Below are 56,070 nucleotides of genomic sequence, written 5' to 3' on the forward strand. Positions count from 1 at the left end.
GTAGCGGTTCGTGCTGTAGTTGTCGGTGACCGTGTAGTCGCCGGCGGGGTCGAGCAGCATGCCCTCGAGGCGTTCGCGCTCCTCGTCGGTCGCCGGGAAGGCGGCACTCGCGGCGGTCGGTGCGGTGACGCCGGTGGCATCGAGTGCCGTGACGGCGGCCGCGTCCGTGACCTTCAGCTGAGTCAGGCCGTAGTACTCGTCCACGACGCCGGTGACCTGCAGGTACTGGCCGACGGTGACGGAGCCGACGGTGGCCGGCGAGTAGACGAAGACACCGTCGGACGCGAGGTGCGTCGCGGGGTCGATCGCTCCACCGGTGCCCGCGGTCTGCAGGTAGTAGCCGTTGAAGCCGCCGGTCGGGAAGCTCGCGGTGACGAAGCCCGTGGTGGTGACCGTCTGGCCGACCATCGTGCTCGCGGCGCCGGTGCCCTGGATCTCCGCGATCGTCGCCGTGCCGGGCTCGACCGGGGTGGTCGGGTCGGTGGGTTCAGGGGTCGGCTCCGGTGTGGGCTCGGGGTCGACCGGGGTGTCGCCAGCGCTGTTCTGCGGCGTGACCGTGTCGCTGAGCGTGAAGTCGGCGGCGTTGCTGTCGGTGTCGGCGAAGGCGGTGCGCACGATCGACTGCGGCACGTTGTTCGCTGATGGGGCGGGCGACACGGCGGTCTCGAAGGTGTTCGACGTGCCGTAGCCGAGGAGGTCGACGACGGCGGGGTCGCCGACGACGGAGCCGGCCGTGAGGGTCACTGGGGAGGTCGAGGCGACGAGGGCGATCGTGCCCTTGGAGCCCGACGCGTTCAGCTCGCTGGCCACGTCGGGTGTCGGCAGAGCCGCGCCGACCGCGCCGTTGCTGCTGCCCGAGACGAGGAAGTAGCCGCCGGCCGCGATCTTCCCGGTGAGCGGAACCGTCGTCGACGACGCCGCGGTGCTGGTCGACGAGCGGTACTGGACCGACCAGCCGCTGACGTCGACTGCCGCGTCGCTCGGGTTGTAGAGCTCGACGAACTTGTTCAGGTAGGGCGCATTCGCGCTCCCGCCCGAGAGGTAGGCCTCGTTGATGACGACGCCGAGGCCGTCGGTCGAGGCGACGGCTGGTGTCGCCACGAGGGGTGCGGCGACGAGCCCGGCAAGGGCGGCGAAGGCGGACAGCCTCCACGGGTGTTTGAACGACATGTGGCTCCGAATCGAGGGCCGTCCTCGTTCGGAGCGCGCGACAACGCACCCCCCATTCGAGGCACAGACGATGGGTAGTGCCTCACAAGCTAACCGACATGCGTGACGGAAGACCACCGCGAATGTGAACGGCACGTAAATCCGGGCCTGCTCATCTGAGCACGGGCTTCGCGTTGGAAACGTGCGAAATCGCTGATCAGCGAGGTATTGTGAACGGTCTCATCGGTCACTCCGACGAGCGCCAACCTTCAAGCTGTGGTTCAGAGCAGCTTGAGCATGCGGGTGTTACCGAGCGTATTCGGCTTGACCCGCGCGAGGTCGAGGAACTCCGCGACACCTTCGTCCGACGAGCGCACGAGCTGTGCGTAGACCTCGGGTGGGACGATCTCCTCGCCGATCTCCTGATAGCCGTGCTTCGTGAAGAAGCCGGTTTCGAAGGTCAGGCAGAACAGGCGACGCAGGCCGAGCTCGACCGCGTCGTGCTCGAGGCGCTCGACGAGCGCGTGACCGACCCCGGTGCCGAGGTGGTCGGCGGAGACGGCGAGCGTGCGGACCTCACCGAGGTCCTCCCAGATGACGTGCAGCGCGCCGCAGCCGATGAGTTCGCCGTCGGGTGTCTCGGCGACGCGGAACTCCTGGACCGCTTCGTAGAAGACGACGTCGTCCTTGCCGAGGAGGATGCGCTGCTGCACGAGTGGTTCCACGAGCGCCTGGATGCGTCGGACGTCGCTCGTGCGGGCGCGACGGACGACATACCCCTGCTGAGCCTGCTCGACCATCCCGCCTCCTCCTGTCAGAACCTCCGAGAAGTCTACTGACGCCAGCGCGATGCTCCCGACCGAGCGCGGGCCGGTGGGCGTCAGCGCGGTGCTCTCGCGCGAGCGCTGCCGAAGCGGCGTGAGCGCGACCCAGCCGCGTGAGCGCGGGCCTCCAGAGCGGCGCGCTCGGTCCGATGGGGCGCGCTCACGTCAGCGCACCGCGCTGGCGCCGGACATCGGAGTGGCGGCACCGGATCACGAGGGGCGGATCAGTGCCAGGACCTCGGGCCCGCGGTGCCGGCCGGGTAGGTGTCGATCGACACCTCGTCCTTGCGCCACGCCTTGAGGACGGGCGCCACGATCCGCCAGCACTGCTCGGCGACGTCACCGCGCACCGACAGGGTCGGGTCTCCCTCGAGGATGCTCGACAGGACCTCGCCGTAGGCACTGAGCTGCCCGGCCTGGAGTTCGGCGTGGAGGGCGACCGGGTCAAGTTCGAAGGGGTCGTCCTCGCCGTTGATCATCAGGTCGAGGTCGAGCGACGCCGGCTTCAGGCCGATGCGGAGCCGCGCCGGGGTCTTCATGCCGTGCAGGCCGGACGGGAGGTGCGGCACCGGCTTGAAGGTGAAGACGATCTCCTGACGGGTGTCCGCCAAAGCCTTCCCGGAGCGCAGCACGAACGGGACACCGGCCCAACGCCAGTTGTCGATCGCGAGCGTCATCTCGGCGAGCGTCTCCGTGTGGTGCGACGGGTCCACGCCCTGCTCGTCGACGTAGGCGGGCAGCTTGCGGTCGCCGATCGTCCCGGCGCCGTAGCGTGCACGCCGACTCTCCGTGCCGTTCGCCTTCCACGGTCGGGTCGCTCGCAGCACCTGAGCCATGCCGCCGCGCAGATCCTCCGCGTCGACGCTCGCCGGTGGCTCCATGGCCGCGAACGCGAGGACGAGGAGCAGGTGACTCTGGATCATGTCGATCAGGGCGCCCGCACGGTCGTAGTACCCGGCGCGGCCCTCGAGCGCCAACTGCTCGTCGAAGACGATGTCGACGCGTTCGACGTTGTCGGCCGAGAGGAGCGGCTCGAAGATGCGGTTCGCGAAGCGCAGGCCCAGCAGGTTGAGGACCGTCGACTTGCCGAGGAAGTGGTCGACGCGGAACACCTGCTCCTCCGGCACCAGGTGCTGGAGCAGACGGTTGAGCGAGCGGGCGGAGGCGTAGTCGGTGCCGAACGGCTTTTCGAGAGCGAGCATGATGCCCTTGGGGAGCTCCAGCTTCCGCAGCGCCTTGCAGGCGAGCAGGGTGATGGCGGGCGGCAGGGCGAAGTAGAGGGCGACGTTCGGACCGGCGGCCGCGAGGACTCGTTCCAGTGACGCCGGGTCGGAGACGTCAGCCTGCACGTAGGTGGTCTCGGCGACGATCGTCTCGGCGAGCTTCGACGGGGCGTCGGCGAATGCGGTCTTGACGCGCTTCCGCCAGGCCTCGTCGCTCGACTCGGAGCGGTCGACCCCGATGAGGCGCACCGCCTGGCCACGCGGGGAGGCGAGGAGCGACGCAAGTCCCGGCAGTAGGAGCCGGGCCGTGAGGTCGCCTCCGGCACCGAGGATCACGAGGGTTCGAGGGGCGGAGGATTCCGAGGTGGCGGCGGTCATGCGGCGATCCTACGCGGTGGGCCGACGAGGTCGCGCGGCCTTGCGCCCTCCCGAGGTCCATCCCGGTCCAGCGCGATGCGCTGACGCGAGCGCGAGGGTGTGGGCATCAGCGCGGTGCGCTGACGTGAGTGGCGCGGTATCGGCCTCACCGCGGGTCAGGGACGTGGGCGCGCCCCTCCGGAGACCCGCGCTCACGCCCTGGACCCGCGCTCACGTCAGCGCACCGCGCTGGCGACCCACCACAGCAGACCCGGGCGGGCAGGCAGTACTGTGAGCGCATGCGACTCGGAGTCCTCGACGTGGGATCGAACACCGTCCACCTGCTCATCGTCGATGCCCACCCGGGAGCGCGGCCGATCCCCCAGTCGTCGCACAAGTCGGTGCTGCGACTCATGCGATACCTCACGCCGGATGGATCGATCAGCGAGGAGGGCGTCGCGGTGATCCTCGAGTCGATCGGTGCAGCGGCGGCGATCGCTCGCGAGAGCGGCCTCGACGAACTGCTCTCGATGGCGACCTCGGCCATCCGCGAGGCGACGAACGGGCCGGAGGTCCTCGCCCTCGTCGAGGAGCGGACCGGCATCGCCCTGCAGGTCCTCTCCGGTGACGACGAGGCGAAGCTCACCTTCCTCGCCGTCCGCCGCTGGTACGGCTGGTCGGCCGGCGAGATGCTCCTCCTCGACATCGGCGGCGGCTCACTCGAGATCGCGGCCGGCGGCGACGAGTACCCCGATGTCGCGATCTCCCTCCCGCTCGGCGCCGGACGCTCCACCGTCGGCTTCCTCCACGACGACCCACCGACCGCCGCACAGCAGGAGGCACTCCGCCTGCACGCCCGCGAGGTGCTCACCGCTGCACTCCCCGCGTTCGCCGAGGAGCCCGACGCCCATCACGTCGTCGGGTCGTCCAAGACCATCCGCTCCCTCGCACGCCTCGCAGGATCGGTGGCCGACGGCATCGGTGGCACCGAACGGTCGCTGCTCCGGCGCAGCCAGCTCGACGACTGGATCCCGCGCCTCGCCCGCATTCCGGCTGAGGCCCGCCCCGCGCTCCCCGGGATCACCGCCGACCGGACCTTCCAGATCGTCGCCGGCGGCATCGTCCTGTCCGAGGCGATGGCCGCCTTCCGCGTCCGCGAGCTCGACGTCTCCCCCTGGGCGCTCCGCGAGGGCATCATCCTCCGGTACCTGGACCGCCTCGGCTGACCGCCGCCGTTTGCTCGCCCAGGTTTGGGCGAGTGAGCGCCGAATCGCCCGAAGATGGGCGAACGAACACTCCCGACACGACGAAGGCCCCCACTCCGCGGAGTGGGGGCCTTCGGTGGCTCGGGACTACTCGCCCGTGATCGCGAGGTCCGGCGTGGCCGAACCCGTACCGAGCGACGCCTGCGCGTTGACGCCGGCACCGACCGACTCACCGCGAGCCGAGGTCGTGAAGGCGAACGCACCGTTCACGAAGTCGACGTGCACGTGGTCGCCGGCGTTGAGCTCGCCGTGGAGGATCTGCTCGCTGAGCTGGTCCTCGACCTCGCGCTGCATCGCACGACGCAGCGGACGAGCACCGAGGGTCGGGTCGAAGCCGACCTCGATGAGGCGCTCCTTCGCCGGCAGCGTGAGCTCGATCGTCATGTCGCGGTCGAGCAGACGCTCCGAGAGACGCTTCGTGAACAGGTCCACGATCTGCAGGAGCTCCGGCTTCGACAGCTGCGGGAACACGATGATGTCGTCGACACGGTTCAGGAACTCGGGCTTGAAGTGCTTCTTCAGCTCCTCGTTCACCTTGCCGCGCATGATGTCGTACCCGGTCGAGGCGTTGCCCTCGATCTGGAAGCCGACCGGACCACCGGCGATGTCACGAGCACCGAGGTTGGTGGTCATGATGATGACGGTGTTCTTGAAGTCGACGACGCGACCCTGACCATCCGTCAACCGGCCCTCTTCCAGGATCTGGAGGAGCGAGTTGAAGATGTCGGGGTGGGCCTTCTCGATCTCGTCGAAGAGCACGACGCTGAACGGCTTGCGACGCACCTTCTCGGTGAGCTGGCCACCCTCTTCGAAGCCGACGAACCCGGGAGGAGCACCGAACAGTCGCGAGACCGTGTGCTTCTCGCCGTACTCAGACATGTCGAGGGAGATCAGCGCGCCTTCGTCGTCGAACAGGAACTCGGCGAGCGCCTTCGCGAGCTCGGTCTTACCGACACCCGTGGGGCCGGCGAAGATGAACGAGCCCGAGGGACGCTTCGGGTCCTTGAGGCCGGCACGCGTGCGGCGGATGGTCTTGGAGAGCGCCGAGATGGCCTCCTCCTGACCGATGACCCGCTGGTGCAGCGCCTTCTCCATGAAGACGAGTCGCGAGGACTCCTCTTCGGTGAGCTTGAAGACGGGGATGCCGGTCGCCTGGGCGAGCACCTCGGCGATCAGACCCTCGTCGACCTCGGCGGTCGTCTTGACGTCGCCCGAGCGCCACTGCTTCTCGAGGCGCAGACGCTCACCGAGGAGGTTCTTCTCCTCGTCGCGGAGGGACGCCGCCTTCTCGAAGTCCTGCTCCTCGATGGCCGTCTCCTTGGCCTCGCGGACGCCGGCGATCTTGTCGTCGAACTCGCGCAGCTCAGGCGGGCTCGAGAGGATCGACAGACGCAGGCGTGCACCGGCCTCGTCGATCAGGTCGATGGCCTTGTCGGGCAGGAAGCGGTCGGAGATGTACCGGTCGGCGAGGTTCGCCGCCGAGACGAGCGCACCGTCGGTGATGGACACCTTGTGGTGTGCCTCGTACCGGTCGCGCAGCCCCTTGAGGATGTTGATCGTGTGGGGCAGCGACGGCTCCATGACCTGGATCGGCTGGAAGCGACGCTCGAGTGCGGCGTCCTTCTCGAAGTGCTTGCGGTACTCGTCGAGCGTGGTGGCACCGATGGTCTGGAGCTCACCGCGGGCGAGCAGCGGCTTGAGGATGGAGGCCGCGTCGATCGCGCCTTCGGCGGCACCGGCACCCACGAGGGTGTGGATCTCGTCGATGAAGACGATGATGTCGCCGCGGGTGCGGATCTCCTTGGTGACCTTCTTCAGGCGCTCCTCGAAGTCACCGCGGTAGCGGCTACCGGCGATGAGCGAGCCGAGGTCGAGCGAGTACAGCTGCTTGTCCTTCAGCGTCTCCGGGACATCGCCCTTGACGATCGCCTGGGCGAGACCCTCGACGACGGCGGTCTTGCCGACGCCGGGCTCACCGATGAGGACCGGGTTGTTCTTCGAGCGACGGGAGAGGATCTGCATGACCCGCTCCATCTCCTTGTCGCGACCGATGACCGGGTCGAGCTTGTTGTCGCGCGCGGCCTGCGTGAGGTTGCGGCCGAACTGGTCGAGGATCTGCGACCCGCCCTGTGCCTGCTGCTCACTCTGGTTGCCGCCGACCGGGGCTGCTTCCTTGCCCTGGTAGCCGGACAGCAGCTGGATGACCTGCTGGCGCACGCGGTTGAGGTCGGCGCCGAGCTTCACGAGGACCTGGGCTGCGACGCCCTCGCCCTCGCGGATGAGGCCGAGCAGGATGTGCTCCGTGCCGATGTAGTTGTGGCCGAGCTGCAGCGCTTCGCGCAGGCTCAGCTCCAGCACCTTCTTGGCGCGCGGCGTGAACGGGATGTGTCCCGTCGGCTGCTGCTGGCCGGTGCCGATGATGTCGGTGACCTGCTCGCGCACGGCATCGAGGGAGATCCCGAGGGACTCGAGTGCCTTGGCGGCGACTCCTTCTCCCTCGTGGATGAGGCCGAGCAGGATGTGCTCGGTCCCGATGTAGTTGTGGTTGAGCATCTTGGCCTCTTCCTGGGCCAGGACGACGACACGACGCGCACGGTCGGTGAATCTCTCGAACATGATCACTCTCCTCCGGCACCGGGCAGGGTGGTGATGCCGTTAGTAGGAGCGTAACGACCGCCGCAGCTCTCTTCGCCCCTGTTCGCCGTGGGCGTGATGCTCGGCCGCCTGGAACGCCGCAGCGCACGTGCACCGGGCACGTGCGCTGCGGGTGTCGGCTGATCGCGGCTCGGTCAGACCGGGAACCGGACGGTCGCCGCGAGGGCGCCCCCACCGGGGACGTCGTCGGCGCGGACGGCGAGGATCCGGGCGTCCGAGAGCAGCGCCCGGCGGAGGATCTCGTCGATCACGCCGTAGTTCGTCGCGTCGGCGTCGTCGGCGAGGGTGACGACACCGGTGGTCTCGTCGACCGTGCCCGGCAGGTTGCTGTCGATGTCGACGAACAGGGTGTCGACCGCGTTCGCCGTCGCGGCGCGTGCCACGTCGCCGAGGTCGGTCACGGCACGACCGTTCGACGCGCGCGTGCCGAACTCCTCGCACAGCGCGTGCAGCTCGGCGGCGTACAGCTCGTCGAGGATCGGGCGGGCCGCTGCGGCGAGCTGCTCGTCCGAGCGCTCCTGCTGGTTGCCCTCGATCTCGGGCTTCACGAGGTGCTTATAACTCGAGACGGACCGGAAGATTCCTGTCATCGGTTCGGCGCCCGCGAGGATGAGCGGCTCCTTCGAGCCGGCGAGCACCGGCGACAACGCCTTGTTGATCGCCTGCGCGTACTCCTGCATCCGGACCTTCTGTCCCTCGGAGCCCTGGATGCGTCCCTGGGGGCTGCGTCCGTCGGAACCGCGACCCCGGATCGAGTCGACACCCGCGGCAGCAGCCACGTCGGCGGGGACACCTTCGAGCTCGATGCTCGTGGCCGGCAGATCACGCGAGACGGCGACGAGTCGCACACCGCTCTGCGCGAGTGCCAGGACGTAGGCCGACTGCGGGAAGGTGAGCGCTCGCATCAACGGCTTGATGAAGAAGCGGTCCGAGACCTCCGTGCAGGACTGGAGGATGTTCGGGACGCGGAAGTAGCGCGTGAGGCTCGGGCTGATGTACAGCGCGAGACTCGACGACAGGTAGCGGAGGAAGTCCGGATCCTCCTGGAGGTCGTCGACCTGCTGCGTGAACGTCGCGATCGCCGCCCGGTCTGCTCCCGCGGCCGTCAGCTGCTCGACCGCCACCTTCACCTGGTTCTTGAGGTCCAGGCGGATATGGCTCGTATCCGAGGGGTTGGTGCTCGTCGCGAGGATGATCGACACGCTGCCCGGCTCGCGAGCGGTGGCGAGCTCGACGATGTCGGAGCGGGTCGGAATATCGGTGTGGTGCACTGATGCCTCCTTCGATCGCGTCAGGCGAAGGGTCGACCGGGAGCAGGCGACGCCGTCGTGGGCCTGACTTGACCCCAGTATAGGGAGCGCCCACCCCTCGATCCGGGGTCGATTCTGCGGACATTCAGAGCCGAGTCGGGCCGCGGGACCTCGATCACGCGGCCCGACTCACGGCCTCGTCACTCAGTCGTGACAGGGCCGTCCGTCGGCTGCTCCGATGCGACGAGGCGTCGCGTCCGCCGCAGCGCGAGGACGAGCAGACCGGCGACGACGAGCAGGGCGGCCGCGAGGAGGGCGCCGGTCGTGAGCCCGGCGCCGGTGACGGCGAGCGGACTCGCGGTGTCCCGGCTGGGCGTGCCCTCCGGCGCACCCGGCGTCGCGCCCGGCTGTTCCGGCTCCGGGCCGGTCCCGGGGTTGGTCGCGATGAGACCGCCGTTCCAACGGAGGTCCTCGCCGTCCGCTCCGCTCGGCGACGGGTCGGCGATCACGATGTCCGGCATGACCCACTCCGCAGGGTCGATCGCGGAGTTCCGGAGATCGTCGTCGCCGACCCGAGGCGACGTGGCGTCGGCCACCAGGTCGTCCGGGAGTCGCACGTCGATCCGGTAGGCACCGGAGAGGACCGCGTCGAACCGGTACCGTCCGTCGGCGTCGGTCATGGCGGTCCGGGTGACCGGCTCACCGCGCTTGTCGGTGCCGGTCAGTTCGAGCTCGACGTCTGCGACACCAGGCCCCGGCGTCCCGTCGAGCCCGTCGTCGTCGAGCCCGTTCGCGTCGAGATCCCACCAGATGCGTTCGCCGAGCGCCGAGCTCACCAACTGGGCCGCGACCTGAGGCGATTGTGCGCCGAGCGATTGCGTCGCGGAGTGCACGACGGCGTCGTTCACGAACCGCGCGTCGACCGCGGCACCGGTGGTCGCCAGCTCGTAGGCGACGACCACGGGCGCGAACGGCGCGAGCTCGGCGACGGTGGCCTCGATCGCGGTCGCCTCCGCGATGGACGCCGGGCAGCCGGTCATGCCGAACTCGTCCGCCCCGCACCACCGCGCTCCGTCCGGCAGGGTGCCGAAGCCGTCGTCGACGACGGGGTCGACGTGGCTCGCGACCGCGTCACCGGGCGCCGCCGTGTAGCGGAGGTCCGCTCCGTCCGACGAGGCCGGACCCGCCAGGACGCCCTGCCCGGTCGAGCCACGTTCGTCGCCCGGGTACGGGAGGACGTCGATCATCCGCACCTCGCGCTGCACGGCCCCGGCGCTCATGTTCCCGAAGACGACGTCGACGTCGACCGCGTCGCCGAACTCGACGACGGACCGGGCGACGTGCTTGTCGATCTGCAGCCCGGATGGGGTGGTGACCACCATCGACTGCCAGGAGTAGTGGGAGTCGAGTCGTCCTGGCTCCGCGGGGAAGTCCGTCAGGGACCCCGGGTCGTCCGGACTCGCGACGATCGCACGATTGAGGAACTGTCCGACGGAGAACCGGTCCGAGACCGCAGTGTAGGCGATGACCGGCTCGGCTCCCTGTCGGATCCGCCCGAGGTCCCAGGTGAGGAGCGTGCTGCCGTCCGCCTGCGGGACCACGGTCGTGGCCGCCGGGGTCGCCGAACCCTCGTCGAAGAGGAACCCGGCCGGCAGGGAGTCCGTGACCGTCACGGCGTCAGCTCGATCGGCCACCCCGTCGGGGGTGATGATCTGCGGACGCACCTCGAAGGTGATGGGTGAGCCAGCCGCGATCGGTGCCGGCGCGCCAGGCGCGACCTCCGGCGAGATGGCCCGCTTGTTGAGCGTGACCGCCGCGTTCGCGGCGACCAGCTGATCACCACGGGGGTACTGTGCGTTGCCCTCGGACGCGCGATACCGGCCGTGCCACCATCCGTCCTCGACCCAGGCGGTCGCCGACTCCCGGTCCGGACCATTGCCGGAGGACTTGATGCTGTAGGTCTCGGTGATCATGGTGCCCACGTCGAGGCCCGGTATGGCCTGCAGTTGCACCCACAGGGTCACGCTCGTGCGGGGCGGGAGCTCGCCGTCGACGGGACGAAGACGGACCTTCGTGATGTCGTCGGTGTCGACGAGTGACGGGTCGGAGACCCACGTGTCGTCGGCGTCGTCGCAGGTGGTCGCATCCATCTGCGACTGCCGGGTCTCGGCGTCGGCCGCGGCGTCGACACTGGGCGTCGTCCCGTACTCGACGATCACGGCCCCGGCCGTGGAGCGGAACTCCGCCGGGTCACCACCGCCGGGACGCTCACCGACCTGCTGGGTGGCCGGGTCGAACACCGCGCAGAGCACGGCGCCGGTCAAGGCACTCGTCGTGGTGTTGTTCCAGGCGACGGTCTGCTCGAACCGCTGGCCGCCGGCGACAGGCCCGTCGCCGGAGCCGGCCGTGCTCTGTCCGGGCACCATGCGGTTGTCGGTCCGGCGGTCGGAGTACCGGCTCGCGTGGTCTCCGCCGCCGGTGCGCTGCGCGATCGTCGCCGTGGCGCCGTTGTCCGCCAACGGCTCCGGAACGTTCGGCAGGGGCGTCCCGTCGGCAGCGACACCCGTCACACGGAGATCGACGAGGTCCAGCCGCACGGGCAGGGCGCCGTTCGCCGGGACGTCGTCCTCGGGCACGAACACGCCGAATCGTCCAATTGCGAGGTAGCCCTGCGCCGTGATCGCGGAGCCGGAGGCGGACCGCGACGGGATGTGGTCGCCGCTCAGGTCGGCCCCACTGACCGTGACGAGGACGGAGCGGCCGTCGGCTGCCGGCTCGCAGGTCCAGGTCCCGGAATCCGAGACCGCGTCGTCGCCTCCGCCCGCCGCCTTCGGGAAGACCGCGGAGTCGAAGGCTCCGGTGAGACAGCTCTGAGGCACTGGCCTCCCCTCAGGGTTGACGGTCGCGAGCCGCGCGCCGGCTGGATACCCGTTGAGATCGATGACGAAGGTGACGTCGCCCACGACGTTCCCGGATCCGCGAGCGCCGCGTCCCTCGTCGGTGCCGAAATCGGTGATCGAGAGGTAGGTGTCGTGTGCGATGTACCAACCCACCGTGCCGTCCTGCTCCTGCACGCCGTCGACGACCGGCCCCCGTCGGACGCCGACGTTGACGCGCGGGCCGCTGCTCACCACCAGATCCGGTGCGGTCGTGCTGGCCCGGATCTCGGACCCGTCGGCGGCGTCGGCGGCGATGATCTCGATGCCGTCCTGCGGTGCGCTGATGACGGTGCCGTTCGCCGGCGCGGTGGTGAGCATCGCGGTGAGCTCGATGGCGCTCACGGAGTTCGGGAGGACGTCGGAGCGGACGCAGTCGAGGACGGCGCGATCGGGACTGACCGTCGATCCGGCGACGCAGTACCCCGGCAACTGATCGACGGTGGGCCACTGCAACCCTTCGGGCAGCCGCTGTCGGACGACCACCCGGTTGTCGCGGGCGGCACCGCGCAGCTGCGCCTCGATCGTGTACGTCACGGCGTCGTGGGACCGCAGCACCGCGTCGTCGGGTGAGACGTCGAGCCCCGGACCGGGCGCCGGATCGAAGGGAACGCTCCCGGTGGCGGTGCGCTGCAGTGACGTGTTGAGGCCGAGCGCCTGGGTCGAGGCGGCAGCGGGAGTCGAGGTGGTGTCAGGTGCCGTGACCGGCAGCATGGCGCCGCCGGTGACGGCGACGATGGACAGGGCGCCGAGCGCCCTGCGGAAGAGGATGGTGTTCACGTGGGTCCGACCTTCTGGAGGAGAGGGGGCCGTCACACGATACACAAATTGGTCGACTGATATGTGGGATATTTAACTTTTATTGCGATGCAGGACGACTGTCGGGGACGGGCGCGACATCCGGAGCACGACGAAGGGGGCCGACCGCGATGCGGTCGACCCCCTTCGATGGGATCACTCGGCCGTCGTCTCAGGCTCCATCCGACGACGGCGGGCGAGGACGAGACCGGCTCCGATCGCAAGGAGCAGCGCGGCCGTCACGGCCCCCGCGAACACCCAGGCCGTACCGGTTTCGGCCAGGTCGCCGCGGGTGGTCTTCGCGGTAGCTTCGTCGACCTTCGGAATGCCGGGCGGATCCACGGGCGCAACCGGGGGCTCGGCTCCGACGACCAGCCCACCGTTCCAGGTCAGGTCCTCACCGTCCGCACCGGTGGGTGAGGGATCGACGATCGTGATGTCCTCCATCACGCCCGCAGCGGCGTCCACAGCGGAGTTCAGCAGGTCGTCGTCGCCGACGCGGAAGGTGGTCACACCCGCGTTCGCCGGGACGTCCACGACGATCGCGTATTCACCGGACACGAGACCCGAGAACCGGTAGGAGCCGGTCGAGTCGGTCCCCGTCTCGGCCTCGACGACTTCACCGAACTTGTCGACTCCGGACAGGCGCATGGGCACGTCGGCGACGCCCTCACCGGGCGCCCCCTCCGGGCCGTCGTTGTCGAGACCGTCCTCGTTCGTGTCCCACCACAGACGCTGACCGATCGACGAGGACACCACGCGGGTGCTCACAAGCGGCGACCGGGCCCCCAGGGTCTGGGTCGCCGAGCGGACGGTCGCGTCGTTCGAGAAGGTGGCACCGCTCGGCGCACCCTGTGAGACGAGGGTGTACCGGACCTCGACGCGCTCCAGGGCCGCGAGCGAATCGACGTCCATCCGGATCGCGGTGACGTCGGCGAAGGACGCGGCACAGCCCTCGGCGCCGAGCTCGGACGCGGTGCACCAGGCCGAACCGGCCGGGAGCTGACCGTATCCGGCACTGCCGTCGACGACGGATGCCGCGGCGACGGCCGCCGGATCGGCGTCCGTGTACCGGACCGTGACACCGGACGGTGCCTCGACCGCTGCTGCCAGCACACCCTCGACGGACGACGAGCGTGCATCACCGGCGTAGGGCAGCACATCGATCGACGAGGCGCCCTGCTGCGGGGTGTCGGCGTTCATGTTCGCGAACGCGACCGTGTAGTCGATGTCGTCGCCGGACTCGACCGCCTGCTGTGCCACCGACTTCTCGATGCGCAGCCCTCCGGGGGCACTGAGCGAGACCGTCTGGCGCGAGTAGTGCGCGTCAGAGATCGTCGGCGATTCGGGGATCTCCTCGAGCGACGAGGGGTCGTCGGAGCTCGAAACGATGACCTGATTGACGAGGTCGCCGACGATCGTCGAGTCGGTCTTGGCCCAGTAGGTGATGACGGGCTCGCTCCCGCGGTCGATCCGCTCGAACGACCAGGTGAGCTCGGTGGTGCCGTCCTCCGCGGTCACCACCGAGTCCGGAGCGGACGAGACGTCTGCAGGGTCGAAGGCGAGCCCCTTCGGGAGTCGGTCGACCACGACGACGTCGCGCGCGGAGTCGGCGAGGCCGGACTTGCTGGCGATCTGCGGGGTCAGTTCGAACTGCACACGTTCTCCTGAGGCGACGTGCGCCGGCGATCCTGCATCGACGGCGGGTGCGATCGCGCGCTTGGCGATGGCGACGGACCCCTCTGAGACGAGGAGGCGGTCTCCACGGGGGAAGTCCTTGTTCGTCGACTGCACCGGGTTGTACTTCCCGTGGTACCAGGCGTCCTCGATCCAGTGGGTCGGCGCATCGGCGTCATCGCTGTACATCGAGGTGGACTTCACGGAGTAGGTCTCCATGATGGTCTCGCCGACCGGCAGACCATCGTGGAGCTGCAGCGTGAGCGACCCGTTGAACTGCGCTCCCGCAGACAACTCGCCGCCGACGGGACGGTAGCGCACCCGCGTGACGTCCTTGAGATCGAGCGACTGCCAGTTCGCGGTCCAGGTGTCGTCTGAATCGTCGCAGGTCGCGGCGTCGAGGCCGCTCCAGCGGGTCTCGTCGTCGGCAGTGGCGTCGACGACCGGCGTCGTGCCGTACTCGACGATGACCTGACTCGGGTTGAACCCGTCGGCCGCCCCGCTCGCCCGGACGGTGACCGGAGGCGCGCTGGCACCCGCGGTCGCGACGAACTGGGTCTTGGGGTCGAAGACCTGACACACGATCGCGCCCGTCATCGGCGCCTCCACCGAGGAGTTGATGACGGCCGTGTGTGCGACGAAGGTCTGCCCGCTGGTCACCGGACCGTCTCCGGAACCGACCGTGCTCTGGCCGGGGACCTTGGTGAGGTTGGACGCGCTGTCGAGATACCGCGTGCTGTGGCCCGTTCCCACGCGTCGGGTGAGGCGCGTCGTCACGGTGTTGTCGGTCAGCGGCTCCGCACGGTTCGCGATGGGCTCACCGGCTGCGTTCTCGCCGAACGCGACGAGGTCTCGCAGGGTGACGAGCGCGTCGATGCTTCCGTCGGACGGGACGTCGGTGTGCGGCACGAAGACCGCGAACTTGCCGATCGCGACGTAGCCCCGGGTGGTGATGTTGGCGCCGGAGGCGGTCTTCGTCGGGACGTGATCCGCGCTGAGGTCGGCACCGGAAACGACCACGTGGATCAGCTGCGGGTTCGCCGCATCGGCTGTGCACGTCCAGGTACCCGAGTCGGTGACGGTGTTCTCCGCACCGCCGGCGCTCCACGGGAACGCATTGCCGTCGTAGGGGTTCAGCGCGCACCGCTGCCCGGCCAGATCGACGGCTTCGGCATGGTCGCTGAAGTCGGACAGATCGATGTCGAACGTCACGTCACCGACGATGGCCGACTGGCCCCGTGCGCCGAGTCCGCCGGCTGCGTTGTAGTCGGCGAGGTCGAGGAACGTGTCGAAGTACACGCGGTACCCCCTGACCCCCTCCGCGTTGACCGCGACCTGGTCGGTGGTGTGCCGCTTGACGCCGAGATTGAGGCGGGGACCCGTGCTCATGACGAGGTCGTCCGGCGTCACCGTCGAAGACGCGGCCTGCCCGCTCGTCGCGTCGGCGGCCGACACCTGGATGGCGTCCGCCGGAGCCGGCAGGACGGTTCCGTCGGGCAGTGCCGTGCTGGCGGAGGCGATCAGGTCGTAGGTCGACACGGAGTTCGGTGCGACCTCGTGCACGACGCAGTCGACGGTGCGCGCATCGTCGCTCACGACCGAACCGTCGCCACAGTAGCCGGGCAGCGACCCGACGGCAGGCCAGGTCATGCCCGAAGGGAGCTCCTGACGGATCGTCACCACGCCGTCCTGAGCCGTGCCGTTCACCTGGACCTCGATCCGGTACGAGACGGTGTCGTGCGAGCGGACGATGAGATCCTCGCCGCTGGTGTCTCGACCGGGCCCTGCATCGTCGTCGAAGGGCGCTGTACCGGTGACGGTGCGCTGCAGCTTGGTCAACAGGGTCAGCGGTCCCGCGTCGGGCACGACCGCCGTCGGAGCCGCGGGCTCAGCGTCGGGCGCCGCCGGCGCCTCGGGAGACGCCGACGAGGTGTCGTCGGTCGTCGGCGGATCGGTCGCGGCCGACGCAGGCACGATCGCGCCGAAGCCGATCACAGCTGCTGCCGCAACGGCAGTGCAGGCCGCGAGTGCGCGTGGCGGGGAGAACAGAAGTGACATGGAGTCGCTTTCTCGAGGGGGTGAACCCTGCGAGAATATCAGACAGATATATCTGTTGGAAACGACACATATCAGTTACTGCAGCGCTGACGTCAATCTGGCGAGGTTGTCGAGCACGGTCGACCGGAGGGGCTGCTTCAACCATTCCGCGAGCGTCAGCTCTTTGCTGATCTCCCGGTACCCGTCCTCGACGCCGCGCATCTCCTGGACGAACTCGCGCCCGCGGACCATGAGCGAGACCTCCAGGTTCAGACCGAAGGAACGCATGTCCATGTTGCTCGACCCGATCACGGCGACGTCGTCGTCGATCGTGAAATGCTTCGCGTGCAGGATGTACGGCGCCGGGTACTGGAAGATCCGCACGCCGGCTCGCAGGAGCGCCTCGTAGTAGGAGCGCTGCGCGTGCCACACCATCGCCTGGTCGCCGATCTCCGAGACGAACAGGTCGACCGGCACACCACGCTGGACCGCCGTCGTGACCGCTGCGAGCAACGACTCGTCGGGCACGAAGTACGGACTCGTGATGACGATGCGCCGCTGCGCCGCGTAGATGAGTGTGAGGAACAGTTTGAGGTTGTTGTCGCCGTCGAACCCCGGCCCGCTCGGCACGACCTGCAGCTCGAGGTCTCCCACCGGTCGGGCCTCGAGCAGGCCGACCTCGTGGGACAGGACGTCGCCCGTCTCGCTGTACCAGTCGCTCAGGAAGATCGTGTTGATCCCCGCGACCCCGGGGCCCTCCACCCGCGTCATGAGCTCCTGCCACTGGAGACCACGCTTGATATTGCCCGGCTTGTTGTAACTCCGGTCGATCATGTTCTGCGAGCCCATGAACGCGACCGCGCCGTCGACGATCACCATCTTGCGGTGGTTCCGGAGGTCGGGACGTTGGAACTTGCCCTTGAACGGTTGGAGCGGCAGCATGAGCGCCCACTGGGCACCCATCGCGGTGAGGCGTTTCAGCGTGTGCTTGTAGTCGGGGGTCCGCCAGCTCGCGAAGTGGTCGAGCAGCACCCGGACCGTGACACCGCGGGCCACCGCGCGCTCGAGCGCGTCGAAGAACGGCTTCGTGGTGCGGTCGCAGGTGAGGATGTAGAACTCGACGTGCACGAACTGCTCGGCACGGTCGACCTCGTCGGCCATGGCGTGGAGCGAGGCCTCGTAGTCGCCGATGAGACTCGCGGTGTTCCCGCCCTGCAGCGGCATCGACCCGAGGTTGCGGTTGAGCGTCACGACGGACCGGAACCAGGCCGGCGCGTTCGACGTCAGGTTGGCCTTGACGAGGTCGCGGGTCGTCTGGCGGATGTAGACGTTGATGTCGTACTGCTTCCGCCGGCGCACCCGTGGGAGTTTCGGGTTGCCGATGAGGAGGAAGGCGATGACACCGACGTACGGGATGAGGAAGATCGCGAGCAGCCAGGCCATCCCCGCGGTCGGGCGCCGGTTGCGCGGGACGACGATCACCGCGATGACACGGATGATGAAGTCCAGGACGAGGGCCGTGATGCCCAGCCAGTTCCAGGAGAACTCGATCGTCATGTCGCCCATCCGCTCAGCTGCCGAGGCTCCAGCCTACTGACCATGCCGGACAGCTGTGGGGTGACCTAGCCGCGTGATACGGGCGGGTCAGACCTCGCGAGGGGCGGAGGGCTCGACCGGCGGGAGACCGAGCTTCGCGCGCTGCTCCGCCTCGACCTGCGCGTACGCCTTGCGCTCGTTGCGGTCGGACCGCAGGATGGCGCGCATGACGACCCAGAAGATGATGCCGACGACCACGGTGGGCAGCAGCGACCAGAGCGCGTTGAGCCAGTAGTCTTCGATCACTCGTCAATCGTACCGCCCTTCGACAGGCTCAGGGACCGGAGGGTTCGCTCAGGGACCGGAGGGTTCGCTCAGGGACCGGAGGATTCGCTCAGGGACCGGAACGAAGTGGTCGCCCGATGCCGAACGAGCGCGCAGCGGCCTCAGGAGCCTCCGGCGAGGGCGCCCCACAGACCGCTGACGACGAGGTACAGGCCGATCCCGCTGACCACGATCCAGATCGTGATGCGCGCCGTCGTCGGCCCCTGCTTCTTCGGGTCCTGGTGGTCGCCGGGGTCCATCATGCTCATCGTCGCGCCTGACTGTCGGTGGTCGTGCTGCCGGGTGGCCGCTACTTGACCAGGGGGAAGAGGATCGTCTCGCGGATACCGAGACCGGTCAGCGCCATGAGGAGTCGGTCGATGCCCATCCCCATGCCGCCGGACGGCGGCATCCCGAACTCGAGCGCACGCAGGAACTCCTCGTCGAGACGCATGGCCTCGACGTCGCCCTGCGCGGCGAGCTTCGCCTGCTCGATGAAGCGTTCGCGCTGCACGACCGGGTCGACGAGCTCGGAGTAGCCGGTGGCGAGCTCGAAGCCGCGGACGTAGAGGTCCCACTTCTCGACCGCGCCCTCAATGGAGCGGTGGGCGCGCACGAGCGGGCTCGTGTCGACCGGGAAGTCCATGACGAAGGTCGGGCGCTCGAGGCCACCCTTGACGAAGTGCTCCCACAGCTCCTCGACGTACTTCCCGTGGATGGGGTGCGGGACCTCGACGCCCTCACGCTCGGCGAGCGCCTTGAGTTCCTCGATCGGCGTCTGCGGCGTGATCTCGACACCAGCGGCGGCGGAGAGGCTCTCGAACATCGAGATGCGGTCCCACTCGCCACCGAGGTCGAACTCCGTGCCGTCGGCCCAGGTGACGACGTGGCTCCCGCTCGTCGCGAGCGCGGCGTTCTGGATGAGGGTCTGCGTGAGGTCGGCCATGGTCCCGTAGTCGCCGTAGGCCTCGTACGCCTCGAGCATGGCGAACTCGGGGCTGTGCGTGGAGTCGGCGCCCTCGTTGCGGAAGTTGCGGTTGATCTCGTAGACGTGGTCGATGCCGCCGACGACGGCGCGCTTCAGGTACAGCTCGGGCGCGATGCGCAGGTAGAGCTCGGTGTCGAACGCGTTCGAGTGGGTGACGAAGGGGCGGGCCGAGGCTCCACCGTGCATGACCTGGAGCATCGGCGTCTCGACCTCGACGAAGTCGCGCTCGGTGAAGGTCTGGCGGAGGCTGGCCACCGTCTTGGCGCGGTCGAGCACGTTCTTGCGCGCCTGGTCGCGGGCGATGAGGTCGAGGTACCGGCTCCGGACCCGCGTCTCCTCGTTCAGCTCGTTGTGGAGGTTCGGCAGGGGCAGGATCGCCTTCGCCGCGATGGTCCACTCGGCCACCATGATCGACAGTTCGCCGCGGCGGCTGGAGATGACCTCGCCGGAGACGAAGACGTGGTCGCCGAGGTCGACGAGTTCCTTCCAAGCGGCGAGCTGTTCGTCGCCGACGCTGGCAAGGCTCACCATCGCCTGGATGCGGCTGCCGTCGCCCGACTGCAGGCTGGCGAAGCAGAGCTTGCCGGTGTTGCGCAGGTGCACGACGCGGCCTGCGACGCCGACCGTGACGCCCGTCGCCTCGTCGGGCTGGAGCTCACCGAAGCGGGCGCGCACCGCCGGGATCGTGTCGGTGATGGGGAGGGTGACGGGGTAGGCGCCACCGGCACCCGACGTCGCCTCGTCGATGAGGCGCTGGCGCTTCGCGAGCCGGACGGCCTTCTGCTCGGAGAGCTCTGCCTGCTCTGCTGCGTCGTCGATCGGCTCTGGCGTCGTGTCAGTCATGCGGTGGGATTCTCCTCGTGCGGTCACTGGAGTTTACCGGGGACCGTGCGGGCCGCGCGCACGGCCGGTTTCCTATGAACCGGCTATCGACGCCCTGACAAGGGTCTGCGAACAACCATTCGGAGGACATCGCCGGGTACCCGGGCCGTGCTTGGCTCGAAGGACAGGAGTCCCGATCGGGGGCACCGACGCCGGAAACGAACTCGAAAGGCTCGTCATGACGACGCTCTCCGACCACCAGCACACCGACCACCGTGAAGCCACCACCGTCCCACCGGTACCGGCCTCCCCCGCCTCGCCGCGCGGACAGGCGGGGATCGACGCCGGTCTCCTCCTCCTGCGCCTGGCCCTCGGTGTGGTCTTCATCGCCCACGGCCTCCAGAAGTTCCTCGTCGACTCCATTCCAGGCGTCGCCTCCGGGTTCGAAGGCATGGGCATCCCGGCACCGGAGATCACGGCGGTCGTCGTCGCCGGTCTCGAGGTGGTCGGTGGCCTGCTGCTCATCATCGGCCTCGGCACGCGCATCGTGGGCGCCCTGCTCGCGGTGACGATGGCCGTGGCGATGGTGCTCGTGCACCTGCCGGCGGGGTTCTACGCCGCCGACGGTGGCTTCGAGTACGTCATGCTGCTCGCGCTCGCGTCGCTCGCGCTCACGCTCGCCGGCCCGGGCCGACTCGCCGTGGACGCGCTGATCCGTCGCCGCCGCAGCCGCTGACACGGGTCCGCTGACTCGGATCCGCCCGCCTGCCCGGACTCGGGTGGGCGGGCGGCGGTCCGTCCACCCGGCTAGAGCAGCTCGTCGACGTCGGGCGTGGTCGCACCGCGCAGCGCCTCGTCGACCGACGACCGCACGAGCGACGACAGGAAGCCGCCGGCGTTCTCCACGCCGATCTCCTGGAGCAGAGCCGTCGACTGCTGCACGACCGCGCGGGAGAAGCTCGCGGCCGTCTCCACCGCTTCGGCGTAGGCCGCACGATCGGCCTCGGCGATGATCACGGGCTCCGCGCCCATCTCGACCACGAGCGCCTGCCCGATCGGTTGGACGGGGGCCGGTGCGGTCACGGCGAACGACGTCTCGTGGAGCCGGGCGAGGTCGAGGCTCGTCCCGGTGAACACCATCGCGGGGTGCAACGCCAACGGGATGGCACCGGCGCGCGCTGCCGGAGCGAGCACCGCCGTCCCGAACCGAGCCGAGGTGTGCGCGACGAGCTGACCCGGCTGCCACGCACCGACCGCCGCGAGCCCTTCGACCAACGACGCGAGTTGCGCATCGGGTACGGCGATGACGACGAGTTCGCTCCGCTCGACCACCTCGGTCGGATCGAGCACCGGCACATCCGGCAACAGGGCGTTCGCCCGTTCGAGGCTCTCCTCCGACACCGCGGTGATGCCGACGATCGCATGTCCGGCTCCCCCGAGCGCCGCTCCGATGACCGGGCCGACGCGACCACTCCCGATGATCCCGACGCCGAGCCTGGCGCTCCGTCGTTCCGCGCTCACGTGGTCCTCCGGTCGTGGTCGGTCGTCGGGAGCGGCACGGACGGTGCCGGGCGCTGCTCCTGCCACGGCTCGGCGTCCGCCTGCGTCGTCGGCCAGGTGTCCGACTGCGCCATCGGCTCATCGAGGTAGGGCGCCGTCGCCTGCGCCTCGGACGGCTGGTGCTCGGGGTCGAAGCTCGCCCACCGGTGACTGCGGTCGGTCGACTGCGCGACCACGATCGCCGCCGACGCCGCGTCGAACATCCGCACCGCCTCGTCGCGGGCCATGGCCGGGAGCTTGGCGATCACCGGGCCCGGGACTGTGTGCGCGGTCGCGGAGGCGAGGTCGAGCGCCCGCAGGAGCGGTCCCTGGTCGATCCGGAGGCTCTGCAGGCGTGCGAGCGGAAGGATGTGAAGCTTGCGCCAGACCACCCCCTGCCGGAACAGCAGCATCCCGTCGCGCAGTGCGTAGCCGGTACGACGCCAGGAGAACCAGTTGATCCATCGCGAGCGGCGGGGCGAACCCACGAAACCGACGCCGTCACGCGTGGCGAGGGCCGACTGCAGGGGTGCCCAGGCACTGCCGTCGATGCGGCCCGCGAGCATCAGCTCCACGACCTGGGCGGCGTCCACGAGCGACCCGACCGGCAACACCGTGTTGCTCGTCGCACCGCGAGCAGCCTGCTCCAGTGACAGGCCGGCCTTGTTGATCCGCACCCGCCACCAGCCGAACGGGCGCCAGATGATGGGCTGTGACACCTCGATCGCGTGGATCCGTCCGGGCGGGACGGTGTCGTTCGTCGTCGAGAAGAGCCCGAAGCCGATGCGGACACCCGAGGGCGTCGCGGCGATGCTGTAACGCAGCGACTTGGTCACGCTCGACCAGACGAAGGCCCCGAGACTCAGCACCATGGGGACGAGCCAGAACCAGGCCCAGTCCAGGCCGTTGAGGAGGAGGACGACACCCGCCACGACCGAGATCAGGACGATCACGGTGAACGGGCTGAGCAACGTGGACCCGACCAGGCGCCCCAGCGTCAGGCGCACGACGGAGTCCGGCACCGTCTCCTCCGGGTCGAGTTCGGGCGAGATGAAGTCGTCGACGCGCTCGGTGACGAACCGGGACACCCCGCCGGCGCCGTCGGGCACCGATTGCGGCGGCAGGGTCGGGTCGGCCGGGTCGCCGGCTGCGGTGGTCTGCCGACGTTCGGCGAGCTTCACCCCGCTCGCGAGCGTGAGGACGTCCCGGCGGAGGCCGTCGGCGTCGGCACCGTACAGGTACTCCAGTTTGACGTTCGCGTCCTGGCCAGCGACGCTCACGTTGATGCGCGAGGCCCCGATGAGTCTGGCGAGGAGCGGCTTCTCGATGGAGACACCCTGGATGCGGTCGAGCTTGGCTTTGCGGTTCGTGCGGAACAGGATGCCGCTGCGCACCTCCACCGCCTCGTCGGTGACCCGGAAGGTGTGCATGCGCCATGAGAACCAGAACACGGCGATCACCACGATGAGCCCGACGGCGATCGCGAGGAGCACCCATCCGACGAAGCCGTGGTTGAGGATGTAGTCGATCGGGTCGGTCGGCTGCTCCATCCCCGGAGCGGGGATGAAGAACTCGATGAGGCGCTCGCGGAGGTTCGCGATGACGATGCCGAGGATGGCGACGAACGCGATCCCGCCGCGCAGCAACGGCGTCGCCGGGTGCAGCCGGTGCCACTGCCCGTCGACGAGACTCTGTCCGGCCACCCGTGGGACGATCGCCTCGGCCGTCGGCTTCACCCGAGGACCCGCGGCCGGAGCTTCGAACCGCTCCGGCGGTCCTGCCGCCTGGTGCTCGCTCACAGTCCGGTCCGCCGGCTCTCCGCCACGGCGACCAGATGGTCGCGCAGCCCCTCGGCTTCGGCTTCCGGCAACCCGTTGATCACCACTCCGGTCGAGGCGGAGGCGGTCACGAACTTGAGGTCGGCGAGGCCGAACGCCCGCGAGAGGGGCCCGCGGTTGATGTCGACGAGCTGCATGCGCCCGTACGGCACGGCGACGAAGCGCTGCCACATGATCCCTCGGCGGAACAACAGGTCGTCCGCGCGCAGTTGATACCCGATCGATCGGATGCGGCGCGGGATGAACGCCGCGGCGATCAGAGAGATCACGGCGAAGGCGGCGAACGGCCACCAGATCCAGGTCCAGTCCCAGACGAGCGCGACGAAGACCACGGCCGCCGTGACGAGCACGAGGCCGGCGCCCTCGGAGATGAACTCGACGGCGATGAGCTTGCGACTCACGCGGCGCCACTCGGCATCAGGCAGTTCGAGCCGCTTGCCGCTCTGCTCCGCGGGGCCGGCGTGGACCCCCTCCGGCGACGACAGCTCCTCCAGCGGCGTCTCGATCAGCGGCCGTTCGGCGGGCTGATCAGGTGTGGGACGGGGCTCCCCCGGGTGCGGCGTCGTCATCATCATCCTTCGGAACGGTGCAGAACCACTCGGCCACCAAGGCGGCGACGACGAGTGCGACGGATCCCACGATGGACGCGATCACCAGCCACAACGAGCCTATCGCGGGCAGGATCGGGCGAGTCAGGACGAAGAGCAGGATCCCGACGGTCGCCCCCGCCACCAGGGAGCCCGCGTGGCTCGAGGCCTTCGCGAGCGCGGCGACCCGCATGGCGCGGAACGGATCGATCCGCCGGGTGGCGCGACCGGTCGTGCTGCGGCGGATCGGCCAGGACAGGGCGATGAGGATGATCGCGACCGCCACGAGCGAGACCGCAAGGGTGACGGGCGGGATGATCGACGCGCGTCCGCCGGAGACCATCGCGACCTCGACGAGGAAGCCGACGACGACGCCCACCCCGGCGAGGACAATGAGCGGTGTCGCGGTGGTGCGGGTCACGGGTGTGTGCCGTCGTCGGGGACCACGGAGCCGTCCTTGGCGGCCGCGAGGGTGTCGAGGCGGCCGACGCCGGGCAGCGTCGCGTCGGGGTCGAGGAGCAACCAGGGCACGACGACGAACCCGCGCTCGGCGGCTCGCGGGTGCGGGACAGTCAGGCGTTCGTCGTCGATCGTCTCGTCGTCGTAGGCGATGAGGTCGAGGTCGAGCGTCCGATCGCCCCAGCGCTCCTCGCGGACGCGGCCGTGCGAGAGTTCGATCCGCTGGAGTTCGTCGAGGAGCACGTGCGGCTGGAGGCGGGTGCGGACGGCCGCGACACCGTTGAGGTAGGCCGGAGCCGACTCGTCGACGCCGGACAGCTTGACGGCCGCGCTCGAGACGAGCGGCGACGGCCGCACCTCGAGCACCCCGTCGACGGCGGCGAGGTCGTCCACCGCCTGTGCGATCGTCGCCCGGCGGTCCCCCAGGTTCGCCCCGATGGCCACGACGGCCCAGACGGCACGGGGCTTCGGTGGCCCCGGCCGACGGGCTGGGTCGTGGATCGGTGTGCGCGAGACCATCAGACGGCCCGCCCGGCCTGGGTGCGATCGGCCTGGGTTCGCTCGATCGTCACCGCCACGTCCGCGAAGGGCACGGTGATCGGCGCGCTCGGCTTGTGCACCGTGACCCGGACCGCTTCCGCGCGTTCGTTCGCGAGCACCACGTCGGCGATGCGCTCGGCCACAGTCTCGATGAGGTCGACCGGGTCGCGCTCCACGGCCGCGACGACCGCCTCGGCGAGCTCCCCGTAGTGCATGGTCGCGCCGAGCTCGTCGCCGCCGGCGGCCGGGCGGAGGTCCAGCGACACGGTGACGTCGATGACGAACTCCTGTCCGGCCTCGCGCTCGAAGTCGAAGACGCCGTGGTGCGCGAACGCCCGCAGGCCCGTGAGGGTGATCGAATCAGTCATCGGCTCCACCTTGCCATGCATCGAGGGTATCGAGAGCGAGTCTGGTGGCGGCGACGTCGTGGACGCGCACACCCCAGGCTCCGGCCTGCGCGGCCAGCACACTCACCACGGCGCTCGGCAGGTCGCGCGCCTCCATCGGTGCGTCCTCGGGGAGGAGCGCTCCGATGAACCGCTTGCGGGACGCGCCCACCAGCACCGGGTACCCGAGCTCGCGCAGCAGGTCGAGTCGGGCGAGGATGCGCCAGTTGTGCTCGGCGTGCTTGGAGAACCCGAGGCCGGGATCGACGACGATCCGGCCGGGGTCGACGCCCTGACCGCGGAGGGTCGTCACCCGATCGTCGAGCTCCTGAGCGACGTCGACCGCCGCGTCGGTGTACGTGGCGCGGCTCGCCATGTCGGCCGAGTGCCCGCGCCAATGGCTGATGACGCAGTCGAGACCGGACGCCGCCATGACGCCCGGCATGCGGTCGTCGGCGAGGCCACCGGAGACGTCGTTGATGATCGAGGCACCGGCGTCGGCCGCGGCACGGGCGGTCTCCGCGTTCATCGTGTCGATGCTCACTCGCGCACCAGCGGCGGCCAGCGCCGCGATGACGGGTGCGACCCGGTGCTGCTCCTCGCGAGTGTCGACCCGGGCGGCACCGGGCCGCGTCGATTCGCCGCCGACGTCGATGATGGTCGCGCCGGCCGCGATGAGCTCGAGCCCGTGGGCGACGGCGTCGTCGACGTCGAGGTACCGGCCGCCGTCGCTGAACGAGTCGGGTGTGACGTTGACGACGCCCATGATCTGGAACATGCGATCACCCCGCCTGGTCGGCGGACGCGCCGATCAGGACCATCAGCTCGGCCCGCGCGGCCGGATCGGCCAGGGCTCCACGGCTGGCGATGGTGACGGTGGTGCTCGTCAGCTGGCGTGAACCGCGCATCGAGACGCAGCCGTGTGCGGCCTGGAGCACGACGAGGACACCGCGAGGCGCGAGCCGTTCGACGAGGGTGTCGGCGATCTGCTCGCTCAGGCGCTCCTGGACCTGCGGGCGCGACGCGAGTGTGTCGACGAGCTTCGGCAGGGCACCGAGTCCGATGACGAGTTCGTCGGGCAGGTAGGCGATGTGCGCCGTGCCGAGGAACGGGAGCAGATGATGCTCGCAGACGGAACGGAAGGCGATGTCGCGGACGAGCACGACGTCGCTGGTCGCGCCCTCCTCGATCGGGATGGGGCGGGCCAGGTGCACACCGGCGTCCTGACCGACGCCACCGAAGAACTCCGCGTACGCGTCGGCGACACGCGTCGGGGTGTCGGCGAGGCCGTCGCGGGAGGGGTCCTCGCCGATCGCCTCGAGGATCTCGAGGACCGCTGCGGCGATCCGCTCGCGGTCCACCGACGACCGCGAGGCCGAGCCCTGATCGGGCTCGGCCTGCGCGGCTGCGACCGCGTCGTCCGCGGTGTGCTCGCCGTGGGTCATGCGGGCTAGGCGGTCGCCGGTCGCGGCTTCGTCGCGCGGGTGCGCTTGGGCTTCACGGGAGCCTCGGGCTCGGGCTCCGAGCTCACGCCACCGTCGGCCGCACCGGAGTCGATGGGGGCGGTGAACGACGCGGAACCGACGGCCGAACCCGACCCGACGGGACGCTTCTTGCTGGACAACCAGACGGGGCGCGGCGGGAGCTTCTTGACGTCCTTGAAGATCTCGGCCAGCTGGTTGTGGTCGAGGGTCTCCTTCTCCATCAGCTCGGCGGCGAGGCGGTCGAGCACGGCCCGGTTGGTCGTGATGACCTGCCAGGCTTCGTCGTGCGCGGCCTCGATGAGCTCGCGGACCTGGGCGTCGACGCGCTGCGCGATCTCCTCCGAGTAGTCGCGCTGGTGGCCCATGTCGCGGCCGAGGAACATCTCGCCCGAGGACTGCCCGAGCTTGACGGCACCGACGTCGGTGGTCATGCCGTACTCGGTGACCATCTTGCGAGCGATCCCCGTGGCCTTCTCGATGTCGTTCGACGCGCCCGTGGTCGGGTCGTGGAAGACGAGCTCCTCGGCGACGCGGCCGCCCATCGCGTAGGCGAGCTGGTCGAGCAGCTCGTTGCGCGTGACGGAGTACTTGTCTTCGAGGGGCAGGACCATCGTGTAGCCGAGGGCGCGGCCGCGCGGAAGGATCGTGACCTTCGTGACGGGGTCGGTGTTGTTCATCGCCGCTGCAGCGAGCGCGTGCCCGCCCTCGTGGTAGGCGGTGATGAGCTTCTCCTGCTCGCGCATGACGCGCGTGCGGCGCTGCGGGCCGGCGATGACGCGGTCGATGGCCTCGTCGAGAGCGCGGTTGTCGATCAGCTGCGCGTTGGAGCGCGCCGTGAGCAGTGCGGCCTCGTTGAGGACGTTGGCGAGGTCGGCACCGGTGAAGCCGGGCGACTTGCGGGCGACGACCTCGAGGTCGACGCTCGCGGCGAGCGGCTTGCCCTTGCCGTGCACCTCGAGGATCTTCTTGCGGCCGGCGAGGTCGGGGGCGTCGACGCCGATCTGGCGGTCGAAGCGGCCCGGGCGCAGCAGCGCGGGGTCGAGGATGTCGGGGCGGTTGGTCGCGGCGATCAGGATGACGTTCGTCTTGACGTCGAAGCCGTCCATCTCGACGAGCAGCTGGTTGAGGGTCTGCTCGCGCTCGTCGTGACCGCCGCCCATGCCGGCGCCGCGGTGACGACCGACGGCGTCGATCTCGTCGACGAAGATGATCGCGGGCGAATTCTCCTTGGCCTGCTGGAAGAGGTCGCGGACGCGGCTCGCACCGACACCGACGAACATCTCGACGAAGTCGGAACCGGAGATCGAGTAGAACGGCACACCGGCTTCACCGGCGACCGCGCGGGCGAGGAGCGTCTTGCCCGTTCCGGGAGGGCCGTACAGCAGGACGCCCTTCGGGATGCGCGCACCGACGGCCTGGAACTTCGCGGGCTCCTTGAGGAAGTCCTTGATCTCCTCGAGCTCCTCAATCGCCTCGTCGGCACCGGCGACGTCGTCGAAGGTCACCTTCGGCGACTCCTTCGAGACGAGCTTCGCCTTCGACTTGCCGAACTGCATGACCTTGTTGCCGCCGCCCTGCATGCCGGAGAGCATCAGCCAGAAGAAGACACCGATGAGGAGCAGCGGGAGGAGGAGGCCGAGCATCGACAGGAGCCAGCTCGGCTGGGGCACCTTGTCGTTGTAGCCACCGGACGGGTCTGCGGCGTCGACGGCCTCGACCACGTCGGCCGCGCGGGCGCCGACGTAGTAGAACTGCACCTGCTTGCCGAACTCGTCGTCCGCCTTCGTCAGCGTGAGGTCGACGCGCTGGTCGCCGTCCGTGATGACGGCCTCCTTGACCTGACCCTTCTCGAGGAAGGCGAGACCCTCTTGCGTGGAGACCTCACGGAAGCCGTTCATGCTCATCAGGCTGATGCCGATCCAGAAGACCAGGGCGGCGATGATGAGGTACGGGATGGGACCCTTGAAGAGACGCTTGACGTTCATAAGTTGAGAGGCCGGGGCTGGCCCGTTCCCTTTCTGCAGGAGGGGTCGACGGGCGGAGCCGCGTCGCAAATCAGGCTACCCCCTCGCCGCTGGATGCCTCCCCTGTGTTTGCCGTGGGCTTAACGGGGGTGCGGTGTGAGGTCGGTGGAGTGGTCAGGCGTAGACGTGCGGGGCGAGGACGCCGACGTCGCGGAGGTTGCGGTACTTCTCGTCGAAGTCGAGACCGTAACCCACGACGAAGTCGTTCGGGATGTCGAAACCGACGTACTTGCACTCGACGTGCACCTTGGCGGCCTCGGGCTTACGGAGGAGCGCGCAGACCTCGATGGACGCGGCTCCGCGCGAGGCGAAGTTCTCGAGCAGCCAGGAGAGGGTGAGGCCGGAGTCGATGATGTCCTCGACGATCAGGACGTGGCGGCCGGTGAGGTCGGCGTCGAGGTCCTTGCGGATCTGGACGACACCGCTCGACTTCGTGCCGGCACCGTACGAGCTGACGGCCATCCAGTCCATCGAGAGCGGGATGCGGAGTTCGCGCGCGAGGTCGGCCATGACCATGACCGCACCCTTCAGCACGCCGACGAGCAGGACGTCCTTCCCGGCGTAGTCGGTCTCGATCTGCCGGGCGAGTTCGGCGAGCTTGTCGCGGATCTCCTGCTCGGTGACGAGGATGGTCGTGAGGTCGTCGGAAATGTCGCTCTGCTCCATGCGTCGAGTGTATGCGAGATGACCCGGACGCCCGTGCGCCTCCTGCTCGGGGAGCCCTAAGTCAGCGGGCCGCGAAGACGATGCGTCCCGCGTGCCGGGACGCCGTCAGGCCGGGCAGGTCGATCGGACCCTGGCCCGCCCAATCGGTGACGAGCCGCGCGACCTCGATCGTCTGCGACCGCGTGAGCGAGAAGCCGAACTCGCTCTGCACGATGTACCGGATGATCCGCTGGCGGAGCGCTGCCGGGTTGGCCGCGAGTGCCCCGGCACTGACGGAGATACCGGCCTCGGCGTGCTCGACGAGCTCCTCGATGGTCTCCTCGATCATCTCCTCGAACGCGTCCGCGTCCTCGCGAGCGGCGTCGGCGGTGCGGGCGAGGGCCTCGGCGATCCCCGGCCCGAGCTCCGCCTCGAGCACCGGCAGGACCCGTTCCCGGACCCGGACCCGCGCGTAGGCGTCGTCGGTGTTGTGCGGGTCGTGCCACGGTTCGAGTCCTTCGGCAGCGCACGCCTCGCGGGTCTGGGAACGCCGGATCCCGAGCAGCGGTCGGAGGAGCGCACCGGAGACGGGCGCCATCCCTTGGAGGCTGCCCGTGCCCGACCCTCGTGCGAGGCCGAGGAGGACGGTCTCCGCCTGGTCGTCGAGGGTGTGCGCGAGCAGCACCAGGGACGCACCGACCTCGACTCGCGCGGCGTCGAGTGCGGTGTACCGGGCCGCCCGTGCCGCGGCCTCCGGTCCGCCCTCGGAGCCCACCTCGACGACGCGGACGAGGACGGGGTCGAGCCCGAGGGCACGCGCCTGGTCCGCGGCACGCGCCGCGACGTCGGCCGAGCCCGGTTGCAGTCCGTGGTCGACGATCACGGCGCCGGCCCGCAGACCGACCTTTCCGGCCTCGAACGCGGTCGCGGCGGCGAGCGCGAGCGAGTCGGCGCCACCGCTCAGCGCGACGAGCAGGTCGGCACCGGCGGCGTCACGCGACGGCGTGGACGCCGTGCCCGCGATCGCGTCGCGCACCGCCTTCCGCAGGGCGGCGACGGACGGGTGGAGCGGGGGTCGGACGTCGTTCACGCGGACCACGCTATTGCACCGCGCCGAGCGCCTCCCCACACCGTTCGCTCCGGGACGCATCGGTTATGGTTGGTCCTCGTCGGCGACCGCGCCGACTCAACGTCATCCAACCGCGCAAGGAGCAGGCTTATGGCCGAGTACGACGCCGTCATCGAGATCCCGCGGGGCAGCCGCAACAAGTACGAGATCGACCACGAGACCGGTCGGGTCTTCCTGGACCGCGTCCTGTTCACGAGCTTCGTCTACCCCGCCGACTACGGCTTCTTCGAGAACACCCTCGGCGAGGACGGCGACCCGGTCGACGTGCTGGTCCTGCTCGACTTCCCGACCTTCCCGGGCGTCGGCATCAAGGTCCGCCCCGTCGGTGTGCTGCACATGACGGACGACGGCGGCGGCGACGACAAGGTCATCGCCGTGCAGTACAAGGACCCGCGCTGGTCGCACATCCAGGACCTGACCGACATCCCGCAGGCGACGCGCGACGAGATCGAGCACTTCTTCGTCCACTACAAGGACACCGAGCCCGGCAAGTGGGCGCGGATCGACGGCTGGGGCGACGCCGCAGCGGCCGAGAAGATCATCCTCGCGGGCTTCGACAAGCTCAAGGCGGAGGGTCACTGAGCCCCTGCGGACCTCCGCACACCGCATGACNCAGCCGAGCGGCGCCCCGCGGTCGGCCATGAACGGCTGCGCGTCGATCGCACTGCCGTTGATGCGGACCTCGAAGTGCAGGTGGCAGCCGGTGGAGGCACCGGTCGTGCCGACGTAGGCGATGACCTGTCCGGCGGAGACCTGGTAGCCGACGCCGACCTGGATGCCACCGTTCACGATGTGCGCGTAGCCGGTCGAGACGCCGGAGCCGTGGTCGATGAGGATGAAGTTGCCGTAGGTGCCGTACCAACCGGCGTAGGTCACGGTGCCGGAGGTCGCCGCGTAGATCGGGATCCCGCAGCCGCCCGCGATGTCGGTGCCGCGGTGGAAGCTGCCTGAGCTGCCGCCGCCCGTGGAGATCGGATCGCGGTAGCCGTAGGTGCCCGAGATGCTGCCGGAGGCCGGGATCGCCCAGCCCTGGCTGCTGAGCTGACCGCCGTCGGCGCTCTGCCCCCGTGCGGCGGCTTCGGCCGCGGCCTTCGCCTTTGCCGCAGCGACTCCGGCTTCGTAGTCCTGAACCGTCTTCGCCGTCGTGTCCTGCAACGCGGTCAGCTGCGCGTTGAGCGTGACGATCAGCTCCTGGTTCTTCTCGAGCTTCTCGGCCGCCGCGGACGCCGCCGCCTGGGCTGCCTCCATGGCCGTCTGCGCCGCCTGTCGGAGCGACTCGCGCTCGTCGCGGGCGACACCGGCCTGCTCACCGAGCGCAGCCGCGGTGTTGCGTGCGGCGACCGCCTGCTCGTAGACGCCGTTGCTGTGCTCGGCGACCTGGTTCATGTTGCCGAGCTTCGACAACAGGTCGGTCGCGCCCTTGCTCTCGCCGTCGAGGAAGAGGCTCAGGCTGAGGTCGGCGCCACCGGAGCGGTAGAGCTGCGAGGCGACCCGGCCGGCCTGCTTCGTCGCGGTGTCGGCCTCGGCCGTCTTGGCATCGGCCTGGGACTGGATCGCGGTGGCCCGGGCGTCGGCCTCGAAGAAGGCCTCCTCAGCGGCCTGGAACTCCGTACCGCGCTTCTCGGCCTCGTCCTGGGCGACCTGCAGCTCGTCCTGCAACTGGACGATGAAGTTCTTGATGTTCGTGACCTCGGCGGCCTTGGCGGCCTCATTGCCCTTCGCGGCCTGGACGTCATCCCACGAGGGGTAGTCGGCTGCTGACGCCGGACCGGCGACGCCGAACGAGCTGACGATCGCGAGCGACATGACGATTGCGGCGGTGAGGCGTCCTCGCCATCGCGCGGAGGACGCCGATGCGGCGTTGGTCGTCCGGCTTCGGCGCCAAGCGCCGGCAAGCTTCTTGCTCATGAAGTAGGGGCCCATCTCGGTTCGCTGCAGTCACATCGGTCACATCGGTACCACTGTCCACGCTAGCCCGACGGGGGTCGGGACCGGCTGCGGACACTCCCGTCGGCCGTGGCATCCGGGAGTGGTCCACGCCAGAGGCTAACCCCGGCCGGGGGCCGTGGAGCGGTCATTCGGCGCCTGTCGTCAGATCCGGCATGGAGCGCCGATCGCTGCTCCGTGAAGCCGATTTTGGATTCGGCGGTTTCATCCGTATGCTTGTCGCTCGGTAGTCATGAAGCTTCAGGGCTTCGCGGCCCTATCGTTTAGCGGCCTAGGACACCGCCCTTTCACGGCGGCAGCACGGGTTCGAATCCCGTTGGGGTCACCAATGACTACTGGAAAAACAGCCGCTCGGATTCAGGTATAGTGAGTCTGCGCGACTGCGAGAAGCACTGAGGAACACCAGCATCACCGTAGTTCGCATCACCATCAATTCAACATGTATGGCCCTGTAGCGCAGTTGGTTAGCGTGCCGCCCTGTCACGGCGGAGGTCGCGGGTTCAAGTCCCGTCAGGGTCGCAAAAGGTCGGAAGCCCTCTCGCAAGGGAGGGCTTCTGCTTTTGAGACATCGTCGCCGTTCGTGCAGCTGATGTACTCGGCTCTGTAGCTCAGTTGGTAGAGCGCACGACTGAAAATCGTGAGGTCACGGGATCGACGCCCGTCGGAGCCACGGAACCCCCACCTAGCTTCTACATGGTGGGGGTTCTTTTTTTGCCCGGATGCCCGCGAACACCCACGCCACCACCCGAGTTGCCACTCCTGGCCCACGGCGGACAGACTCGCACCGTGGAATCGAAACCGTCACGCTGGGTGGCCGCCTCCGTACTCGCAGTCATGCTCGGCACGTCGCTCGTCGCCTGCTCGGACACGCGGTACGGACTGCCACGTGGTGAGGCCGTCGGCACCTGGCGCAGTGGGGACACCCGGCTCGAGCTGGCCGACGACGGGACCTTCGAAGCCACCGCCTGGCCCTCGGATGTCCAGTGCAGTCTTGACGACGACCCCTACGCTGACGACCCGATCGACTTCTCCGGGACCTGGATGGTGGACAACGAGGGGACCAATCGAGAGCTCGTCCTCCATCCCGGCGACGGCGCATGCGAGACGTCCCGGATCACCTCCGACGTGCGGAGCGACGACGGTCTCGCGCGCCTATGCGTCCACGCCCGCGGATCCTTGTCCGGCCCGGCCGAGAACTTCTTCACCCTGTATCAGGGTGATCCTCCGGAGACCGAGGATCCGGATCGCTGCTTGAACTACTAGCCCGCCCGGGCAGACGAGTCTCACCCGCCCGATCCCTGAACCTTCCCCGCTCCCTGCGGCCTGTCGAAGGGCGCACGGAGAAGCATCCAAGACCAGCGACACCCATCCGGTCCCTGAGCCTGTCGAAGGGTACTCGTAGGCACTTCGACAAGCTCAGTGACCGGAAGAGGTGCACCCGCACTCACTCCGGTCTCCGCGCAACCTTCCCCGGTCCCTGAGCTTGTCGAAGGGCACACGGGAGAACCCCACAAAACCGGTATGCCTCCTCCGCTCCCTGAGCCTGTCGAAGGGCACCCGAGGAGACTTCCACAACCGGGACAATTCGTCATCTGGAATGTCAGTGGTCCATGGTGGACTTGTTCCATGACCGAGACCATCACCACCGCGATACGCGCGAGCGACAACTACGCCGCGCAGCTCGCGGAGTTCTCGGATCGCTACGCGGACATCCAGCGTCGGCGTGCTGCTCTGGATGCCGAGGAGGCCCGGCCACTCGCCCGTTCTGCGGCCTATGCGGACGCGCTCGCGGACTCGGTCGTTCCGGCCGTATTCCCGCCGGCCGAGCGCTTGGCGCTCTCCCGCCGATCCACCTGCGCGGCCCTTGCGATGGCGACCCGAACGCCCGAGCGGACGGTCCAGCGCGCGACGAACACGGTGCCGGCACTGAGCATGGCCGGCGTCTCCGACGTGCCCGGCATGCTCGACGGGTACGGACCCATCGACCCCCAGACCGCAGCCCGTATCGCGGTGAACGCACCCGGCTTCACCCGGATCATCGTCCAACCGGAAACCGGCGCGGTCCTCTCCGTCGGGCGGAATCAGTACCGGGTCCCGGCCGACCTCCAGCGAGCGGTCCGCCTACGGGACGGCACCTGTCGGGCACCGGGCTGCGGGCGGCGCGTCAGGGCCTGCGATCTCGACCATTCGGTCGCCTGGGACGACGGCGGGACGACAGATGTCGGGAACCTCGCCTGTCTCTGCCGACATCACCACCGGATGAAGCACCTCCCCGGCTGGAACCTCGACCACCAGCCGGGCGGGGTCCTCGAGTGGACGACACCCGACGGGAAACACCATCGGACGGAACCGGACCCCGCACCGTTCTGACCTCCGCCGGTCCCTGAGCCTGTCGAAGGGGTCCCCGTGGGCACTTCGACAAGCTCAGTGAGCGGGAAAGGTGTGCCCGGAACGATGAGGCATCCTCGTGGGCACTTCGACAAGCTCAGTGACCGGGATGGGTGTGCCCGCGTAGCTTCGGCCGTGAGCCTGTCGAAGGGTTCCTCGTGGGCACTTCGACAAGCTCAGTGAGCGGAAGAGGTGTGCCCGGAACGATGAGGCATCCTCGTGGGCACTTCGACAAGCTCAGTGACCGGGAGAGGTGTACCCGGAACGATGAAGAGTCCTCGTGGGCACTTCGACAAGCTCAGTGAGCGGAAGAGGTGCGCCCGGAACGACGAGGCATCCTCGTGGGCACTTCGACAAGCTCAGTGAGCGGAAGAGGTGCGCCCGGAACGACGAGGCACCCTCGTGGGCACTTCGACGAGCTCAGTGAGCGGAAGAGATGCGCCCGGAACGACGAGGCACCCTCGTGGGCACTTCGACAAGCTCAGTGACCGGGAGAAATGTGCCCGGAACGATGAAGAGTCCTCGTGGGCACTTCGACGAGCTCAGTGACCGGAAGAGGTGCGCCCGGAACGACGAGGCACCCTCGTGGGCACTTCGACAAGCTCAGTGACCGGGGAGAACAAGCTCGGTGACCGGGAGGAGTGTCCCCGGAACGCTCCGGTCCCTGAGCCTGTCGACGGGCAGTCGGGGTGCGCTCGCTCGGTGCGCGGCAGGACGTCCGCCGGCTCACATCGTGCACCTCCGTCCGCAAGCCCGAGACATCCGGGGCCGATCGGGACAGACTGGTGGCATGAGTTCCGCAGACGACCGCACCACCGACGGCCCCGACGACGCCCACCGAGTCCCCGCAGGGGTCGACGACGCCACCGTGGAAGCGGTCGGCAAGGTGACCGAGGCGCTCGAAGTCGTCGAGCAGGCGCGCGGCATGCTCTACGGCTTCCATCGTCTGACCGGCAAAGCGGACCTCGCGCTCGGCGAAGCCGCGGACGCCCTCCGCGAAGCAGGACACGACGCCCTCGCCGACCGGATCGACACCGAGCTGGTCGGACGCAACGTCATCGACGGACGCTGGACGTTCCAGATCGTCGAAGACTACGACGGCAACTACTGGGAACCGTTCCGCACGCTCGAGGCGGAGGTCCGGAACGAACTGGCGGGCGGCCGACGCCACCTCGCGGAAGCCGCCATGAAGGAGGACCGCCGCACGCACGGCGCACCCCACCACGAAGCCACACCGCCGACGGTCTGAACCCGCACGGCATCAGGGCCGCGTGCCGTTAGGCTCGATCCGATGACCGATGCACCCGTTTCCCGGACGAAGTTCTCCCGCCAACGGGTGATCGTCGGAGCCGCCGAGTTCGCCGACACGCACGGCGCCGACGCCCTCACACTCGCCGCCCTGGCCCGCGAGCTCGACACCTCGGCACCGGCCCTCCTCAAGCACGTCCGCAGCACCGAGGACCTCCGCGCCGCCGTCGCCCAGCTCGTCCTCGCCCAACTGGCCAGCGGACTCGATGTCGCGACGATCAGTCTGAGCGGGTCCCCTGCACTCACCGCGCTGGCCGACGGGTACCGCCGCTTCGCCCTCGCCTATCCCGGTCGGTACGCCCTCGTGTTCTCGATCGAGGACGTCCGCGCCGACACCGGCGAGCCGGCCGACCGCGAGCTCGTGATGCTCGTCGAACGGGCACTCGCGGGGCGCGGTCTCGACAGTGTGGCGATGACGGACGCCGGACGCATCGTGCGGGCAGCCCTCCACGGCTTCGTGTCCCTCGAGCTCGTCGGCGGCTTCACCCGCGGCGCCGACCCCGCCACCAGCTACGCTGCCCTCGTGGACCTGCTCGACCATTCGTCCGCGCTCGGCTCACGCCACCTCCAGGAGACGCCATGACCATCACCACCACCCCCACCGTCCTCTTCGTCTGCGTGCACAACGCCGGCCGCTCCCAGATCGCAGCCGGCTTCCTCGGTGCCCTCGCCGGCGACCGGGTCGAGGTGCTGTCGGCCGGGAGCGAACCGAAGGACCGGATCAACACCGTGGCGGTGGAGGCGATGGCCGAACACGGCATCGACATCACCGCAGCCGTGCCCCGCATCCTCACGACCGACGCCGTCCGGGCGTCCGACGCGGTCATCACGATGGGCTGCGGCGACGCCTGCCCGATCTTCCCCGGCAAGCGCTACGAGGACTGGCAACTCGAGGACCCGGCCGGGCAAGGCATCGAGGCCGTCCGCCGCATCCGCGACGACATCGAGGAGCGGATCGCCGCGCTCTTCGTCGAACTCGTGCCCGCCGAGGCGTCCGAGTTCCCGGCCACCATCGGCTCGGTCGCCCACGAAGCCCTCGGCGCGCACGGATTCACCCGCTTCGAGCAGCTCACGCGGGTCTCCCCCGCCGCCCTGCTCCGCATCCACGGCGTCGGCCCGAAGGCCGTCAACGTCCTGACCGAAGAACTCACAGCCCGTTCACTCGCCTTCGCCTCCTGAGAGCGATGGTGGTCGGCCAGCGCCCGGCGTCGGCACGCAACCCCATTGCCCAGCGCGACACCCGTCGTATCGTGGTCGTATGAGCAAGCACGCAGCGAACGACGACAACCTCCCCGAGGACCACGAGACCACCGAGGACTCCATCGAGCAGGAGGTCGACGGCGAAGACACGTTCCTCCCCGTCGCCGAGCCGACCACCGGTCCCGCTCCCGCCCCGTAACCCGACGCGCCTCCGGGGCCGCGGATCAGGGGCCGACGAGTGCCTGGAGGTCGCGCAGGGAGCCGTCGAAGACGTTCACATCGATGAACTCCTCCTTGCCGACGTACCCGAGCATCCGTTCCCGGCTCGTGTACTGCCAGAGGTCCCACGCCCGCCCGTCCGACAAGACCGGCGGCGTGATGACCGAGCGGATCCACATCGGGTTCCGCTCGTACGCGCCCGTGAGGAACGCGTCGTAGTACCGCATGGTGGCGTAGACGATCGGCGGCCGACCGTAATGCTCCTCGAGTGCCGCGAGGAGCGGATCGAGTACGGCGGCGACCCGCTCCGCACTCGGTGGCGTCCGACAATAGTCGGCGTAGCACTCGAGATCGATGGTGATCGGGAGAGCACCCGCGGTGACCGGGACGGTGTCGAAGATGTTCTGGGCCTGCGTCTCGGCCGGGCTGTCGAAGCTCAGGAAGTGGTACGCCCCGATCAGTAAGCCGGTCTCGTCGGCCGCGCGCTGTGCACCCGCCCAGTTCGCGGCGAACCGTTCGTCCCGATCGCCGGATCCCTCGGTCGCCTTCATGATCGCGAAGTCGATGGGCTGAGCCGCGAGGACGTCCCAATCGATCTCGCCCTGGTACGAGGAGACGTCGACACCGCGCACCGCGTACGAGGCGGCCAGGATGGCGTTCGGGCGCACGAGCCCCATGGCGACGAGCGCCGCGCAGATCCCGCCGATCGCGAGCGTGCCGGCCGCCCCGACGACGAGCGGCCACCAGCGTCTCCAGAATCGGTTCATCGACTCACTCTGTCACGTCTCGGACGTGTCCCGGTGCAGGACGCCTCAGCGCGGGTAGAGGACGGCTGCCCGCGGGTCGACCAGGAAGTCGACGACGTCGCCCGTCGACCAGCCCGCGGCCGCGAGCTGCTGCACGGCGACGTCGGCGGTGATGACCGCCGAGCGGACCCGGACGACGTCGCCCCGCGGCTCGAGGTCGGTGATCGTCGCGCGGAGGGCGCCTGACGCACTCGGGCCGCCAGACCCGTCAGCCTCCCGGACCTCGACGCGGGACGGTCGGAACGCGCAGGCCACGGCGACCCCGACCGGGATCGGGTCTGCCTCCGCGGAGGAGTCGACCTCGACCTCCGCTCCGTCCGGCAGACGGAGCCCGCGTGCCGTGCGAACGCCCGTCAGCAGTTCGAGTCCCGCGAGGTCCGCGGTGAACGCCGTCCGCGGCCGCTCGAGCACCTCCGCCGTCGGCCCCTGCTCGACGATGCGCCCGGCGTCCAGGACGATCACCCGGTCCGCGAGCGTGTAAGCGTCGAGCACCTCGTGCGTCACGAGCACGGTCGTCCGCCCACGCAACTGCTCGCGGAGCATACGGCGCAGGTGCGGCGCGACCGTCGCATCGAGCGCGGCCATCGGTTCGTCGAGGAGGAGCAGGGCCGGGTCCGGGGCCAGCGCGCGGGCGAGCGCCACCCGCTGCGCCTGGCCGCCGGACAACTCGGCGGGACGGCGCCCCTCGAGCTCGGACGCCTCGACCTCCGCGAGTCGTCGTCGGGCGACGTCCCGAGCCTCGCCGCGCGACGCACCGGCGACCAGCGGGCCATAGGCGACGTTGTCGAGCACGGAGCGGTGCGGGAAGAGCAGCGCCTCCTGCGCCAGGAGCGAGATCCCCCGCCGGTGCGGCGGCAGCCAGTGGTCCCGACCCGATCCACCGACCGCGAACAGCTCGCGACCGGCGAGCGTCGCGTGACCGGTGTCCGGACGCAGGAGCCCGGAGAGGACCGCGAGCAGCGTCGACTTGCCGGCGCCGTTGGGGCCGAGCACGGCGACGGTCTCCCCCGCGGCGAGGTCGACGGCGAGCTCCCAGTCGCGTTCACGCAACGTCGCTCGGAACGCCAGGGCCGCCCCGGTCATCGCACCACTCCGGCGACAGTCCGTCCACGGCGGATCGACCCCTGTGCCCCAGCGACGCCCACGACGAGCACGGCCACGACGACGAGGACGAGCGACAGCGCGACCGCGGCGTCGGGATCGGTCTCGCGCTGCAGGTAGATCTCGAGCGGCAGCGTCCGCGTGACCCCCTGCAGGCTGCCCGCGAACGTGAGAGTAGCCCCGAACTCACCGAGGGCCCGCGCGAACGAGAGGATCGCGCCCGACACGACGGCGGGTGCGAGGAGCGGCAGCGTGACGGTGCGGAAGACCGTGGTGGGACGTGCGCCGAGCGTCGCGGCGACGGCCTCGTACCGCGAGCCGGTCGTGCGGATCGCCCCCTCCAGGCTCAACACGAGGAACGGCAGGGCGACGAAGGTCTGGGCGAGGACGACGGCGGTCGCGGAGAACGCGATGTCGATCCCGGCGTCCGCGAGTGCCGGCCCGAGCAGGCCGAGCCGGCCGAAGGTGTAGAGCAGGGCGATCCCGCCGACGACGGGCGGGAGCACGAGCGGGAGGAGGACGAGCGACCGCAGCAGGCGCTGCCCCGGGAACCGGGTGCGCGCGAGGACGAGGGCGAGGGGCACGCCGAACACGACGCAGAGAGCCGTCGCGAGTGACGACGTCCGCAGACTCAGCCCGAGCGCCGCGACCGACGACTCGGAGGTGACGAGTGCACCGAAGTCCGCCCAGTCCACCCGCAGGACGATGGCGACGAGCGGCAGCAGGACGAAGGCTGCGCCGACCATGGCGACGACGACGATCCAGCGGGGCACCCCCGAGCCGAGTTCTCTCACGGGGTCACGGTGCGCCGAAGCCGGCGTCGGCGAGCACCCGCTGTCCCTCTGCGCTCACGACGTAGGCCGCGAAGGCCGCCGCGACGGTGGGGTTCGCGCTCCCTGCGAGCGGCGCGATCGGGTAGGTGTTGACGGCCTTCGACGACTCCGGGAAGGTGATGCCCCGCACGGCGTCGCCGGCCGCGATGACGTCGGTCACGTAGACGAGCCCCGCATCGGCCTCGCCCGAGGTCACCTTGCCGAGGACGTCGGTGACGGAGGACTCCTCGCTGACCGGGCTCAGCGCGACACCCGTGGCGTCCTCGACGGCGACGGTGGCCGCCCCGCAGGGGACCTGCGGCGCGCACACGACCGTCTTGACGCCCGGACGGGCGAGATCGGCGAACGTCTTCACGCCGGCGGGGTTCGACGGGGGCACGGCGATCTGCAGGACGTTGGTCGCGAAGTCGACCGGGTCGCCCTCGACGAGGTCGGCATCGGTCAGCTTCGCCATGGTCTTCTCGTCCGCCGAGGCGAACACGTCGCCGGGAGCACCGTTCGTGAGCTGCGTGACGAGGTCGGAGGAGCCGGCGAAGGTCAGCTCGACGGTCGTACCGGGGTGCGCCTCCTTGAAGTCCTCCGCGAGCGCGGTGAAGGTCGTCTTGAGCGACGCCGCCGCGTACACCGTGATGGAGCCGCTGAGCTCGTCCGCCGTGGCCGAGACGGTGGGTGTCGACGTCGCGGCGGGGGCGGCGCAGGCGGACGCCGCGAGCAGGACCCCGGTGCCGAGGGCCAGTGCACTGAGCAGTCGGAAGGATCGACGGGGTGCGGTGCGGTTCATGAGCTCGCCTTCGGGGTTTCGATGAGGACCGTCGTGGCTTTCACGACGGCGATTGCTGTCGAGCCGAGTTCGAGACCGAGTTCGCGGACCGCCTCACTGCTCAGGAGCGACACCACGCGATGCGGCCCGCACTGCAGTTCCACCTGCGCCATGACCGTGTCCATCGTGATGTCGGTGACGATGCCGACGAAGCGGTTGCGTGCCGAGCGTCCGATCTCCGAGGGGTCGACGGGGAGGACGGCGTTCTCTCGGGCCAGCCGAGCGAGCGACAGGCCGTCGACGACCGCTCGGCCCGCCTCGTCCTTCGCGCTGACGAGTGCGCCCTGGTCGATCCAACGACGGACGGTGTCGTCACTGACCCCGAGGAACAGGGCGGCGTCTCGGATACGGATCTGCGGCATGGAGACAGGCTAGTGCACGCATTCGCGTTGACACGACCTAGCTGTAACCGCATTCGCGCTTCGGGTCGTCGGCGGCGGGCCGGCGCTTCGACCCTCCACGACGCCCCCTGCTCCGAACCATCCGTATGAGATCACGCCTGCTCGCCGCCGTCACCCTGCTCGTCCTCGCCACCGGCCTCTCCGCCTGCGCATCGCCCGATTCAGGAACCGGCGGCGCCACGGGCGACGGACCGCTCGTCGCGTTCTACGGCGACTCGTACACCCTCGGCACCGGAGCGAGCGACCCGGCCAATCGCTGGTCCACCGTCGTCAGCGAGGAACGCGGCTGGCGGGAGTTCAACCCCAGCGTCAACGGCCTCGGGTTCGTGAACCACCGCGACCGATTCGGCGACGGCAGCGGCGACCTGCCCTCCCTCATCATCGCCGAGCAGCCCGACATCGTCTTCGTCACGATGGGCCTCAACGACGCGTTCAGTTTCGACGATGCCGCCGACCGGATCCACGAGCAGATCACGACGGACCTGCATCGCCTCCGCGACGCCCTCCCGGAGGCCCGCTTCATCGTCGTCGAACCGTTCTGGTACACCGATGAGCGACCGCAGTCGATCGAGAAGATCATCGGCTGGGTGGCCGACGCCGCGCAGGAGATCGACGCCGACACCGTCCCCGGGGCGTCGCACTGGATCGAGGGGCACCCGGAGTGGATGGCCGCGGACGGCCTCCACCCGAACGACGAGGGGTACGCGGAGATGGCTCGGCGGATGGACGTCGAGCTCGAGCGCCTCGGACTCTGACGCCCCGGTGTCCGTCGCCGCTCAGCCCAGGCGGATGCCCCGGTCAGCCATGAACGGGACGGCATCGACGCGCGAGCCGCCGATCCTGACCTCGAAGTGCACGTGGCATCCGGTCGAGGCACCCGTCGTCCCGACGAGCGAGATGTTCTGACCGGCGGACACCCACTGCCCCTCGCCGACGAGGATGCTGCTGTTGTGCGCGTACCCGGTCATGACGCCGCCACCGTGGTCGACGAGGACCCAGTTGCCGTAGGTGCCGAGCCAGCCGGCGTAGACCACGGTGCCGGCGTTCGCGGCGTAGACCGCTCGCCCGCAACCCGCTCCGATGTCGGTGCCCGAGTGGAACGGGTTGACGCCGGGCACGGGGCGACCGGGTCGCGGTCCGTAGTTGTCGGTGATCCGGCCGGAGATCGGCAGGGCCCACCCCTGGCTCCCGACGGCACCCGAGGCACCGCCGCCTCCGCCGCCGCCTCCGCCGCCGCCGCCACCGCCGGCGTTCGCAGCGGCCTCGGCAGCCGCCCGTGCAGCCTCAGCCGCAGCCGCCGCGGCTGCAGCAGCAGCGGCCGCAGCCGCCTTCACTTCCTCGCCCTTGCGGTAGTCGGCCTCGGTGGCTGCGCGGTTCTCCTTGAGGACCACGAGCTGGGCCTCGAGCGTCGCGAGGTACTCCTGCTGTTCGGACACGGCGGTCTCGGCGTCGGCGCGGGCCGCGACCGCATCTCCGAGCGCGGTCTCGGCCGCGGCGGCGAGCTCGCCGAGGGCTGCCTCGGCGATGGTCGCCTGCTCGGTGAGCAGCGACGCCGTGTTCGCATCGGTCCTCGCCCGGTCGTAGGTGCCGTCCGTGGACTCGCTGAGCTTCGTGATCGTGCTCAAGCGCCCGAGGAGCGACTCCGGCTCCTGGCCGTCGAGGAATGCGGCGGTGCTGAGGTCGACGTTCCCCGACCGCAACCACGCGGCGACGAGCGCGCCGGCCTGACGTTTGGAGGCCTGCGCCGCGGTCGTCGCGGCGACGGCCTGCTCGCGGAGCGAGACGGCACGGTAGCTCGCCTCGTCGACGGCCAGCTGAGCGGCCTCGTACTCGCCGGCACGGAGGACGGCCTCAGCTTCGGCGAGCGCCGCAGCGGTCTTCAGCTGCTGGACGAGCCCTTCGATCTGACCGATGGTCGACTGCTTCGAGGACTCGCTCGAGCGGGCCGCCTCGACGTCCTCCCAGCTGGGGTATTCCGCAGCGGCGGCCGGCTGTGCGAGACCCATCGAGAGGACGATGACTCCGGCGAGGGCCGCGGCGATGGAGGCGCGACGGCGCGCGGGACGGAGGCGTGGCATGGTGCCATCGTGGCAGTGGTCAGCCCCGTTCGGGGGGAGGCTCGCCCGCCTGGGAACGAACCGGCTCCGCCCGGTGGGCGAGCACGAGGTCGAGCACCCGGTCGGCGATGCTGCGCTTCGAGCCGGTCGCCTCACCGACCACCTCGCCGGCGCCGTCGATCACGACGACCTCGTTGTCGGCCGTGCCGAAACCGTTCATCCACCCCACGCGATTGAGCACGAGGAGGTCAGCGCCCTTGCGTGCCGCCTTGGCCCGGCCGAGGGCCAACAACTCCTCGCGGTCGGCGGCGGTCTCTGCAGCGAACCCGACGACCATCCGTCCCGGCACCGGGGCAGCGGCGAGTCCGGCGAGCACGTCGGGGTTGCGGACGAGTCGCAGGGTGAGCTCCTCACCGGTGTCGTCCTTCTTGATCTTCCGTTCGGCGATCTCGGCGGCGCGGTAGTCGGCCACGGCTGCCGCCATGACCACGAGCGTCGCGTCGGCCGCCACGTCCTCCATGGCGACCGCGAGTTCCGCAGCGGTGCCGACCGGGACGATCCGCAGACCGTCGACCGCAGCCGCTTCGGCCGCGACGTCGGCGTCCAGGTGCGCCGCGACGAGCACCACCTCGGCACCGCGCTCGGCGGCGGCCTGCGCGATGGCCAGCCCCTGTCGACCGCTCGACCGGTTCCCGAGGAACCGCACCGGGTCGAGCGGCTCGCGGGTGCCGCCGGCCGAGACGACGACACGCTCGGCGCGGAAATCGTCCGGGTGCGCGTCGGTTCCACCGGTGCGTCCGGTGAGCAGCGCCAAGCCGGCGGCCACGATGTCGTCGGGCTCGCTCATACGTCCCGGCCCCGTGTCGCCGCCCGTCAGCGCACCGTGCGCCGGCCCGATGACGGCCACCCCGCGCGATCGCAGGAGGGCGACGTTCGCCGTCGTCGCCGGGTGCTGCCACATCTCGGTGTGCATCGCCGGTGCCAGCAGGACCGGTGCCCGGCTGGCCAGGATGGTGGTGCCGAGGAGGTCGTCGGAGAGGCCCGCAGCGAGTTTCGCGAGGGTGTTGGCCGTCGTCGGCGCCACGACGATGAGCTCGGCACGCTGCCCGAGGGCGACGTGCCGGACTTCGGCGACGCCGTCGTACAGCGAAGTCGTGACGGGGTTCCGGCTGATCGCCTCGAGCGTCGGCAGGCCGACGAACCGGAGGGCGCTCTCGGTCGGCACCACGTGGACGTCGAAGCCCGCGAGCACGAACCCGCGGACGACGCCGACCGCCTTGTACGCGGCGATCCCGCCCGTGATCCCGACGACGACCGTGCGCCCTGCCGCCTCCCGCGATGCGTCCTGCACGCCCATGCCGCCTCCTCGCTTCCGGCGCTCCCGCGCCGGGTCCTCGTCTAGTCTGTCCTAGTCCGGCCGGCCGAGGAGGAACCAGCGTGTGCACGGTGATCATCGACTTCGAGCCGGGGCGCGCGTGGCCGATCGCCGTCCTCGGGCTGCGGGACGAGCAGCCGGGGCGTGCCTGGGACCCACCCGGCGCGTGGTGGCCCGGACTCGGTGACAGCGTCCGCGGCATCCACGACCGCGAAGCGGGCGGCGCGTGGCTGGCGACGAACGACGACGCCCCGGGCGGCCCCCGGGCGGCGGTGGTCCTCAACCGACGCGAGGACCTCGACATGCCCGCCGCCGGGTGGACCTCGCGAGGCGTCCTGCCGCTGGAAGCCGTCACGACCGGCGTCGATGCGGACGACGCCCGCAGCGCCCGATCCTGGAACCTCGTGGAGCTGCGTCCTGATCGCGTCGCCGTGACGAGCTGGGACGGCACCTCGCTCCGGTCGATCGACGTCGCACCCGGTCTCCACCTCGTGACGCACGAGGGCCCCGACCACCTCGACGTCCCACGGGTCCACCGGTGGCGGCCGGCCTTCCTCGACGTCCCGTCGCCCATCGGTCCGCTGGACGGTGCGACGGCCGCGTCCTGGGAGCCGTGGCTGCGCACGTTGCGCTCCACGACGACCGTCCCCGCCGATGCCGACGAGGCGATCGTCCGCATCGACGACCATGACGGCCTGCGCCTCGCCTCGCTCTCGGTGACGGCACTCTCGCTCGGCCCCGACGGCGCGGTGCTCCGGAACGCCCGACTCGCCGAGCCCGGCCATCTGCCGGAAGAGCTCGTCTGGGAGTGACCCGGACGGCGACGGTCGTCACCCTCCGGGAGCCACGGGACCCGGATCGGACTGCCACCCGTGTGGAGGGCGCCCTGGCGCGCTCGATACTGTTGCAGCATGGCCCTGAACCCCGTGCGACTGCGACTGCTCGAGGCGTTCGACCGCCTCGGTACGATCCGCGCCGTCGGCCGTGAGCTCGACCTCAGCCCCTCGACCGTCTCGCAGCAGCTCTCCGTGCTCGAGGCCGAGACCGGCGCCGCGCTCCTGGAACGACGCGGCCGGACGCTCACCCTGACGCCGACCGGTGCGCTGCTCGTCGAACGCGCTCGGGCCCTGCTCGCGCAGATGGACGCCATCGAGGTCGAACTGGCCGAGGTCGAGTCCGAGCCGTCCGGTCGGTTCCGCATCGCCGGGTTCGCGAGCGTCATCGCCCCGATCCTCATCCCCGCCGCGCGCTCCCTGGCGCGGCAGTACCCACGCCTCGAGGTCGAACTCATCGAGGTCGAACCGCACGAGAGCACCACCGCCGTCCAGCGGGGCACCTGCGACGTCGTGATCACCGTCGATCAGGAGGACGGGTTCCTCCTCGACCCCTCCGTGCACAGCGTGCCGCTGACCACCGACCCGCTCCTGCTCATCGCGCCGCTCGACCACCGACTGGCCGCGCAGGAGCAGGTCACCTTCAGTGAGCTGCAGACGGAGTCGTGGGCCCTCGACGCACCGGGCACCTACCTCGGCGAACTCGTCCCGCTGATCTGTCGTCGCGCGGGGTTCGAGCCGAGGGTGGCCGGACGGTTCACGAGCTACGAGGTCGTCATCGACCACGTGGCGGCCGGGCTGTCGATCGCCGTCCTCCCGGACATCGCGATCGGCTCGCGGACGGACGTCGTGCGGAAGCCCATCGCCGGGATGAGCGAGCGGAAGATCGTCGCGACGGCGAGGAAGGGCTCACTGCAGCGTTCGGCCGTCGCGGCAGCGCTCGCGGCGGTGCAACGGGCCACGGACGAGGCCGTCGCCCGCTGAGCCGCGGCGGAACCAGCCGAGACTCCCTTCGGGGAGGATCAGCCGTGGTAGCCGGACTTGGCCATGGCGACGAGCGCCCCGACCAGGCCGATGCCGCCGAAGACGGTGATGAAGGCGATCACGCCGATGAGGATGTCGTTGACGGTCATGCACCCATCGTACTGAACCCGACGGGCCCCACGACTAGGGTTGGTCCGTCCCCCGACACCACCCGGAGCAGCACCATGATCACCTCATCGAGCGAATCCCAGGCTGCCGCCTTCCGCGACGGCCGGATCCCTGCGACGGAGCACCTCGACGCCGACACGGTCGTCATCGCCGTCCCGACCGGCGACCCCGGCAATCCCTTCACCCTCTGCTCGGTGCTCTTCGGCACCGACGGTCGCGCGATCGTCGTCGACCCCGGAACCGACACCCCCGAGGGCCGCGAACACCTGCTGCGGGAGCTCCGCGGCATCGGCGTGACGACGCTCACGGGCGTCGTCGTGACCCACCTGCACCCCGACCACCTCGGCCTCGCCGGCGCCCTCCGCGACGAGCTCGCCGCACCCGTCCTCATGCACCGTCTCGAAGACGAGGCGGCGGGCTCGACGCCGCCGGGCCCGGCCGACCTCGCCGCAGCATTGGACGAGTGGGGCGTCCCGGCCGACGACACGACCGTGCGCCCCTGGGCCACGGGTGCGACGGCACCCGCCGGGCACCTCGGCGACACCCGTGCGGACCGGACGCTCGAGGACGGCGAGCTGCTGACGCTCCCCGGTCGCTCGATCAGGGTCCTGCACACACCCGGCCACACGACGGGCCACCTCACCCTGCGCGATGAGGACCGCGGCTACCTGTTCACGGGCGACCACGTGCTGCCGACGATCTTCTCCGGCCTCGGGCTCGGGGCGCGCACCTCCGAGAACCCGGTGACGGCCTATCTGTCCTCGCTCGACCGCGTCCGCGGCTACGACGGCGATCAGGTGGTCCCCGGACACGGCTTCCGGTTCACGGGACTCGCGGACCGCTGCGACGAGCTGGCCGCGCATCATCTGCGGCGAGCCGATGAGGTGCGCGCTGTCCTTCTGGACGACCCCGACGCGAGCGTGTGGACCATCGCCTCCCGCATCGGCTGGTCGGCCGGATGGGACGCGCTGACCGGTCTCCTCCGCGTCTCGGCCCTCACGCAGACCGACTGGCACCGGGCGCGCCTCCAGCAGCTCGCAGGCTGACCGTCCGCGCTACCGGCTGAGGCCGGCCCACCCGGATCGACGACGCGCCAGCGCCCGTTCGAAGGCGTAGAGCCCACCGCCGGCCGCCACCCCGGCGGCGAGCACCGCGAACACGACGACCCCGATCGTCGAGGCGAGTCCGATGGGTGCGGCGATGAGGCCGCCGACGATCAGGACGAGGAAGGCCGCACCGCCACCGGCGATCCAAGCCCGGTGGACCGGGCCGCGCTCGCCCCAGTGGTCGAGGATGCCGAGCGCCAGCAGCGCACCGACCGCCCCGACGGCTGCAAGCATCCCTCCGACGAGTCCACCGACGAGGACGGCGATCCCGCCGAGATCGGCCGGATGCACCGAGACGGTCCCGACCGTCCCGAAGAGCTCTGCACCGGCCGCGAGGGCCGCTCCGGCGACCGCTCCGACGCTGACGGCGAGGCCGAACAGCGGGACCACACGGAGGAGGGACCAACCCGGGTCCGCTGCTTCATCGAACACGTCCATGGCTTCGACCGCCTCCTGCGCGCCTCGTCGTCGACGGCGCTTGGCGCTCAGCGTGGCACGAGGGTGCGTGGTGCTCCAGGGCGTTGCGCGCGAAGGAGGAGCGGGTGTAAGACTGCGGCGTCCGCTACCAGCCGCGCGTGCCCGGGGCGCCCTTGAACGGCCCGACGATCCCCGGCGTGATCCATCCGCCGTAGAAGTCGCCCTCCTGCGCCTGCACCGGCACCCCGTCGACCTCGCAGGCGTCCATGCGTCCCGGATAGACGGCGATCATGCCGAACAGCGGCGCGTATCCCGGGCGTGGATCGGGGTAGGTCCACGCGGCGGCACCGGCGACCGCGTCGCCCACCCGTACGTCGAGGTAGTGGGCCTCGCCCTTGAACTCGCACATGGTCGTCCCGTCGACCGGCACCAGGACCCCCGGCGAGAAGTCCGCCGCCGGGACGTAGTACACCGGAGGGTGACTCGTCTCCAGGACCCGGACCGCGGCCGTGGACTCCGCGATGACCGTGCCGCCGAACCGGATCACGACGCGCTCGTCGCGCGGCTCGACCCGCGGCGGACGCGGGTACTCCCAGACGGACTCCTCACCGGGTCCGGGCTGGACGGGCAGGGGGCGGCGGAATCGCGAGGAGTCGGGCATCTCCCCACTCTGCCCGGTCCACCTGAGCGACGACCGCGAATCAGGCGCGCCGGCCCACGGTCCGGAGCGCGAGCCAGAGCAACCAGGCACCCGCCGCCGCATACCCGATCAGTAGCAGCACGACGGCCGTCGACCCGAGGTCGTAGACGACGGGGAGCACCGGGGAGCCACCGACGCCGGCGTCCGTCGACTTCCCGTTCGCGGTCAGGAGGGCCAGGACGAGCAGCACCGCGGCGCTCGCGAGGATCGGTCCGCCGGTGGCCCAGACCTTCTGCTTGGTCGTCCAGGCGCGCGACCGCCACAGCATGACGATGCCGGCGACCCAGCCGACGAACGGCACGACGAGCCCTCCGAGCATCACGAACAGGGCTGCCGTGATCGCGAACCCGCGGCGTTCGAGGACCTGCTCCGCGAACGGCCGGCCGTCCTCGGGTGGGCGGGCGCCCTCCTCGTCATCGTGTCCGATCATGCGCTCCTCCTCGTCGACGTCGCGCGGACGTGCATCCGTTCACCCTGCTTGCCGAACAGGCTGAGGAACTCCACCGCTGCGGCCTCGGCCCGGCCGAACCAGTGCGGGACGCGGGTGTCGAACTCGGCGACCTCTCCCGCGGTGAGCACGATGTCCTGGTCGCCGAGGAGGAGCCGCAACCGACCGTTGAGGACGTAGAGCCATTCGTATCCCTCGTGGACCTTCTGCGTCTCGGGCGTCTGCGGGCCGTCGCCGCCGTGGATGATGCTCTTGAACGCGTGGAGGCCGCCCGATCGACGCGTCAGCGGCACGATCGTCTGGCCGTACCGCTGGACGGGCTTCAGGTGGACGCGGGGATCACCCGTCTGCGGAGCGCCGACGAGGTCGTCCAGGGGCACCTGGTGCGCCTTGGCGAGTGGCAGGAGCAGCTCGAGGTTCGGTCGGCGCTGGCCGGACTCGAGCCGGGAGAGCGTGGAGACCGAGATGCCCGTCTCAGCCGACAGGGCGGCGAGGGTGGTGCCGCGATGCTGCCGGATGGCTCGCAGCCTCGGCCCGACGGCATCCAGGACGCCGTCGATGGACCGTTGCTCGTCGTGTGCATGCGCCATGGGTCGATTCTCGCTCCCACGTTGCCGCTTCGGCAAGTCTTCTTGCCACTTCGGCACCGGTCGGCGCACCCTGGACACCTCCCAGCACGTCGACCGAACGGAACGATCCATGAGCACCCCCGTCACCCCAGCAACCAGCACCGACCTCGTCGACGCCGTCATCGTCGGCGGTGGCGCCGCCGGGCTCAGCGCAGCCATCATGCTCGGACGATCACGACGGTCCGTGATCGTCGTCGACGGCGGCGAGCCGCGGAACGCACCCGCCGACGGCGTGCACGGCTTCCTGACCCGCGAGGGTACCCCGCCTCGTGAGCTCCTGCGCCTCGGCCGAGCGGAGGTGGTGTCGTACGGCGTCCGCATCGTCGACGGTCAGGTCGTCGATGCGAGGCGTGACGATGACGGATTCACCCTGACGACGGCGGACGGCGCGATCCTCCGAGGCCGCCGTCTCCTCATCGCCACCGGCACCGCCGACGAGCTCCCGCCCATCCCCGGCCTCTGGGAGCGGTTCGGCCGCGACGCCCTCCACTGCCCCTACTGCCACGGCTGGGAGGTCCAGGACCGCGTGATCGGTGTCCTCGGCACGAACGCGGAGGCCGCAGCCCATCAGGCGCAGCTGTTCCGGCAGCTGAGCGACCGGGTCGTCGTGCTCCGCAACACCGCGGGCGCCTTCTCGGCGGAGCAGGAGGCGGCGTTCGCGGCACGGGGCATCGAGGTGGTCGACGGCGTCGTGGAGCGGCTCGAGATCGCCGACGACCGGCTCGTCGGCGTGCGCCTGGACGACGGCCGCACCGTCCCCGTCGAGGCGCTGGCCGTGGTCCCGGTCAACCGGGTGCGCGCCGACGCGTTCACCGGTCTCGGGCTCCACACGCGACCGCACCCGCGTGGGGCCGAGTTCGGCGACGCGATCGGCGTCGACGAACTGGGCGCCACCTCGGTGCCGGGTGTCTGGGCGGCCGGAGACGTCACCAACCTGCGTACCCAGGTCCTGCAGGCGGCGGCCGCCGGATCGATGGCAGGTGCGATCATGAACACCGACCTCGTCCAGGAGGACGTGCGCCGCGCCCTCGCGAAGCGGTAGAACCACCACTGTCGCGCGAGACGCGGACATGGGACGATGACGGCACGGGGGCAGGGGCTCCCGTGCCGTCTCCGTTCCGACGAGGAGAGACATGCCGGGTGCACCCACCACGATCGACGACTACCTCGCCGCGCAACCCACCGACGCCGCGGACGCCATCGAGGAGATCCGACTCCGCGTCCACCGCATCGTGCCTGGAGTCACCGAGGCCATCCGGTACGGCATGCCGACCTTCATGCTCGACGACCGCTACCTGCTGTACCTCGGCGCCTGGAAACACCACATCGCCCTGTACTCGATCCCGCCGTTCGACGGCCCCCTCCAGAACGCCGTCGCCGACTACCGGGCGGCGAAGGACACGCTGCAATTCCCGTTCAGCCGGCCGATCCCCTTCGAGCTCATTGACCGCATCGTCACGGAGCTGCTGGAGCGGCGTCGGGCGGCCGACGCACGCCACGAGCATTGAGGGAGAGCGACCCGTCGCCGCCCTTCGACAGGCTCAGGGACCGGGGAAGGGTGCTCAGGGAAGTCACGGGAGCATCGCGCCGGCACCGTGGGCCAGCCAGAGCCCGACGGTGGCGAGGGCGACCGTCAGCGGGGCGACCACGAAGCCGAGCGCGATGAACCGGCCCCAACCGAACTCGACGTCCGCCGCGGTGAGCCGCGCGTGCCAGAGCAGCGTCGCGAGCGCCGCCCACGGGGTGATGAGCGCGCCCGCGTTCACGCCGATGAGCAGTGCCGCGAAGCGCACGGGGTCGCCGGCCACCGGCTCAAGGGCCAGGTACGCCGGGAGGTTGTCGACGAGGTTGGCGCTCGCCATGCCGACCCCCGCCAGCTGCAGGAGCGCCAGGAGCGAGTCGCCGGTCCCCGCGATGGACGCGAGCGCCCGCGCGAGCCCGAGGGCGTGAGCCGCCTCCACCACGAGGAACAGTCCTGAGGCGAGCAGGACGAGCTGCCACGGAACGAGGGCCGGACGGAGCGCCCCGGGACGCCGGATGAGGAAGACGACCACGAGGATCACCGCCGCACCGAGCGCCGACATCCACACCGGGATGCCGGACACCAGCAGCGGCAGGAGCACGAGCACGACGAGCCCGGACGTCCACAGCAGCACCCGGTCGTCGTCCTGCGCCTCCACGTCCACCGTGTAGGCACCGGCGAGCTGACGGCGGTACACGATCGCGAGGACCACGCACGGGACCACGACCGCGATGATCGCGGGGACGACCATGAGCGCTGCGAATCCGCCAGGGCCGAGCGGACCGCCACCCGAGGCCGTGGCGGCCTCGTCGATCGCGTGCTCCGCGAGGAGGTTGGTGAGGTTCGACACCGGCAACAGCAGCGACGCCGTGCATGCCAGCCAGACGGTGGTCAGGGCGAACGGCACCGGCGACAGCCCGGCGTGCCTCGCGAGCGTGATGACGACCGGCGTCAGGAGGACGGCTGTGGTGTCGAGCGAGAGGAAGACGGTGCTGAGCGTGGCCAACGCGACGACGAGCACCCACAGCAACCAGGTGCTCCCCCGGCCCCAGCGCACGAGCCGCGAGGCGACGAGGGTGAACAGGCCGGCGTCCGCAGCGAGTTCGGCGACGACGGTGATCGCGACGACGAACAGGAGGATCGGCCAGACGCGGTCGGCGATGCCGAGGGCCTCCGGGGCGGGGAGGACACCGGTGAGGATCGCGATCGCCCCGATGACGAGCAGCACGAGGCCGAGCACGGCACTGCGCACGAGGCCTCCTTCACCGCCGGTCCGTCGGTGCGCTGTCGCCCGCTCGGCAGTCGATCATACGACGGCTCGCCGACCGCGTGCTCCCGCGCTCGTCGACGGGTGTCAGGCCCGCACCCAGCGCCCGATGAGTTCGAGCAGGGCGGGCTCCGCGTCGGCCGCCGCATCGATGGTCGAGAAGGTGACGACACCGCGGTCCGGCGCCGCCCACACCACGAGACCGGAGGGGTCGTCGAACCGGAAGGCGTCGGTGTCGTCCCGCTGATGCACACCCCGGTGCAGGATGATCCGGATGCGGTTCGCCGGGTGCAGGGCGAAGGTGACGCGGTCCTCGCCGTCGTAGACGAAGCTCGGCGCCTTCCACTTGAGGTGCTCCGAGATGCCCTCGTCCGAGGCCATGATCGCCTCGCGCAGACGGACGACCGCCGGCTTCAGCTGGTGGGTCAGGGAGGCGAGGTAGGCGTCGACCTCGGCGGAGCTCATGGGGTCAACCCGTCGGGCGACCGACGTAGGGTGCGACGTCGCCGGATCCCCAGATACCGCCGACCCGGGTGCCGGCCCGCTCGTTGGCCGCTTCGACGATCTGGCCGTTCCCGAGGTAGATGGCGACGTGGTAGTAGTCGTAGCCGCTCGACCAGAAGATCAGGTCGCCCCGCTGCTTCTGGCTGTAGGGCACGAGGCGTCCCTGCGACTGCATCGTGTAGTACTGGTTCGTCGCGGAGTGCGTCCCGATGCCGCTCCCGTAGGCCGCGCGGGTGAGGCCCGAGCAGTCCCAGACGTTCGGACCGGAACCGCCGAGCTGGTAGCCCTTGCCGACCTGGGCGAGCGCGAAGGCGATCGCCGACTCGACGCCGGCGGAGTCCGGAGGTGCGACCGAGCCGCCGCCGCCACCGCCGCTGGACGCACCGCCACCGCCGCCACCACTGCTCGATCCGCCGCCGGACGAACCGCCGGACGACGCGGGAGGGGTGTTGGCCGCTGCAGCAGCCGCCGCTGCTGCAGCCGCCTCCGCCGCTTGGCGGGCGGGCTCCCCGGCCGCGTACCCGCGCTCGGTCTCGGCAGTGGTGTTCTTCAGGGAGGCGAGCTGCGCGTAGAGCTGGTCGGCCTGCTGCTCCTGTGCCGCCACCGCTGCGGATGCCGCCGCCGAGGCACTCTCCGCCTCGTCGTACTTCGTCTGCGCTTCGCCCTCGAGGCGTTCGCGTTCCGTCTTCGCGACCTCCGCCTGGTCGGTCAGGCCGCTCGCCGCGTTGCGGTCGGTCACCGCCTCGGCGTAGCTCGCTGCGTTCCGTTCGCCCAGCTTGTCCATGACGGACAGCCGCGAGAGCAGGTCGTCGGACTTGCCCGCGCCGAGGACGAGGTCGAGCGAGACGTCGCCACCGCCGCCACGCGACAGCTGCGCGATGAGCGCACCGGCGCGCTGCTTCGAGACCTTGGCGGCGGCCGCAGCGGCCTCGGCCTGCTTGCGCAACGCCGACTCACGGGCGGCCGCCTCGGTCACGGCGTCCTGCGCCTGTCGATAGGCCTCGGCGGCGATCTGCGCCGTGCGGAACGCGGCGTCGGACTGCTCCTGCAGCGAGGTGATGAGTGCGGTGATGTTCGTGATCTCGGCGGCCTTCGCGGACTCACTCGACTTGGCCGCTTCGACGTCGGCCCAGCTCGGGTAGTCGTCCGCGTGGGCGGGCAGGGCGCCGACGGTGAGTGACGCCGTGACGACGCCGACGGAGAGGGCCATCGCCAGCCAGGGACGGCGGCGGCCGTACTGCACACCGGGCGTTCGTGCGGGGGTCATCATTCTCCAGTCCGACGACACGATCACGGCGACCTCGGCGGGTCGCGGCCGTCATCCTGTCACAACAGTCACAATAGAAACTTTGATCACACTAGCCACTCTCGTCCCGGAGCACCAGCTCGAATCCCCCCGGACGGGGCACGGGCGCGCGCAGATCAGCCCCTGAGCAGACACCCGAAGGGCCACCCAGGCCGGAAGCCCTCGCATCATGGAGGTTCCCCGTGGGCGCTTCGACAAGCTCAGCGACCGGGAGAGGTGCACCCGGACCTGGAACGGTCCCTGAGCCTGTCGAAGGACAGCCCCGGGTGGGCACGCTCGCATCATGCGAGGTTCCTCGGGGGCACTTCGACAGGCTCAGCGACCGGGAGAGGTGCACCCGGACTTGGAACGGTCCCTGAGCCTGTCGAAGGGCAGCCCCTGCTGGACACCCTCGCATCACGGAGGTTCCCCGTGGGCGCTTCGACAAGCTCAGCGACCGGGAGAGGTGCACCCGGACCTGGAACGGTCCCTGAGCCTGTCGAAGAGCCGCCCCGGCCGGACGTCCTCGCATCTTGAAGGTTCCCCGTGGGCACTTCGACAAGCTCAGCGACCGGGAGAGGTGCACCCGGACCTGGAACGGTCCCTGAGCCTGTCGAAGGGCAGCCCCGGCCGGACGTCCTCGCATCTTGAAGGTTCCTCGTGGGCGCTTCGACAAGCTCAGCGACCGGGAGAGGTGCACCCGGACCTGGAACGGTCCCTGAGCCCGTCGAAGGGCGGCCCGGCAGGCGGGTCAGGCGGGTTCGACGTCCTCGGGCGACCAACGGGCGGACTCGCCCGAACGGATGATCGCGAGCAGCTGGGACCGCAACGCCGACTCGTCGGGCAGCTCGGGGAAGACGTCGGCCTCGAGCCGGTGTGCGGCCAGCCATGCCTCATCGCCCGCGGGCGTCCGGCTCACCACGTGACGACGACGGTCGTCGGCCGCGGCGATGCGCTCGATGTGGCCGGCCCGCTCCAGTCGGTCGAGCGTGCGTGACATCGTCTGGTTCTGCACGCGGGCTCGTCGGGCGAGCTCCTTCTGACTGGCGGGGCCGCTGTCGAGCAGGTGCAGCACGATGAGACCGGCGTGGGTGACCCCGATGCCGTCGAGGGCCTGTTGCCAGGTGTGCTCGATCAGTCGCGACGCCGTGGACAGGAGGCGCCCGGTGGGCCAATCGGCCATGGGATCGCGGGCGGCGTCGGCGATCACGCCATCGGTCGCGCGCGCTCCATCCATGGCACCAATGTAGTCGCTGCGTGTGCGGCCGAGCCGCCACCCA

51 protein-coding genes, 3 tRNA genes and 2 pseudogenes (1 of these 56 cut by a window edge) are annotated in these 56,070 nt (G+C 70.1%); 18 read left to right on the top strand and 38 right to left on the bottom strand.

Annotated features, from left to right (window positions below; all coding sequences use genetic code 11):
* The 3 genes from IFU11_RS08640 to IFU11_RS08650 all read right to left on the bottom strand — a co-directional run.
* On the bottom strand, nt 1–1,170 hold the beginning of the coding sequence (locus tag IFU11_RS08640) for an ExeM/NucH family extracellular endonuclease (RefSeq protein WP_192018687.1). 3,732 nt of this gene lie to the left of the window's left edge; the window shows 1,170 of its 4,902 coding nt (coding positions 1–1,170); it begins with the start codon at nt 1,168–1,170; its stop codon lies off the left edge, out of view.
* 260 nt (nt 1,171–1,430) lie between these two features.
* On the bottom strand, nt 1,431–1,949 hold the full coding sequence (locus IFU11_RS08645) for an amino-acid N-acetyltransferase (protein ID WP_191940570.1): 519 nt from the start codon (nt 1,947–1,949) through the stop codon (nt 1,431–1,433).
* Between the two features lie 248 nt (nt 1,950–2,197).
* Nucleotides 2,198–3,574, bottom strand: coding sequence for a glucose-6-phosphate dehydrogenase (locus tag IFU11_RS08650; RefSeq protein WP_137242230.1), 1,377 nt, complete (start codon nt 3,572–3,574; stop codon nt 2,198–2,200).
* Nucleotides 3,575–3,852: 278 nt separating this feature from the next.
* On the opposite strand from IFU11_RS08650, the gene IFU11_RS08655 reads away from it, so the two are divergent.
* Nucleotides 3,853–4,779, top strand: a complete 927-nt coding sequence (locus IFU11_RS08655; protein ID WP_137242231.1) for a Ppx/GppA phosphatase family protein — start codon at nt 3,853–3,855, stop codon at nt 4,777–4,779.
* Between the two features lie 126 nt (nt 4,780–4,905).
* Here the strand turns inward: IFU11_RS08655 and IFU11_RS08660 are convergent, their stop codons facing one another.
* The 8 genes from IFU11_RS08660 to lysS form a co-directional block, all read right to left on the bottom strand.
* Nucleotides 4,906–7,434 (bottom strand): ATP-dependent Clp protease ATP-binding subunit, encoded by a 2,529-nt coding sequence (locus tag IFU11_RS08660; protein ID WP_064294324.1) that lies wholly within the window; start codon nt 7,432–7,434, stop codon nt 4,906–4,908.
* A 173-nt stretch (nt 7,435–7,607) separates the two neighbouring features.
* Nucleotides 7,608–8,744, bottom strand: coding sequence for a baeRF11 domain-containing protein (locus tag IFU11_RS08665; RefSeq protein ID WP_137242232.1), 1,137 nt, complete (start codon nt 8,742–8,744; stop codon nt 7,608–7,610).
* A 179-nt stretch (nt 8,745–8,923) separates the two neighbouring features.
* The gene (locus IFU11_RS20750; RefSeq protein WP_191940569.1) at nt 8,924–12,439 is read right to left on the bottom strand and encodes an SdrD B-like domain-containing protein; all 3,516 of its coding nucleotides are present in this window, start codon (nt 12,437–12,439) and stop codon (nt 8,924–8,926) included.
* A gap of 174 nt (nt 12,440–12,613) precedes the next feature.
* Nucleotides 12,614–16,192, bottom strand: coding sequence for an SdrD B-like domain-containing protein (locus IFU11_RS08675; RefSeq protein WP_192018688.1), 3,579 nt, complete (start codon nt 16,190–16,192; stop codon nt 12,614–12,616).
* A 75-nt stretch (nt 16,193–16,267) separates the two neighbouring features.
* Nucleotides 16,268–17,737, bottom strand: coding sequence for a cardiolipin synthase (gene cls, locus IFU11_RS08680; protein WP_137242235.1), 1,470 nt, complete (start codon nt 17,735–17,737; stop codon nt 16,268–16,270).
* A 78-nt stretch (nt 17,738–17,815) separates the two neighbouring features.
* Nucleotides 17,816–18,013, bottom strand: a complete 198-nt coding sequence (locus tag IFU11_RS08685; RefSeq protein WP_194718988.1) for a hypothetical protein — start codon at nt 18,011–18,013, stop codon at nt 17,816–17,818.
* 140 nt (nt 18,014–18,153) lie between these two features.
* Nucleotides 18,154–18,300, bottom strand: coding sequence for a hypothetical protein (locus IFU11_RS08690; RefSeq protein ID WP_157579829.1), 147 nt, complete (start codon nt 18,298–18,300; stop codon nt 18,154–18,156).
* 41 nt (nt 18,301–18,341) lie between these two features.
* Complete coding sequence (gene lysS, locus IFU11_RS08695; protein ID WP_086474544.1) at nt 18,342–19,862, bottom strand: lysine--tRNA ligase; 1,521 nt, start codon at nt 19,860–19,862, stop codon at nt 18,342–18,344.
* A gap of 217 nt (nt 19,863–20,079) precedes the next feature.
* On the opposite strand from lysS, the gene IFU11_RS08700 reads away from it, so the two are divergent.
* Nucleotides 20,080–20,577, top strand: coding sequence for a DoxX family protein (locus IFU11_RS08700; protein ID WP_137242237.1), 498 nt, complete (start codon nt 20,080–20,082; stop codon nt 20,575–20,577).
* A 71-nt stretch (nt 20,578–20,648) separates the two neighbouring features.
* Here IFU11_RS08700 and IFU11_RS08705 read toward each other — a convergent pair whose 3' ends face one another.
* The 11 genes from IFU11_RS08705 to tilS form a co-directional block, all read right to left on the bottom strand.
* A complete protein-coding gene (locus IFU11_RS08705) occupies nt 20,649–21,362 on the bottom strand; it encodes a Rossmann-like and DUF2520 domain-containing protein (protein WP_079705162.1) in 714 nt (237 codons plus the stop codon).
* The gene (locus IFU11_RS08710) at nt 21,359–23,179 is read right to left on the bottom strand and encodes a PH domain-containing protein (RefSeq protein ID WP_192018689.1); all 1,821 of its coding nucleotides are present in this window, start codon (nt 23,177–23,179) and stop codon (nt 21,359–21,361) included. Before IFU11_RS08710 ends, IFU11_RS08705 begins: the two co-directional genes overlap by 4 nt.
* Nucleotides 23,176–23,787 carry a PH domain-containing protein gene (locus IFU11_RS08715; RefSeq protein ID WP_137242239.1) on the bottom strand — a complete coding sequence of 204 codons (612 nt, stop codon included), beginning with the start codon at nt 23,785–23,787 and terminating at the stop codon, nt 23,176–23,178. Before IFU11_RS08715 ends, IFU11_RS08710 begins: the two co-directional genes overlap by 4 nt.
* A complete protein-coding gene (locus IFU11_RS08720) occupies nt 23,747–24,226 on the bottom strand; it encodes a DUF3180 domain-containing protein (RefSeq protein ID WP_079001580.1) in 480 nt (159 codons plus the stop codon). The genes IFU11_RS08715 and IFU11_RS08720 overlap by 41 nt, the downstream gene beginning before the upstream one ends.
* Nucleotides 24,223–24,783 (bottom strand): 2-amino-4-hydroxy-6-hydroxymethyldihydropteridine diphosphokinase, encoded by a 561-nt coding sequence (gene folK, locus IFU11_RS08725; RefSeq protein ID WP_192018690.1) that lies wholly within the window; start codon nt 24,781–24,783, stop codon nt 24,223–24,225. Before folK ends, IFU11_RS08720 begins: the two co-directional genes overlap by 4 nt.
* On the bottom strand, nt 24,783–25,172 hold the full coding sequence (gene folB / locus IFU11_RS08730; protein ID WP_079705157.1) for a dihydroneopterin aldolase: 390 nt from the start codon (nt 25,170–25,172) through the stop codon (nt 24,783–24,785). The genes folK and folB overlap by 1 nt, the downstream gene beginning before the upstream one ends.
* Complete coding sequence (folP, locus tag IFU11_RS08735; protein ID WP_137242241.1) at nt 25,165–25,968, bottom strand: dihydropteroate synthase; 804 nt, start codon at nt 25,966–25,968, stop codon at nt 25,165–25,167. Before folP ends, folB begins: the two co-directional genes overlap by 8 nt.
* Nucleotides 25,969–25,972: 4 nt before the next feature.
* Nucleotides 25,973–26,635 (bottom strand): GTP cyclohydrolase I FolE, encoded by a 663-nt coding sequence (folE, locus tag IFU11_RS08740; RefSeq protein WP_079705155.1) that lies wholly within the window; start codon nt 26,633–26,635, stop codon nt 25,973–25,975.
* A 5-nt stretch (nt 26,636–26,640) separates the two neighbouring features.
* Nucleotides 26,641–28,659 (bottom strand): ATP-dependent zinc metalloprotease FtsH, encoded by a 2,019-nt coding sequence (ftsH, locus tag IFU11_RS08745; RefSeq protein WP_079705154.1) that lies wholly within the window; start codon nt 28,657–28,659, stop codon nt 26,641–26,643.
* A 153-nt stretch (nt 28,660–28,812) separates the two neighbouring features.
* Complete coding sequence (gene hpt, locus IFU11_RS08750; RefSeq protein ID WP_064294334.1) at nt 28,813–29,364, bottom strand: hypoxanthine phosphoribosyltransferase; 552 nt, start codon at nt 29,362–29,364, stop codon at nt 28,813–28,815.
* A 61-nt stretch (nt 29,365–29,425) separates the two neighbouring features.
* Complete coding sequence (tilS, locus tag IFU11_RS08755) at nt 29,426–30,433, bottom strand: tRNA lysidine(34) synthetase TilS (protein WP_371742749.1); 1,008 nt, start codon at nt 30,431–30,433, stop codon at nt 29,426–29,428.
* Nucleotides 30,434–30,562: 129 nt separating this feature from the next.
* Between tilS and IFU11_RS08760 the strand changes: the two genes are divergently transcribed.
* On the top strand, nt 30,563–31,054 hold the full coding sequence (locus IFU11_RS08760) for an inorganic diphosphatase (RefSeq protein WP_079705152.1): 492 nt from the start codon (nt 30,563–30,565) through the stop codon (nt 31,052–31,054).
* A 31-nt stretch (nt 31,055–31,085) separates the two neighbouring features.
* Here the strand turns inward: IFU11_RS08760 and IFU11_RS20755 are convergent.
* A pseudogene (locus tag IFU11_RS20755) lies at nt 31,086–32,395 on the bottom strand (M23 family metallopeptidase); the annotation flags it as partial.
* Nucleotides 32,396–32,671: 276 nt separating this feature from the next.
* Here IFU11_RS20755 and IFU11_RS08770 point away from each other — a divergent pair.
* The 9 genes and pseudogenes from IFU11_RS08770 to IFU11_RS08810 all read left to right on the top strand — a co-directional run bounded on the left by IFU11_RS08770 (nt 32,672) and on the right by IFU11_RS08810 (nt 37,514).
* A tRNA-Glu gene (locus tag IFU11_RS08770) sits at nt 32,672–32,747 on the top strand.
* A gap of 117 nt (nt 32,748–32,864) precedes the next feature.
* Nucleotides 32,865–32,938 (top strand) — tRNA-Asp (locus IFU11_RS08775).
* A 78-nt stretch (nt 32,939–33,016) separates the two neighbouring features.
* A tRNA-Phe gene (locus tag IFU11_RS08780) sits at nt 33,017–33,089 on the top strand.
* A 116-nt stretch (nt 33,090–33,205) separates the two neighbouring features.
* Nucleotides 33,206–33,682 (top strand): hypothetical protein, encoded by a 477-nt coding sequence (locus IFU11_RS08785; RefSeq protein WP_192018692.1) that lies wholly within the window; start codon nt 33,206–33,208, stop codon nt 33,680–33,682.
* A gap of 363 nt (nt 33,683–34,045) precedes the next feature.
* Nucleotides 34,046–34,789: an HNH endonuclease signature motif containing protein gene (locus IFU11_RS08790; RefSeq protein ID WP_229939416.1), complete on the top strand. Its 744-nt coding sequence runs from the start codon at nt 34,046–34,048 to the stop codon at nt 34,787–34,789.
* Between the two features lie 808 nt (nt 34,790–35,597).
* A complete protein-coding gene (locus IFU11_RS08795) occupies nt 35,598–36,056 on the top strand; it encodes a hypothetical protein (protein ID WP_064294389.1) in 459 nt (152 codons plus the stop codon).
* A 42-nt stretch (nt 36,057–36,098) separates the two neighbouring features.
* Nucleotides 36,099–36,698 (top strand): TetR/AcrR family transcriptional regulator, encoded by a 600-nt coding sequence (locus IFU11_RS08800; RefSeq protein ID WP_192018693.1) that lies wholly within the window; start codon nt 36,099–36,101, stop codon nt 36,696–36,698.
* Nucleotides 36,695–37,102: pseudogene (locus tag IFU11_RS08805) on the top strand (arsenate reductase ArsC); the annotation flags it as partial. The gene IFU11_RS08800 and the pseudogene IFU11_RS08805, both read left to right, overlap by 4 nt.
* Before the next feature lie 271 nt (nt 37,103–37,373).
* Nucleotides 37,374–37,514, top strand: coding sequence for a hypothetical protein (locus tag IFU11_RS08810; protein ID WP_153303386.1), 141 nt, complete (start codon nt 37,374–37,376; stop codon nt 37,512–37,514).
* A 25-nt stretch (nt 37,515–37,539) separates the two neighbouring features.
* On the opposite strand, the gene IFU11_RS08815 is transcribed toward IFU11_RS08810, so the two are convergent.
* The 5 genes from IFU11_RS08815 to IFU11_RS08835 are packed head-to-tail and all read right to left on the bottom strand — an operon-like array spanning nt 37,540 to nt 41,456.
* Nucleotides 37,540–38,301, bottom strand: coding sequence for a GH25 family lysozyme (locus IFU11_RS08815; RefSeq protein WP_192018695.1), 762 nt, complete (start codon nt 38,299–38,301; stop codon nt 37,540–37,542).
* Between the two features lie 45 nt (nt 38,302–38,346).
* On the bottom strand, nt 38,347–39,423 hold the full coding sequence (locus tag IFU11_RS08820; protein WP_192018696.1) for a sulfate/molybdate ABC transporter ATP-binding protein: 1,077 nt from the start codon (nt 39,421–39,423) through the stop codon (nt 38,347–38,349).
* Nucleotides 39,420–40,187 carry an ABC transporter permease gene (locus IFU11_RS08825; RefSeq protein WP_192018838.1) on the bottom strand — a complete coding sequence of 256 codons (768 nt, stop codon included), beginning with the start codon at nt 40,185–40,187 and terminating at the stop codon, nt 39,420–39,422. The genes IFU11_RS08820 and IFU11_RS08825 overlap by 4 nt, the downstream gene beginning before the upstream one ends.
* Nucleotides 40,188–40,239: 52 nt before the next feature.
* Nucleotides 40,240–41,055, bottom strand: a complete 816-nt coding sequence (gene modA, locus IFU11_RS08830) for a molybdate ABC transporter substrate-binding protein (RefSeq protein WP_192018697.1) — start codon at nt 41,053–41,055, stop codon at nt 40,240–40,242.
* Nucleotides 41,052–41,456, bottom strand: coding sequence for a TOBE domain-containing protein (locus IFU11_RS08835; RefSeq protein ID WP_137242253.1), 405 nt, complete (start codon nt 41,454–41,456; stop codon nt 41,052–41,054). The genes modA and IFU11_RS08835 overlap by 4 nt, the downstream gene beginning before the upstream one ends.
* 125 nt (nt 41,457–41,581) lie before the next feature.
* On the opposite strand from IFU11_RS08835, the gene IFU11_RS08840 reads away from it, so the two are divergent.
* Nucleotides 41,582–42,250 carry an SGNH/GDSL hydrolase family protein gene (locus tag IFU11_RS08840; RefSeq protein ID WP_192018698.1) on the top strand — a complete coding sequence of 223 codons (669 nt, stop codon included), beginning with the start codon at nt 41,582–41,584 and terminating at the stop codon, nt 42,248–42,250.
* Nucleotides 42,251–42,271: 21 nt separating this feature from the next.
* On the opposite strand, the gene IFU11_RS08845 is transcribed toward IFU11_RS08840, so the two are convergent.
* Both IFU11_RS08845 and coaBC read right to left on the bottom strand, forming a co-directional pair.
* Nucleotides 42,272–43,573, bottom strand: a complete 1,302-nt coding sequence (locus tag IFU11_RS08845; protein ID WP_192018699.1) for a M23 family metallopeptidase — start codon at nt 43,571–43,573, stop codon at nt 42,272–42,274.
* Between the two features lie 19 nt (nt 43,574–43,592).
* Complete coding sequence (gene coaBC, locus IFU11_RS08850; protein WP_192018700.1) at nt 43,593–44,909, bottom strand: bifunctional phosphopantothenoylcysteine decarboxylase/phosphopantothenate--cysteine ligase CoaBC; 1,317 nt, start codon at nt 44,907–44,909, stop codon at nt 43,593–43,595.
* Between the two features lie 80 nt (nt 44,910–44,989).
* On the opposite strand from coaBC, the gene IFU11_RS08855 reads away from it, so the two are divergent.
* The 3 genes from IFU11_RS08855 (at nt 44,990) to IFU11_RS08865 (ending at nt 47,958) form a co-directional block, all read left to right on the top strand.
* Nucleotides 44,990–45,739, top strand: coding sequence for an NRDE family protein (locus tag IFU11_RS08855; protein WP_192018701.1), 750 nt, complete (start codon nt 44,990–44,992; stop codon nt 45,737–45,739).
* Nucleotides 45,740–45,838: 99 nt separating this feature from the next.
* Nucleotides 45,839–46,744, top strand: a complete 906-nt coding sequence (locus IFU11_RS08860) for a LysR family transcriptional regulator (RefSeq protein WP_191940551.1) — start codon at nt 45,839–45,841, stop codon at nt 46,742–46,744.
* Nucleotides 46,745–46,968: 224 nt separating this feature from the next.
* Complete coding sequence (locus IFU11_RS08865) at nt 46,969–47,958, top strand: MBL fold metallo-hydrolase (protein WP_192018702.1); 990 nt, start codon at nt 46,969–46,971, stop codon at nt 47,956–47,958.
* Nucleotides 47,959–47,967: 9 nt separating this feature from the next.
* Here the strand turns inward: IFU11_RS08865 and IFU11_RS08870 are convergent, their stop codons facing one another.
* The 4 genes from IFU11_RS08870 to IFU11_RS08885 all read right to left on the bottom strand — a co-directional run bounded on the left by IFU11_RS08870 (nt 47,968) and on the right by IFU11_RS08885 (nt 50,173).
* On the bottom strand, nt 47,968–48,456 hold the full coding sequence (locus IFU11_RS08870; protein WP_079705138.1) for a hypothetical protein: 489 nt from the start codon (nt 48,454–48,456) through the stop codon (nt 47,968–47,970).
* Between the two features lie 124 nt (nt 48,457–48,580).
* Complete coding sequence (locus IFU11_RS08875; protein ID WP_079705137.1) at nt 48,581–49,096, bottom strand: DUF427 domain-containing protein; 516 nt, start codon at nt 49,094–49,096, stop codon at nt 48,581–48,583.
* 40 nt (nt 49,097–49,136) lie between these two features.
* Nucleotides 49,137–49,565, bottom strand: coding sequence for a hypothetical protein (locus tag IFU11_RS08880; RefSeq protein ID WP_192018703.1), 429 nt, complete (start codon nt 49,563–49,565; stop codon nt 49,137–49,139).
* Nucleotides 49,562–50,173, bottom strand: a complete 612-nt coding sequence (locus IFU11_RS08885; protein ID WP_079705135.1) for a helix-turn-helix domain-containing protein — start codon at nt 50,171–50,173, stop codon at nt 49,562–49,564. Before IFU11_RS08885 ends, IFU11_RS08880 begins: the two co-directional genes overlap by 4 nt.
* 109 nt (nt 50,174–50,282) lie before the next feature.
* On the opposite strand from IFU11_RS08885, the gene IFU11_RS08890 reads away from it, so the two are divergent.
* On the top strand, nt 50,283–51,254 hold the full coding sequence (locus tag IFU11_RS08890) for an NAD(P)/FAD-dependent oxidoreductase (protein ID WP_192018704.1): 972 nt from the start codon (nt 50,283–50,285) through the stop codon (nt 51,252–51,254).
* 91 nt (nt 51,255–51,345) lie between these two features.
* A complete protein-coding gene (locus IFU11_RS08895) occupies nt 51,346–51,720 on the top strand; it encodes an iron chaperone (protein ID WP_124768721.1) in 375 nt (124 codons plus the stop codon).
* Nucleotides 51,721–51,783: 63 nt separating this feature from the next.
* Here IFU11_RS08895 and IFU11_RS08900 read toward each other — a convergent pair whose 3' ends face one another.
* From IFU11_RS08900 to IFU11_RS08915, 4 genes are all read right to left on the bottom strand, one after another.
* Nucleotides 51,784–52,986, bottom strand: coding sequence for an SLC13 family permease (locus IFU11_RS08900; protein ID WP_192018705.1), 1,203 nt, complete (start codon nt 52,984–52,986; stop codon nt 51,784–51,786).
* A gap of 102 nt (nt 52,987–53,088) precedes the next feature.
* A complete protein-coding gene (locus IFU11_RS08905) occupies nt 53,089–53,466 on the bottom strand; it encodes a DUF1801 domain-containing protein (RefSeq protein WP_191940544.1) in 378 nt (125 codons plus the stop codon).
* 4 nt (nt 53,467–53,470) lie between these two features.
* Nucleotides 53,471–54,772: a C40 family peptidase gene (locus tag IFU11_RS08910; protein WP_244631724.1), complete on the bottom strand. Its 1,302-nt coding sequence runs from the start codon at nt 54,770–54,772 to the stop codon at nt 53,471–53,473.
* A gap of 769 nt (nt 54,773–55,541) precedes the next feature.
* Nucleotides 55,542–56,027 (bottom strand): MarR family winged helix-turn-helix transcriptional regulator, encoded by a 486-nt coding sequence (locus IFU11_RS08915; RefSeq protein ID WP_197977384.1) that lies wholly within the window; start codon nt 56,025–56,027, stop codon nt 55,542–55,544.
* Nucleotides 56,028–56,070: the final 43 nt, after the last annotated feature.

Source organism: Plantibacter sp. CFBP 8804 (assembly GCF_014841225.1).
Lineage (GTDB): Bacteria > Actinomycetota > Actinomycetes > Actinomycetales > Microbacteriaceae > Plantibacter > Plantibacter auratus.

What these genes read in the sequence shown, in the direction of transcription:
- IFU11_RS08880 (WP_192018703.1), bottom strand. Translation starts at nt 49,565, where the DNA reads ATGATCGGACACGATGACGAGGAGGGCGCCCGCCCACCCGAGGACGGC.
- IFU11_RS08690 (WP_157579829.1), bottom strand. Translation starts at nt 18,300, where the DNA reads ATGAGCATGATGGACCCCGGCGACCACCAGGACCCGAAGAAGCAGGGG.
- IFU11_RS08700 (WP_137242237.1), top strand. Translation starts at nt 20,080, where the DNA reads ATGACGACGCTCTCCGACCACCAGCACACCGACCACCGTGAAGCCACC.
- IFU11_RS08790 (WP_229939416.1), top strand. Translation starts at nt 34,046, where the DNA reads ATGACCGAGACCATCACCACCGCGATACGCGCGAGCGACAACTACGCC.
- cls (WP_137242235.1), bottom strand. Translation starts at nt 17,737, where the DNA reads ATGGGCGACATGACGATCGAGTTCTCCTGGAACTGGCTGGGCATCACG.
- IFU11_RS08660 (WP_064294324.1), bottom strand. Translation starts at nt 7,434, where the DNA reads ATGTTCGAGAGATTCACCGACCGTGCGCGTCGTGTCGTCGTCCTGGCC.
- IFU11_RS08835 (WP_137242253.1), bottom strand. Translation starts at nt 41,456, where the DNA reads ATGCCGCAGATCCGTATCCGAGACGCCGCCCTGTTCCTCGGGGTCAGT.
- IFU11_RS08885 (WP_079705135.1), bottom strand. Translation starts at nt 50,173, where the DNA reads ATGGCGCATGCACACGACGAGCAACGGTCCATCGACGGCGTCCTGGAT.
- IFU11_RS08760 (WP_079705152.1), top strand. Translation starts at nt 30,563, where the DNA reads ATGGCCGAGTACGACGCCGTCATCGAGATCCCGCGGGGCAGCCGCAAC.
- IFU11_RS08655 (WP_137242231.1), top strand. Translation starts at nt 3,853, where the DNA reads ATGCGACTCGGAGTCCTCGACGTGGGATCGAACACCGTCCACCTGCTC.
- IFU11_RS08715 (WP_137242239.1), bottom strand. Translation starts at nt 23,787, where the DNA reads ATGACGACGCCGCACCCGGGGGAGCCCCGTCCCACACCTGATCAGCCC.
- IFU11_RS08890 (WP_192018704.1), top strand. Translation starts at nt 50,283, where the DNA reads ATGAGCACCCCCGTCACCCCAGCAACCAGCACCGACCTCGTCGACGCC.
- IFU11_RS08650 (WP_137242230.1), bottom strand. Translation starts at nt 3,574, where the DNA reads ATGACCGCCGCCACCTCGGAATCCTCCGCCCCTCGAACCCTCGTGATC.
- hpt (WP_064294334.1), bottom strand. Translation starts at nt 29,364, where the DNA reads ATGGAGCAGAGCGACATTTCCGACGACCTCACGACCATCCTCGTCACC.
- IFU11_RS08865 (WP_192018702.1), top strand. Translation starts at nt 46,969, where the DNA reads ATGATCACCTCATCGAGCGAATCCCAGGCTGCCGCCTTCCGCGACGGC.
- folE (WP_079705155.1), bottom strand. Translation starts at nt 26,635, where the DNA reads ATGACCCACGGCGAGCACACCGCGGACGACGCGGTCGCAGCCGCGCAG.
- IFU11_RS08815 (WP_192018695.1), bottom strand. Translation starts at nt 38,301, where the DNA reads ATGAACCGATTCTGGAGACGCTGGTGGCCGCTCGTCGTCGGGGCGGCC.
- modA (WP_192018697.1), bottom strand. Translation starts at nt 41,055, where the DNA reads ATGAACCGCACCGCACCCCGTCGATCCTTCCGACTGCTCAGTGCACTG.
- IFU11_RS08840 (WP_192018698.1), top strand. Translation starts at nt 41,582, where the DNA reads ATGAGATCACGCCTGCTCGCCGCCGTCACCCTGCTCGTCCTCGCCACC.
- IFU11_RS08870 (WP_079705138.1), bottom strand. Translation starts at nt 48,456, where the DNA reads ATGGACGTGTTCGATGAAGCAGCGGACCCGGGTTGGTCCCTCCTCCGT.
- IFU11_RS08675 (WP_192018688.1), bottom strand. Translation starts at nt 16,192, where the DNA reads ATGTCACTTCTGTTCTCCCCGCCACGCGCACTCGCGGCCTGCACTGCC.
- IFU11_RS08810 (WP_153303386.1), top strand. Translation starts at nt 37,374, where the DNA reads ATGAGCAAGCACGCAGCGAACGACGACAACCTCCCCGAGGACCACGAG.
- IFU11_RS08845 (WP_192018699.1), bottom strand. Translation starts at nt 43,573, where the DNA reads ATGCCACGCCTCCGTCCCGCGCGCCGTCGCGCCTCCATCGCCGCGGCC.
- IFU11_RS08800 (WP_192018693.1), top strand. Translation starts at nt 36,099, where the DNA reads ATGACCGATGCACCCGTTTCCCGGACGAAGTTCTCCCGCCAACGGGTG.
- ftsH (WP_079705154.1), bottom strand. Translation starts at nt 28,659, where the DNA reads ATGAACGTCAAGCGTCTCTTCAAGGGTCCCATCCCGTACCTCATCATC.
- IFU11_RS08820 (WP_192018696.1), bottom strand. Translation starts at nt 39,423, where the DNA reads ATGACCGGGGCGGCCCTGGCGTTCCGAGCGACGTTGCGTGAACGCGAC.
- IFU11_RS08895 (WP_124768721.1), top strand. Translation starts at nt 51,346, where the DNA reads ATGCCGGGTGCACCCACCACGATCGACGACTACCTCGCCGCGCAACCC.
- coaBC (WP_192018700.1), bottom strand. Translation starts at nt 44,909, where the DNA reads ATGGGCGTGCAGGACGCATCGCGGGAGGCGGCAGGGCGCACGGTCGTC.
- IFU11_RS08645 (WP_191940570.1), bottom strand. Translation starts at nt 1,949, where the DNA reads ATGGTCGAGCAGGCTCAGCAGGGGTATGTCGTCCGTCGCGCCCGCACG.
- IFU11_RS08825 (WP_192018838.1), bottom strand. Translation starts at nt 40,187, where the DNA reads ATGGTCGGCGCAGCCTTCGTCCTGCTGCCGCTCGTCGCCATCGTCCTG.
- lysS (WP_086474544.1), bottom strand. Translation starts at nt 19,862, where the DNA reads ATGACTGACACGACGCCAGAGCCGATCGACGACGCAGCAGAGCAGGCA.
- IFU11_RS08915 (WP_197977384.1), bottom strand. Translation starts at nt 56,027, where the DNA reads ATGGATGGAGCGCGCGCGACCGATGGCGTGATCGCCGACGCCGCCCGC.
- IFU11_RS08795 (WP_064294389.1), top strand. Translation starts at nt 35,598, where the DNA reads ATGAGTTCCGCAGACGACCGCACCACCGACGGCCCCGACGACGCCCAC.
- folB (WP_079705157.1), bottom strand. Translation starts at nt 25,172, where the DNA reads ATGACTGATTCGATCACCCTCACGGGCCTGCGGGCGTTCGCGCACCAC.
- IFU11_RS08860 (WP_191940551.1), top strand. Translation starts at nt 45,839, where the DNA reads ATGGCCCTGAACCCCGTGCGACTGCGACTGCTCGAGGCGTTCGACCGC.
- folP (WP_137242241.1), bottom strand. Translation starts at nt 25,968, where the DNA reads ATGTTCCAGATCATGGGCGTCGTCAACGTCACACCCGACTCGTTCAGC.
- folK (WP_192018690.1), bottom strand. Translation starts at nt 24,783, where the DNA reads ATGGTCTCGCGCACACCGATCCACGACCCAGCCCGTCGGCCGGGGCCA.
- IFU11_RS08905 (WP_191940544.1), bottom strand. Translation starts at nt 53,466, where the DNA reads ATGAGCTCCGCCGAGGTCGACGCCTACCTCGCCTCCCTGACCCACCAG.
- IFU11_RS08910 (WP_244631724.1), bottom strand. Translation starts at nt 54,772, where the DNA reads ATGACCCCCGCACGAACGCCCGGTGTGCAGTACGGCCGCCGCCGTCCC.
- IFU11_RS08875 (WP_079705137.1), bottom strand. Translation starts at nt 49,096, where the DNA reads ATGCCCGACTCCTCGCGATTCCGCCGCCCCCTGCCCGTCCAGCCCGGA.